Consider the following 56973-nt stretch of genomic DNA (forward strand, 5'->3'; position numbering starts at 1 on the left):
TCAGCGAAGAGACGCATAAACTGGCGAGCCGTCAGCCATGAACCGTTTACCTGCACTGTCGGAACAGCAGTGGAGCGATGAACAACGCCAGCTTGCGGAGGAGATCATCAACGGCCCGCGCGGCGCACTGCTGCCGCCGTTTGAACCGTTATTGCGCAGCCCGGAACTGATGGCGCATACGCAGCGGATGGGTGAGTATCTGCGCTACCGTAGCGCGATTGGGCTGCGATTATCGGAACTGGCAATCCTGCTTACCGCGCGTCACTGGTCGCAACCGGTTGAATGGGCTATTCATGCGCCAATCGCCAGGGAAAAAGGGATCGCGGCACAGGCTGTACAGGCCATTAATGAACAGCGTCGACCCGAGGCGCTGGCGGCTGATGAATGGGTGGTTTACCACTTTTGCCAGCAGTTGCATCAGCATAAAAAAGTCAGTGACGACATCTGGCAACAGGCAATCGACCTGTGGGGTGAAAAGGGGGTTGTCGATCTGATTGGTATCAACGGTTATTACAGCTTTCTTTCAATGATCATGAACGGCGCGCAGACGCCTGTACCCGACACCAGGGATTTTATTATTCCCGCATAAATAATTCGCACGCATTTATTTTTATATTGCGTGCGAATGTAGGGATACAGTTTTTATTCTCAACGACAATATCATTTTTATGGTGTTGCGCGAAAACTCCTGTTTGCTGTCTTAATTACGCTGAGGGTTATTATGTCTGCATTATTGAAAAAATTAAAGATTACACTGGCACTGGTAGCCTGTTCGGCAAGTTTTGCCGCGATGGCACAAGATAAATTATTAGTGGGCGTGGATACGGCGTTCGTTCCCTTTGAATTTAAACAAGGTGATAAATATGTCGGTTTTGATATCGATTTATGGGATGCCATTGCGAAGAAAATGAATGTCAGCTACGAATTACGTCCTATGGATTTCGGTGGCTTAATTCCGGGGCTGCAATCGCGCAATCTGGATGTGGCAATGGCCGGGATCACCATTACCGATGCCCGCAAACAGGTCGTTGATTTCAGCCAGGGCTACTACGATGCGGACCTCTTAATGGCGGTGAAGAGCGGTGATCAATCTATCACCAAATTCAGCGATTTGGCCGGTAAAAAAGTGGGGCTGAAGCAGGGCACCGCAGCCGCAAGTTTCATGAAATCCAAATATAAAGCCAACTATGTCGAATTCCCTAACATCGATAACGCCTATCTCGACTTGCAGGCAGGCAACCTGGATGCGGTAGTTCACGACTCCCCGAACGTGCTGTACTACGTGAAAACCGCCGGTGGCGGCAAGGTGAAATCGACCGGGGAAACGGACAGCATTCTGCCGCAGCAATATGGTTTTGCAATGCAGAAAAACAGCAGCCTGACACCGAAAGTCGATGCAGCGTTACAGGCATTACGCGCGGATGGCACCTACGGAAAAATTTATTTCAAATGGTTTAACAAACAACCCAAATAACCCCCGTCAGGCCGGTTAACACCGGCCTGAACCGAGAGTGAATTGACCTCATTATGAATTTCGAAACGAAGTATATATGGGAATCGCTGCCGCTGTTATTACAGGGGCTGCAACTGACACTATTGATCTCAATGGTCGGTTTAGCGGGCGGATTTATTATTGGTCTGCTGGCAGGAACCTGTCGTGCTCTGGGAAGCGGTATCGCGAAAACGGTGTCATTAATTTTCGTTGAGCTGATTCGCGGTACGCCAATTATGGTTCAGGTGATGTTTATCTATTTTGCCTTGCCAATGCTACTGCCTGTTCGTATCGACCCAATTACGGCCGCGATTGTCACCATTATTATTAACTCTGGCGCGTATATTGCAGAAATCACGCGCGGTGCGATTTTGTCCATCAATAAAGGATTTAAAGAAGCCAGTCTGGCGATGGGATTATCGCAGCGTGCAACGCTGTGGTACGTGATTATGCCGCTGGCCTTGCGTCGCATGATCCCGGCGCTGGGCAACCAGTGGATCATCAGCATCAAAGATACCTCGTTGTTTATTGTTATCGGCGTCGCGGAATTAACGCGTCAGGGCCAGGAGATCATCGCCGGGAACTTCCGTGCCCTTGAAGTCTGGACAGCAGTAGCGCTGATCTACCTTGCCGTCACCCTGTGCCTGAGTTTCCTGCTGAAGCGACTGGAGAAAAGGATCCATATTTTATGAGCATGGTTGAATTTAGCGCGGTCGCTAAACATTTCGGTACCACGCAGGTGCTGCACGATATCAATCTGAAAATTGATGCCGGTGAAGTGGTAGTGATTATCGGTCCTTCCGGTTCGGGCAAATCGACGCTGCTGCGTTGCATCAATAAACTGGAAGAGATCTCCTCTGGCACCTTGCTGGTCGCCGGGATGCACCTGACCGATCCCCACGTCAACGAGTGCGATATCCGCCGCGAAGCGGGGATGGTGTTTCAGCAATTTCACCTGTTTCCTCACCTGACGGCGCTGGAGAATGTGATGTTTGGGCCTATCCGCGTGCGCAAAATGAGTAAAGTGGCAGCCCGCGAACAGGCACTGGCACTGCTGGATCGTGTTGGACTGCGCGAACGTGCCGATCACTATCCTTCCGAGCTTTCTGGCGGTCAGCAGCAACGCGTGGCTATTGCCCGTGCGCTGGCGGTAAAACCGAAAATGATGTTGTTTGATGAGCCAACCTCTGCGCTCGATCCGGAGTTGCGCCATGAAGTATTGAAAGTGATGCGTTCACTGGCGGATGAGGGGATGACAATGGTTATTGTGACGCACGAGATTGGCTTTGCACGCGATGTGGCGTCGCGGTTGATTTTTATTGATGGTGGAACCATTGCTGAAGACGGCCCGCCTGATATTCTGCTGAATGCCAGTAGCAATCCGCGCCTGAAAGAATTTTTACAGCACGTTTCCTGAACATAAGTGAATGCATCGCATGAAAAAAATCGACATCAGTGGTTCCTCGTTTGAGATTGGCCTGCGTCTTGGCGAGTTTGGCCGTGAAGCCTGGCATCAGAAACTGACGCTTACGCCGCTGTGGCAAACGGTGATGACCATGCAGTCATCCGCTCAGACCCAGGTAATGCGTGCTGCAGTGCAGACACATTACCCGCAAATCTGGCTGGAGCTGGAAGGGCTGGCGCAGGGGCTGGAGGCCACCATTGATCAGGTCTTTGCCTGGAACTGCCGTGGCGACCTGGTGCGCTCAACGTCGGATGGCTGTACAACGGTTGCCGGGATAAACGCAGCTGGCGAGCGGATTATTGCGCATAACGAAGATGGTTTTCCCCAGTTACGCGATGACTGCTTGCTGGTCACCATTATTCCGGAGTGTGGTCTGAGTTTTACCAGTTTTGCCTATCCGGGTTCGATTTGCGGCCACACCTTTGCGGTGAATGAAAAAGGTATCGTTAACACGGTTAATAACATCCGTGCAGTGCATCGCCCGCAGGGATTGCCGCGCCAGATACTGGCCCGTGCCTCGCTGAATGCAAACACCCTCGACGAAGCCATCACCATTCTAACCGGGCAGCCACGCGCCGGGGCATTTCATCATATGCTGGGGCAGATGGGCGATACGCGGCTGTTCAGTGTTGAGGCCACGGGCAGCGGCTGTTCTGTTATGCCACTGACGACAGTGGCCGGACATGCCAACCATCTTGTGCATGCCGCTCTTGCTTACGTTGAGCAGGTAGTAACGGACAGCTCTGCGTCGCGTCAACTACGTCTGGCGCAGTGGCTGGAGAATCACCACCCGTTTGACGCCACAGCGGCAAAAGGCATTCTCTCTGATAAACATGATACCGTGTTGCCTATTTTCCGGCTGGCTGCCGACGATCCGGATGATGAGAACACTCTCGCCACGGCAGTTTTCACCCTCGATGCAAACCATGTCAGGTGGCAAATTTTCGGTATTAATCGCGACGCTGCCGAATCACAGGGGGAAGTGCGTTAATGTGATAGCTTGATGCTGCAGTGATAATTGATTAAGAAGGAGTCATGCTATGCAGATAGTTAAAGATTTCTATCTTGAATAAAATTTATGGATAAACAGCAGGTAAGCCAATCGCCGATAGTTTGTAATTTCTGTGCTGGTTTATCTTCCTCCGATAACCAGCTAGATTGTAGCCTGCTCCCCCGTTGAATAAGGCACCTCAATGTTAGTCATGTAGTTGTTGGAGGTGCGAACTTCCGCTGTTCGCTCATAGCTGCCACTGGCCGTTACCGTAGACTGCTTTGTGCCATAAGAGGGGACACCTCGGACATTACGACACGTTAGGTTAGATATCAAAAAGTGAATGGTTCGGATTACCGGGATGCTTACGGAAGAGTTTCCGGGGGCGCTGAACGATACCGGCGATCTGCCGGTGATTAGGTGTAGGGACGGGGGCTGTTTGTAACAGATGATAAACAGATCCCGGCGCTGAGGCCGGGATTGATTATTACATTACATTTTTTTCTGCTTGCTCAACAAGAGACTGGAACTCTTTAAAATTAAAACTCCAAAACCCTCCATCAGGACAATTAAAAATATCAATCCGAAGGCCAATATCCGGTTCATTTGAGATTTCTGCGACTTGGTGAGAGCCATAATAGATCTCATAAACAACATTTTCTCGATCTGGCAGACTGGCAATTTGTGCAGTCAATTTATTCGTCATTTAGGTGGCTCCAAAAATCCTATAAGTTTACCTTGTGCATCGTAACGCAACCCTCGACCACTCGAAGATATTATGTCAGTTACTTGTCCATAACGCCCTGTGTTACTTTGAACCACTGATTTATTAGGGTCATTCAAAATACTATCTACAATTTTCTGGCCTTGTTCGTTTATCGCTGATGGATTGCCTTTAGCTGATGGGAAAGCACTTCCTTCACGGCTCCCATGCTTTTGAAGAGCACGGCCAGCGAGTGTTAAATCACCTTTCTTCGAAGCTGGATCAATGTGCTTTGCTCCATCAGAAAGTTCGTCGATAGACCATTTCCCAATTTGCTCTCTTGTTGCTGGTTTTTGGCCTGCCTCGCTACCCCGTGCTTTCTCCTCATCCTGCGGTTCCCAGCCTCCCGGTGTGCCTGAACCCGCGCCTCCTAACTCTGCCTTCTCAGCATCCGTGAGGTTTTTACCCATGTTTGGTCCAGATTCGCTACCGGAGCCATATTTATCCTGAAGAGAACTTAGATATTTTCCGGTGATCTCATCATTACCCATTATTTCCAGGGTAATCAGGTGATTCAGTTCATCTGACGTCATCTTATCGGCAACATCCTTGATGGCTGCTCCGGCAAGACCCACGATTCCAGCTTTTGCACCTATCTCCAGTAGCTGCTCTGCAACCTTATTCCGGCACGGCGAGAGAGCGGCACAACCACGTGCAATCAGAGCCAGATTATTATTCTCCACCGTCGTCTTCCCGGCCTGCGCCCCGGAAACCGCAGAGGCGCTGCTGTCACCGGCCAGCCCACCCGCCAGTCCCGCCGCCAGCGTTGCCAGGGTCGAGACGGTCTGCCTCTGCGTTTCGTCCAGCTCGCTGACCGTTTTACCGTACATCTGCGTGGCGATGATGCCGATCAGTTCGCCGGTTGCAGCGCCAGCGGCACCGGCGAGGGCGCTCTGGTTCTGCGCGGCGGCAAGCGCAGCGTTGACCACCGCATGCGCGGCGACCTTGCCCGCATCGTCCAGATTACTGTAGTGGCCGATAACCTCCGCCACATACGGCGCCGCACCGCCGGCCAGCGCGGCCTTCAGGTCGCTGCCCGCCAGCCCCTGCACGGCGGCGGTCGCCGCCTGAATCGCCTGCTGGACGCTGCTCCCGGTGCCCCATTGCTTCTGCGCGGCCTTATAGCCTTCGGTGGCGGCCAGCTGAGCGTTATATTTCTCCCAGGCCTCCTTGCTGGCGCCTTTTTCCGGCTCGTTGATCTTTTCCTTCGCCAGCTCAGCCTTACCTGCGTTGATGGCGTTAATCTGTCCCTCGGTGCGCGCAATATCCGCCACCTGGTTGCCAATCTCGCCGATCAGCTGGGTCTGCTGCAGGCGCTGCTGCTCCTTCTCCTTATCAAATATCGGCGACAGGGTCTGGTTGGCATGCTCCACGTCGCGGCTGAGGTTCGCCACGTCCTGGGTCTGCTGGCCCTGGTCGCGGACAATTAGCGTACCGTCGGAGACCGCCGCGTGGGTGGTGCTGCTGTCGTGGCCCTCGTTGTTCCCGCCGGTCAGCAGGCCGTTGGCCATGTTCCCGGCGAACTGGCTGCCGATGCTGCCGCCGGTGCTGAAGCCGACGCTCTGGTGCTCGGTTTTAAAATCGGCGCGGTTGTCGATATCGCCCCAGCCCAGCGTGCCGGTGTCGAGGCGGTTTTTATCTGCGGTGGCAGTGCTGCCAATCACCGCGCCATCCAGCTGGGTATGCTCGCCGACGGTGATGTCATAGCCGCCTTTGCCGGCAAAGATGCCCGTCTGCTCCACCACGGAATCGTAGTTGCTGTGCATCTTGTCCTTGCTGAGGTTGACGCTGGCGGAGCCGCTCATGGAGCCGAAGGTGAAGCTGCCCCCGGCGCTGGCGTTCTGCTGTTTTGAGTCGTAGCGGTCGCTGTCCTGCTCGGAGGTGAGGGTCAGGTTGCGGCCGATATCGGCGATAACCGTGTCGCCGCTGACCTGGGCACCGGTGAGGGTGGTGTCGCGTCCGCTGTTGAGGATGAGATTGTTGCCGGCATCGACGGTGGTTTCGCTGTGGGTGGTGCCGTTGCCGCTTTCGCTGCCTTTGCCCTTGTTGACGCTGGCGGAGACGCTGATCCCCCAGCCGCCGGAGCCCACGCCAATCCCGACGCCGACCGTGCCGCCTTTGCTTTCGTTTTTGCCTTCAAGCAGCGAGGTGTTTTCAGCAGAGATCAGGTTCAGGTCGCGGCTGGCGGAGAGGGCCACGTCGTTGCCCGCCTTCAGCTGGCTGCCGACCGCGTTCAGATCGCCTTCGCGGGCGGTGATGCTGAGGTCGCGCCCCGCCGTCAGGCTGCTGCCCTGGGCGGTGGTCTGCTCGCTGCGCTGGGTCGATTTCGACGACTGGCTGCCGTAAGAGAGGCTGACGCCAACGGTATTGTTGTTGGCCGGATCGTTGCCCTGCGCCGCATCCAGACGCGCGGCCTGGCCGGCCTGCACGCCGGAGAGGGCGGCTTTCACCCCCTGCAGGGCCTGCAGGCGGCTGCTGCCGGCGGATTTGGCGTCCTGGGTGGCCTGCACCACGCTGTTGAGGGCGCTGCCCGCCGTACCGGAGAGGGCCAGGGTCAGGCCGGAGGTTTTCTGTTCGACCACGTGGGTCTGCTGGCTCTGGTTTTCGGCGGCGGTTATGGCGACGTTTTTGCCGCTCAGGGCCATGTCCTGGCCGGCGATCAGGTCGGAGCCGTTGACCGTCAGGTTGTCGCCCGCGCGCAGGGTCAGGTCGCCGTTCACGCTGCCGACGGTGCTGCCCGCCCGGGTGATATCCGCCCCGGTATCGGTGGTTTTCACGCTCTGGGTGCCGTAGCTGAAGCCGATCCCGCCGGAGCTCATCAGCCCCGATTTTTTCTCCTGCTTGAGGTGCTGCTCGCTGTTGTACTCATCCTGAGTGTCGATCCGCAGATTGTTGCCCGCCCGCAGCGCTACGTCGCCGCTGCCGGCCACGCTGCTGCCGCGCACGGTGAGATCGTTGCCGGCGGTGATGCCGACGCTGTCGCCGTTCAGCTCGCTGCCCTGGGCCGTCTGCCGCGATACATTGTCCTGGGTGCGGGTGGTGGTTTTGGACAGCCAGCCGCTGCTGCCGGTGACCTTGTGGCGCTCGTCCAGCGTCTGGCTGTTTTCGCCCGCCGCAAGCGTGACGTTATTGCCTGCACCGAGGTTTAGCGCCGCGCCGGAGGAGAGGAGGGCGCCGCGGGCGCTGAGGTCGTGCCCGGCGCTCAGCGTGACGCTGCCTTTGCCGGTCACTTCGCTGCCGGTGCTGCTGCTCTGGCTCTGGCTGAGGGCGTTGTCGGCATCCCACACCAGATTATCGCGCCAGGCGGTGGTGACGTCGTTGAGCTGGATATCGCGCCCGGCGACCAGCTGGACCTCGCCGCGTTCGCCGCTGGCGACCACCTGCGCGCCGCTGAGGGTGATATCGCGGCCGGAGTGCAGCGTTAGCCTGCCGTCATCGCCCTGAACGTAAATGCCGGAGACGCTGTCGATGGTGGTGCGGCTGAAGCGGTTATCGCCGCTGACGCTCTGCGCGTCGGCGAGGGTGGTGGTGGCATTGATGTCCCGTCCGGCCAGCGCCTGCAGGCTGCTGTCGCCCTGGATGATGCCGCCGATGTTATTGATGTCGTTGCGGGCGTTCAGGCGCACGTCGTCGCCGAGCAGGGTGCCTGCGCGGTTGGTGATATTGTCGGCGTCAAGCTGCAGGACGCGGCGGCCGTTAAGGGTGCCGCTGTTGAAGAGGTCGCCGTTGAGTTTGATGCTGACGTTATTCCCGGCGAGCAGCGCGCCGGAGCCGTCGATGTCGCCGGGTTTGACTTTGGCGTAGACCTGCGGCACCAGCACGCTCTGCAGCGAGCCGTCCGGCATCTTCACCGTGGTGTTCACCAGCCAGACGATATCCCCGGTCAGCAGCGCCATCTGCTCGGGGGTCAGCGCCACGCCGCTCTTTAGCGCGTACTGCTTCCCGAAGGTAATGCCCTGATCCATCAAGGCCTTAAACTGCTCTTCGTCGCTGGTGTAGCCGTCAAGGTAGCGCTGGCCGGTCAGGGCGACCACCTGCTCGCGGATCAGCCGCTGCTCATAGTAGCCGTCTCCCAGCCGTTTCAGCGTCGTGTCGCCGTTGCCGGCCAGCGCCTGCTGCATGTAGTCGCTGCCGAGCCACTGCTTCTGGTTGGTGAAGCGCGGATCGGTCTCCACCAGATACGGCACGTCGGCGGCGGGGTTGACCGAAAACAGGCTGTTATCCGGCAGGGTCGTATTCGGGCCGACGATGCGAATCGCCCCTTCCGCGGGCGTGACCTCAAACTGCTGGCCCGCCGGCGGCGTGACCGGCTCGCCGGGCGAAACGGTGTGCTGACCGGAGACGGCGCCCGCCACGCCGATCGCCGCCGCCGTGCCCTGCGGGGTCAGCGGCGCGAGGGTGAGCGGCGTGCCCTCGACGCTGCCGCCGCTAATGAGCTGCCCCGGCTTCAGGGAGATGCTCTGAATTTCGCTTGGCGGCGTATAGGCGGTACGGTCGCGGCCCTGCTCGTCGCCCCCTTTGTGGCGAATGCGGTAGTAGTGGGTGGCGGTACCGACGTCGGTGGTTCGCCGCTCGCCGGTTACGTCGTCGTTTTTCACCTCCTGCAGGCCGGCGATCGCCAGGGTGCCTCCGGCGATGACCTGGCTCTTATCGTTCAGCAGGCGATCGCCGGTGAGCGTTATATTGCCGCCGGCGAGGATCTTCGCCGGGTCGGATTCGAGGATCCGCGTCTCTTCCACCGTGCGGGTATAGTCGAACTGGTTGAAGCTATCGTTATTGCTGCCAGTGTCGTCCGGAGTATTCAGATTGCGCAGGCCGTCGGCAGAGTTCCTGTCAACAAACACGCCGTCGTCCGCGGCGTTCCAGCGGTTGGGGGAGCCGGTGTGCTGATATTCGGTCAGCCGATCCTGAGAAACGGTGACGATCCCGGTGGTGAAGCGATCGTTGATGTTGTTGATCTGCCCGGCGGCGATCGTCATATCCCCGGCGGATTCGATCGTCGCGCTGTGGTTATCGACGGTTCCCGCCCGGCCGATCGCGGCGCCGTTATCCCCCAGCGCGCCGCCAATCAGCAGATCGCCGCCGCTGTAGATCAGCCCGCGATCGCGGTTGTTCAGGATCTGCACCCCGAGGTCGACGCGCTCGCGCCCGGCAAGGGTCGCCGCGGTGCCGTTTTCCGCCAGGTTATTGAAAGTGATGGCATTGACGCCAATGGCGTTGCCATAGATGCGCCCGCTGCCGCTGTTGGTGAGGGTCCCGGCGTTAATCCGCGTATAGCCGCCGTCGATCAGCCCGGCGTTGAACAGCGTGTCGCTGACGTTAAGGGTGTTTTGCCCGGCGTTAATTTCGCCGCTGGCCCCGTTGCTCAGGCTGCGGCCGGTGAGGTCGAACCTGCTGCCTGCCAGCAGCCTGCCGCCGTTGGTGATATCCCCTGCGGAGGCGAGCGTGAAGCTGCCGTTGGCTACCATCGTCCCGCTGTTATTCAGCGACCGGCGGCTGCTCAGCGCCATATCGCCGAGCGACAGCAGCTGGCCGCCACCGTCGAGACTGTCCGCGTCAATGCGCAGCATCTCGCCGGCTTTCACCGTGCCGTCCTGGTTAAACAGCGCCAGCCCGTCGCCACGGATATCCACCGTCCCGGAGGCCGCCAGCCCGCCGCTGCGGTTGTCGAGCTCGCCGCCGTTGCGCACCGTCAGCGATTTATCGGCCAGAATCATCCCGCTGTGGTTATCGAGCGCTTCGCTGGCGAGGGCGATGTTCTGCGCCTCCAGCCCCTGATTGTCGCCGAGGGTATTGTGGTTGATCAGCCGGGCGGCGGTGAGCGTGAGCGTCGCGCCGCTGCGCATCAGCCCGGAAACGTTGTCCACGATGCCGCGGGCGCTATCGATCAGCAGATCGCCGACGCTCTGGATCTCTCCCCCGGCGTTGTGCAGCTGCTGGCTGCGCAGGGTGGCGGCTGCGCTGCTGATGATGCCGCCGCTGCGGTTGCTGATGTCGTCCGCGGCGAGCGTCAGGCTCCCGCCGCTCTGGATCAGGCCGCCGCTATCGTTGACCAACTGCCCGCCGTTCACGCTCAGCGCCCGCTGCGCCGCCAGCTGGCCGCCCTGGTTGTCCAGCCGGTCGGTGTGGAAAAGGGCGTCGGCGCTGCTGAACAGGGTGCCCTGGCGGTTGTCGAGGGCGGTGACGCCAACGTCGAGCGCGCCGCCCGCGCCGACGATCCCGCGAGCGTTGTCCAGCGTACCGCCGCTCAGCGTCATCGCGCCCAGCGCCTTCAGGCTGCCCTCGTGGTTCAGGAAGGCGCTGAAGCTGGCGTTCAGGGCCTGCTCTGCGGCGAACTGACCGGCACGGTTATCAACATCGCCTCCTTTGAAGGTGAGCGTGCCGCCGCTGGCGAGGTAGCCAAACTGGTTATCGAGCGCGCCGCTGTGAATAGCCAGCGCGCCGTGCGAGTACAGCGAGCCGGAGTGGTTGTTGAAGGTGCTGTTGGCGAGCGCCAGCGTGGCCCCGTCGGCGACGATAACCCCCTGCTGGTTATCCAGCCCGGCGGCGCTGATGGTCTGGGTTTTGGCCGCTTCGATGCGGCCCTTACCGTTGCTGACCGCCTGCGCGCTGCGGATCTCGCCGCTGCCGGTGGCGGCAGAGATCAGCCCTTGGCTATTGTTGAGATCCCCGGCGTCGATCCGGGTATCGCCCGCCGCGGCGAGGGTGCCCTGGCGGTTATCCAGCGTCGTCCTGGCGTGCGCCGTCAGGCTGCCGTCCTGCGCCGCCAGCACTTTCCCGCTGCGGTTATCGACGGCATGCGCCGCGAGCTGAATATCGCCGTTGGCGGCAATCTCCCCCTCCCGGTTATCGATGTCGCCCGGCAGATTCACCGCCAGGGCGCCGCCGCCGGTCTGCACCAGCTTGCCTTTGCGGTTCGAAAGATGCTGCGCGGAGAGGGTTATCGCGTCGGCGCTGAGCGTGCCGCCGTCGTTGTTGAGCGTTTGGCCGCTGCGCAGGGTCAGATCCCGGGCGTTGACACCGGCGTTTTGCGCGAGCAGGTGGCCCGCGCCGCTGTCCAGCTCGACCCGCTGGCCCTGGGTTCGGCTGCCGCTGACGTCCAGGCCCTGGCCGCTGGCGCGCAGGTTCCCGCCGGCCAGCGTCTGGCCGTGGACGCTCAGCTGGCCGTCGGCGTGCAGCCGCAGATCGCCGCTCTCCGCCAGCCTGCCGTCATTTTGCACTCCGGCGGCCAGCACGCTGTCGCGGCTGCCGGTGAGGCTGGCCGCCTGAATGTCCAGGTTATGGCCGGCGGTCAACGCGCCGCCGTTGCTGAACTCGCCGGCGGTGCGGACGGTAGCGTCTTCGCTGGCGCGTAGCGTGCCGCTGTTTTCAATGCGGCCGTCGGCGCTCAGGCTCACGCTTCCGGCCTGGGCGCCGATGGCCCCGGCGTTGCGCACCCCGACGCCGCTCTCGGTGCCGACCATGCGGATTTTACCCGCGTACATGCCGCCGAGGCTGGCGACATCCACCGCCAGCTGCGGGCGGGTTGCCGGATCGTCGCCGTTTTTTTCGATGCGCTGGTGGGCGGCATCCACCCGGTTGCGCCCGGTGGTGACCCGCAGGTCTTTGGCCCACAGCCCGGCGTTAACCTTCACCGAGCGGGCAATAATATCGGTGTAGTCGGCCCCCGAGCTCTCCATCCCGGCGCCTTCGATGGCCACTTCGCCGCGTTCGACCTGATAGCCGGTGAGGTTGCCGTTGTTGAGCTGCGCCTGGCCGGTAGTCAGGGTGGCGCGGTTGGCGTTGATAAAGCCGCAGCCGTTACAGGTAATGCCGGACGGGTTGGCGATCACCACCTGGGCCTTTTTCCCGGCCACTTCAATCATCCCGTTCAGCCGGCTGGGGTCGCGCGAGTTGACCTCGTTGAGAATGACCTTCGCTTCGCCTTTCGCCAGCCAGGGGTTCCCCGCCACCATGCCGCCCAGCTGGGTCTGCACGTTTTTATGCGAGTTATTGAGGATCGCCCCCTGCTGGTTGACGTCGAACTGGCTGTAGGTGTTGCGCGATACCCCGGCGGCCGACGGGGTCTGAATATTGACCTGCGGCGTGCCGTTGGCGCTCGGCATCACCGTCGGCTGCTGGTTTTTCGGCGCGCCGGCGTCGGCGACGATGTTGGCCTGCGCCGGGTGAATCACCCCCATCGCCAGCCACAGGCCGAAGCTGATGGCGCTGATTTTGCCGTGCAGCCGGCGCGGGAGGCTGCCCGGCGCGGAAGAACGTGCGGCGCCGGCGCGTCCGGAGCGGGCGATGTCCGCCACCACCATCAGCATGCCGCGCGCTTTGTTGAACACAATACGGTAGAGGTTCTTATTCATGGTTTAGTCCTTTAAACGCTTCCGGCAGGTCGACGGCGAGCGGGTGAGACAGCCGCCAGGTCCTGGCCTGTTCGCGGCTGACGCGGCGGCCGTGGAACATCACCACCCGCTTGCCGCGCTGCTCGCCGCGGTGATAGAGCGCCCGCACGCAGTGGTCGGCAAAGACCTCCTGGCGCATCAGGGCGTTCATGGCGGCGGTATGGCCGAACGGCGCGATCCAGTCGCAAAACCACATCCGGTCGCCGCTGTCCCAGTCCGTCTCGCGCATCTCAATCGCCGGACGGGTGAGATAGCGGGCCTCCGACTCCCGGTTGAGCCACGCCCAGCTGAGAAAAAACACCGGCCGCTCGTTTTGGATAACCAGCACATACTGGCGGCGCTTGATGATCGGCATCAGCAGCGTGGGCAGGGCGTGCAGCGGGGCGTCCCGGTGCATCGGCGAATGCATCCATAGCCAGACGCTGGCCCCCAGCACTTCGGCTTCGTTGTCGGTACCGCCGAAGATCAGCGGCGCCTTAATCTCGTATTGTCCAGTGCGCATCACCAGCTCCAGTTCAGGTTGAAGCCAAGCGTGACGGCGCTGGTGTGGAACCCATCCGGCTTCGAGAATGGCGTTCCGGCGAACAGGTCATAGCCGGTATTGAAGGCGCTGCCGCGAAGGCCGATGACGCCGCCCGCAAGGTGTTGGCCGATAAGGTAATCAGAGCTATAGCCGCCGACTTCACCGTAGTCCGCGCCGAGATAGAGCTCCTGACTCTCCAGCGGGGTGCGCCAGGCCAGATCGTTGCGGACGTACCAGCCGTGGCTGGCGCTAAGGGTGCGCTCGCCATCGAATCCGCGTACCGTCCAGCGGTTGCCGATGGCGAACTGATCCTGCGGCGTCAGCGGGGTGTTGCTGATCTGGCGCAGATACTGCACGTTGTAGCGGAAATTCTGGCTCCCGAGGGTAAAGGGCAGGTCGAGCTGGGCGTTGAGCTGGGTGATTTTGCTCAGCGCGGTGGCGTCGCCGACGTACTCTTCCGGCGCGGGCCGCGCGCCAAACCAGCGGGTGCCGCGCTGGTAGCTGGCGCCGAGGTCGAGGGTGGCCTGGCCGATGTAGTGGCGATGCTGCAGCCCCACGCGCCAGCCCGCCGTCTGGCGACGCTGGACGCCGACTTCGGTATCGTCGATGAAGTTGCGGGTTTCGCGCGCCAGCACGTCGTAGGTGAAGGTCGTTTTCTGCGTCCCGCTGCGGTGCAGAACGCGGCTGAGCTGCAGGTCGAGATTTTTACTTTTGCCGCTGTAGCGGTAGTCGCCGTTCAGCCCGGCCACCGTCTGGTGATAGTCGTAGTCGCTGCCGGTGACCCCCAGCATCCAGTAGCCGTAGGGCACGGAGTAGTGGCCGATGTAGTTGCGGCTACTTTTGCCTCCGCTATCGTCGAGGTCGTGGCTGGCGGAGAGGTAGAGCAAGTCGCTGAGCGAGAAAGGGTTATCCAGCGACAGCGTTACGCCGCCCTGATAGCGACCGGTGGTTTCGGTGCCCGAGTCGTCCAGCGACAGCCCCAGGCGCCACATCTTCGACTGCTTACGCGTAATGACGATATCGCTCTCGCCGGGATTGTCGCCGGGGACAATTTCCATGCTCGCCTCGACGGTGGGCAGGCGCTGGAGATTTTCCAGCCCCTGTTCGATATCGCGCAGGTCGAGCAGATTGCCCTCATGGGCCGGAAAGGCGCTATACAGCCGGATATAGTCGTCGCTCTGCTCCGTCAGCCGCACGTGGCGCACGTAGCCCGGCACGATCGTCAGCTTCAGGGTGCCGCTTTTCAAATCCTGGGAGGGAGCCAGCACGCGGGTGGTGATCCAGCCGCCGTCGACCAGCCGATTTTGCAGGGTGCTCATCAGCAGGTTAATCCCTTTCCCTCCGAGGCAGCGCCCCTGCGCCTGGTCGGCGATGCGCTGCAGCGGCAGCCAGCGGGGAAGTGCCTGCTGGCCGCTCAGCGCCACGCGGTGGATGGGAAAGCAGGGCGTTTCCGTCGGGAAAGGAATGCGACCGAAGCCGGAAGCGGGCTCGGAGAGGCGCACGTCGGGCGTCGGCGGGGTCAGCTGCTGCTCCAGCGCCTTCTGACGCTGCTGCTGAATGATAAACTGATCGTCAGGGCCTGCGGCGTGGGCCGGCAGCAGAAAAAACAGACCTATAGCTGAGGCGATCGCCCGGCAAAAAATGGCTTCGCGGTTCATTGGCATCCTTGCAATGTGAAAATGAACAAAATGTGAGTTTGTGTAAAATTGTTCAATTTTTGTCAAGGAAAGGGAACCAGGCATATTCCGAAAAAGCGCGCACCCCCTGCCGGGATGCAGGAGAGTGGAGGGTGGAAATCGGCATAAACCGCTGTGATTTCAGCAGGAAACGCGTTCTATCCGGCAACGGGCGTGGCGTATCGCCCCGGCGAAAAGCGTTGAATAATATCGTCGAGGTTTTCGCGAGTGACCGGGGGCGAGATCAGATAGCCCTGAAACCTGTCGATCCCCAGCGCCTTCAGCATATTCAGCTTTTCCAGGCTATCCACCCCCTCGGCAACGCAGCGGCTGCCGGTTAGCTGGCAGTAGTAGATCAGGCTTTTTACCAGCGCCAGCGCGTGGGCGTCGTGCTGGAAATCATTCACGATGCTCATGTCGAGCTTGTACTCGCTAAAGCGCACCGCGCGGACCGGAAACATCACGCTGCTTTGTGAAAAGCAGTCGTCGAGCATAATGCGAAAGCCCTGCTGCTGTAATTTCACGATATTGCTGCCGATCTTGCCCTGGCGGTTGAGATCGACGGTTTCGGCAAATTCCAGTACCAGCCTCTCCGCCCAGCGCGGATCGCCCAGCTGCTGGCGGGCCGCCTCCATCATCCGCATGAGGTTGTCATGCCCGGCGATAACCGGCGGAACGTTCACCGAGAAGTAGTACTCCCCGCGATGCTGGTTGATGCCCTGAACCGCTTCCCGCAGCGCAAAGGCGGTCAGCAGCAGCCAGGCATATTCCGCGCGCACCAGCGGCAGAAACTCGCCGGGCAGCAGCACGCTGCCGTTGCGCCGCCAGCGCGACAGCACCTCGATACCCTTGAGCATTAGCCGGCCATCGGTAATGGGCTGGAATACCGGAAACACCTGCCGACAGTGGATCGCGTGCACGAACTCGCGCTCAAACGCCGAAAGCGTGGCGAACGCCTGCGCCTTTTGCCCTTTTGCCTGGCCTCCGGGGAAGCGGTTCGCCAGATGCGGATGCTGTTCCACCATCTTTTTTAGTCCTGACAGTCTCTGGTTATAGAGGGTTTTATGGCTCACGCCCCGCAGCTCGGCCTGGCGAGTAATGCTGTATCCGCGCAGCCAGTCCAGCGCGGCGTTGAACTCGGGTTTGCTCAGGCCCGTCGGGGGAATACCGCGCGCGGTCGCCTCCTCACAGGCCAGCGTCTCCAGCGAAGGGTAGTCCGGCGCAGGCTGGCTCAGCAGCGAGGCCAGCTGCCGGCAGGGCAGGTCGGAGGCGACGGTTTTGACGGCGGCAAGACGGCGGCGGTTGCCCACCAGGTGCAGCAGCGTGTTCCACAGCCAGCCGGCGGGGCTGCGGCTGAGGATCAGCATCGGCAGCGCGCTGGCGCTGCGGTCGAGCAGCAGCGCCGCCTGGCGCAGGGTGAACAGCAGCCAGAAAGGGTCGTCGGGCAGAAACACCACGATCCGCCTGAAGGCCGTCGGGTCGGGCAGCGACGGCGCGTCATGGGCCTGAGGAGATAAAAACGTCGGCCGCCGCCCGCCCGCGCCGATCAGCGAAGAGAGCCCCTCCGCGGCCATCGAACAGGGTGAGAGTATGCACTCCACCGCCGGGGCCGGCGGCGGGAGTGGCGCCCTACTGGTAGACAAACGTCACCCCAATAATCGACTGCACGTTGCCGGCGGTGACCTGCCCGCTGGTGCGCGCGTACTCGGCCGTCAGCCCAAGGCTCACCGGCGAGGTGCCGACCGTACCCAGCGATACCGGGCTGTTGGCGGATACCGCCGTGCCGCCGCGGGTCAGCTGCACGCCGATCCCCTGCGCCGGCGAGGCGGAGGCGGTATTGGTGAAAATGGCGTTGCCGGAGCCGGTGGTGTTGCCCGACAGGTAGTAGCCCAGCGTCTGGTTCTGCGCGCAGTGCACCGTCAGCGGCACGGCCATCGAACCGGGATAGTCCGGCAGCGTTACCGTCACGTCGCGGGCGGAGACGTCGCAGCCGCCGGTCGGCACCACCACGTCGTTATTGGCATAAATGTTCCAGACGAACTGGTAGGAGTCGCCGTTGTAGTTGTTGGTCTGGTGGAGGATCAGCACGGCGATCAGCGACCCGGAGGTAATGGCGATCCCGCCGGCGGTGCTGACCGGCGTCAGGTAGAGCACGGTTGGCCACGGCTTATCGGTGGTCGAGTCGTAAATCACCCGCGAGGTTTCCGTGGTGGTCGGGAACGGATAGGAGCTGCCGTTGTATTTTACGGTACCGGAGAAGCTTGATAGCACGCCGCCGTAAGCCGAGCCGCGCTGCAGGGTGACGTAGTCGGTGATGGTCTGCGGATAGTCGTTGTGGCAGAAAATCTGCGTCGAGAGGTCGACCACCAGGTTCTGCCCGACGCTGACCGCAGGCGCGAGATTGACGTAGACGTTGGCGCTGCCGCCGCCGATGGGGATGGTCTGTCCGCTGGCGGTTTTACAGGCGAAGGACCAGGCGTTAACCGACCAGCCCATCATCGCCAGCGCGGCCAGTAGGGTGACTATTTTTTTCATAAACGTACTCTCCTGATTCAGGCGTAGGTGTAGGTGACGTTAATCACCGCCTGAATGGTTCCCTGGGTGGCGCCGCCGTTCACCGTCAGCGCCCTGACCTGCAGCGGGAAACGGGCGGACTGGGTGGCGTCATCGACCTGCACCGATTGAGTGGCGCCGTTGTTCAGCGTGGTGCCGCCGCTGTCCTGCAGCTCGAGCTGGATATTGCCGGCGGTGCCCTGGTTTTTGTAATAGCCGGTGCCGTCCGCGGTGCCGCTGAAGGTGGCGACCACCCGCGAGGTGCCAATCGGGCAGTTGCTTAAATCGAGCGCCACGCTGTGCCACGCCGAAGCGGCCCCCGCCGAGACCAGGCTGAAGGTGTAGAGATCGCCGAGTTCGACGGTGGCGTTGGTGGTCGACACCGTGCACGGTTTGGCCACCACCTTGCCGTTCACGGTGATGGTGACGTCGGCGGCCTGCAGCGAGGAGGCAGCCATGAGCAGCGCGCCGGCTACCAGCCAGCCTGGGGGAGTCCATTTCATCTCAGCCTCCGGTTACTGAAATTCCAGCGTAAAGGTCGCTGTGGCGTTAACGTGCCCGGCGGTAACCGGGACCTGGGTCGCCATCAGGCGGGCGTAAAAGTTCAGGGTATTGGTCTGCCCCGGCGTCAGGGTGGTCCAGGCTATCGCCGAGGAGGCGGCATTCAGCGGCAGCATCGCCTGCTGCGTATCGAGGATCTGCACCCCCATGCCCGCCGCGGCCGACGCGCCGCTGTCCAGCTTTAACAGGCTGGTGTTGACGCTATCCGCCACCCCGGTGAAGCCCACCTTCACCGCGGTGACCGAACTGCCGCAGGGCGACAGGACGATGCGAAACGGCACCGCGGGCGTGGTGGCGCCGACGGCATGAAACTGTTTGGCGGCGTTATCCAGCAGGTCGACGGTAAAATCCTTTGATTCTCCCGCCACCGCGCAGGCGTTATCCCGCACGTAGCCGCTGATGGTGATGGTGCTGTCGGCGGCGCACGCGTTGGCGACGGCAAGCGACAGCACGGCCAGCAGCAAATAGAACGATTTTGTCATCATGATCCTTTCCTTAGCGGCACACGGCGGAGAGCTGGCTGAGCGCCTGCTGCTGGCTCTCCGGCGGCAGACGATACTCGGCTACGCAGCCGGCATCCGGCCCGTCTCCCCACTTCACCTGCACCCGGCCGGCCAGCGGCATCCCGCTGAGGTAGACCTGGCCGTTATCGGCGACAATGCTGCCGCTCTGATTGCTCGCCGAGGTCACCATGGCGCCGAACGGCACCGGCTTGCCGTTGCGGGTGAGGGTCATCAGCAGTTTCATCCCGACGTGGGCCTTGAAGTCGGCGCGGACGATCGCGCCATGGGTGGGCACCACGCTAACCACGGCGTCGTCAAGATCGACGTTGTCGGCGAGGGTGTTGGTATCCAGCGCCACCCGGTTCTCCCGGTACTCGGTGGCGTAAGGCAGCACCGCGTAGCCGCGCCAGTCGGTGCGCACGCCGGTCTGATTCTCCACCTTCACCTTCTCCGCGCCGGGCGCTTTGATAAGCACCACCGTGTCGTTCAGCGGCTGGCTTAAGGTCACGCCGTTGGCGTGGGCCAGCACGCCGCCGCTGACGCCGTAGTAGAGCTGCTTAAAGCCGTCGCTGCGGCTGTAGCCGACGTTGGCGTTGCCGTAGCCGCCGCGGTAGTTCAGGGCGGTATAGCCCGTGCCGCCGCTGCTGCCGGCGCCGCCACCTGCGTAGCCGGTCTGCACGCTGTAGCTGAGGTTGTTATCCTCCAGCAGGGTGCCGTAGAGCCCGGCGAGGTTGGTCATCCGGCCGTCGAGATCGTGCGACATGCTGTAGCTGGCGCTGGCGTGACGCCACGCGGATTTGCTGTCCGAGCGCAGCCAGTGGCTGAACGGAATGTTGACGTTGACCGCCAGCATCTGGTCGCGCCCCTGCTGCCAGGCGTTTTTGGTCAGGCTGTAGCTCAGCGTCCAGTTGATATCGTCCACCGCGGCGTTGAGCCCGGCCTGTAGCTGCTGGTCCGCCTTGCCGGTTGACCAGTAGGTCTGATGGCTGCCGCTCATATAGAGCGTGGCGGTGCGCCCCAGCTGCTGGGTGACGCTGGCCTGCACCCGACCGCGCTTGCTGTAGGCGAGGTTGTAGTAGTCGGTGAATTTGGGCTTCACCTGGATAACGCCGTCCTGGGTCTCGACGTCGTAGCCGCTCATCCGGCTATAGGTGGTATCGGCAAAGCTGTAGTAGCCCCGCGTGGAGTAGCGGTAGCCGACCAGCTGAATATTGGTGCCGATTTCGTTAAGCGATTTGTTATAGAGGAAGCGCAGCGACTGCCCCTGATGGTTGCTGTCGTCCGGCAGGGTGGCGTTTGCCTGGGTCACGTCCAGCGACACGGCGCCGAACTCGCCCATGTTTTTACCGACGCCGAGGTTAAAGGCGCGGTAGCGGTCGGCCAGCTGGGAGCCGCCGTACAGCGTCCAGCCCGCCGGCAGGCCGTGGAGCAGCGTTCCCTGGAAGAATTTCGGCTTCTCCTGCTGGTCGTTGCCGCTGCGGTATTCCCCCGCCGTCAGGGCGAAGCGCGAATGGCCCTCGCGCTGCAGCACCGGCACCGTTGACCACGGCACGGTGAAGACCTGGCGGGTGCCGTCGGTCTCTTTGATGGTGACCTGCAGATCGCCGCCGTTACCTGCGGCATAGAGATCGTTGATGGTGAACGGTCCGGGCGGCACCGTGCTTTGGTAAATTTCGTAGCCGTTTTGCCTGATCGAGACCTGCGCCGTTCCCCGGGCAATCCCGTGGATGACCGGGGCGAAGCCTTTCTGGCTGTCCGGCAGCATATTGTCGTCAGAGGCCAACTGGGCGCCGCGGAAGTTGATGCCGTCGAACACGTCGCCGTTGGTATAGCTGTCGCCGAGCGTCAGGCGCGAGCGCAGAGGGACAATATCCCGCTCCAGCCAGCTGTTGACGTGCTGCCACTTATTTTCGTTGCTCGATGAACCGCCGCCGCTGCTGTAGCTCCAGGTGGTGTTATCGCGCAGGCGCCAGGCACCGAGATTGAGGCCGCTTTGCAGATTAAGGTAAGCATAATTGCTGCTGCCGCCAATATCGTTGTGCACGTTGTTGCCGGTGAAGTTGTAGTTCAGCAGCCCGGCGTTAATTCCGTCATCCCAGAGTTCAGGGGGAATATAGCCGCGCGCGCGGTTGCCCATAAAGGCCTGGGGAACGGTCAGGTACAGGCGCTGCTGGCCGACGTCGAAGCGGCTGGTGGACTCTTTGATCAGGGCGGCGAGCGGTACGCAGGCGTCGGCGGCCAGCGCCTCCATTCCCGCCACGGCGGGCGTGTTGACGCCCATGCTCGCCAGCTGGCCACGCGTGAGGCAGGGCGCGAGGCGATGATCCTCTTCCCCGGCCTTAAAGGTCACGTCGCGGGTGGTCATAAAGCCGTTGTTCAGATAAATATCGACCCGATAGGTGCCGGGCGGCACCTCCTGTCCCTTCTCGAAGTTCGAGAGGTCCGCCACCGCCGCCGGATCGTCAGCCAAAAAACGCGGGTTAAAATAGAGCTCCGCCCGCGCGGAAAAGGCCTGGGTGGCCAGCGCAAGCAGCAGCGGGAACTGCACCAGCGGCCCCGCTAAACGCGGGGCATGACGCCGGGTGCGGGGAGAAACCAAACGGTTCGGTCCATATTTCAGATGTGACATAATCCCTCCGGTCCGAAGTCGCCCGGCTGTCAGTTCTTATTATATTTCAGGGGATAACGCTGGTTTCCCCGTAGCTATTGCGCGACGCCCTTCATCCGCGGGGTCAGCGCGCCGTAGTCGTTAATCGTCCGCCAGGAGATCTCGCTGCCGGCGCCCGGCGGTAGCTTCACCGAGGCTTCGCCCATTGGCGGAACCAGCGCGTTTTCCAGCACCCGTGTTCCGGCGTTGAGTTCGGTCACCGTCAGGTAGTAAGGGGTAGGGTTAATCAGCGTGAGGGTGTTTGCGCTGCGGCGAAAGCGCAGCTTCTCCGTCGCCTGATCCGGCGAGAGCGCCAGCTTAGCCGGGCGATAGTAGAGCTTGATGCGGCTGATAATCGCCAGCTGCAGGGTATTGTCGCTGAGCTTCGATTTATCCATCGACGGGATCGCCTTAACGTTCATCCAGAACAGGCTTTCGCGATCCTGCGGCAGCTGATTGTTGGTGGCGTCAATGATCCGCAGGGTGTTCTCTTTTTTACCCTGCATGGCGAACAGCGGCGGGGTGATAACAAAGCGTCCGTCCTTCTGACCGTCGGCATTTTCTACCCACGACTGAATCAGATAGGTGCTGTTGTCATCGTTGTTGGTTACCGCCAGCTGGACCTGCTTTTGCCCGGCAGGATAGATAACCCTGGTGGCTCCCAGCGCCACGCCCGCATCGGCAGCGGTGCTAAACCCGGCGGTGGCGATCATCAAAAAGCCCGCCACCAGGCTTTGCGTCATCCCCAGTCTCTTTCTCACGTTTTCCCCTTTTATACTCACCGTTGATTCCTGTATCCGGTATGCCTGCTGGCTGGTTACTGATAGGTCAAAGCAAACCAGGCCTGAGCGTTCGCGGCTCCGCCGGTCACCTGACGTCCGGTCGCCCGATATTTGGCGACAAAATGTAGCGTGGTCGGTCCGGTATACAGCCGTGACCAGGCCGCCGGTGGACTATTGAGCGGGATCGGATGGTCCTCGCTGTCAAACAGCGCCACGCCGACGCCGGTCGCGATGCCTGGGCCTTCGCCCACCGAGAGCACGTCCGGATTTTTGCCGTCAGCAACGCCGTGAAAGGTCACTCCCACCCGCTGGCTGACCGCGGTGTTGCAATCCTGCAGATGGATAGCGAAAGGAACGGGGTGAGTATCTTCGCCTGCTGAATGAAACCGATTGCTGCTGATTTGCCCCATCTCGACCGTCAGCTGACGGTCGCCTGCTTCCACGCGGCAGGATTCGGCGATGATCACGCCCTGGAAACGCATGCTGCCGCCGGGCAGGGTGACGTTCCACTGGTTACCGGCCAGCGCCAGCGGCGGCAGCAAAACGATCAGCAGACCTGATTTCATTCCTTGCATCGTGATTACCCCAGTCCTGTATGGATAACGGGCCTTCCTGGCCCGACGAGCATCCGTGCGTGATGGTGAATTACTCGTACTGAACTTTGAAGGTCGCGTCGGCGTTAGCGGTACCGGCAGTTGCTGCGCCGGTCGCGTAGTAGCGAGCCTGGAACGGAATGATGTTGGTGCCGTCGTTCAGCGTGGTGGCAGCACCGAAGGTTGCGCCGTCGAGCGCCAGCGCGGTGCCGGTGCTGTCGAGGATCTGGACGCCAACGTTAGTTGCGCCGCCGGCTGCAGAGTTTTGCAGCGCCAGTACGGTGGTGTTGGTGCTATCGACCGCGGTGCCGGAGAAGGCAACGGAGGCTTTAGTCGCAACGGTTGTATCGCAGTCGTCCAGCTGGATGTTGAAACCAACGGCGGAGCTGGTGCTGCCCGCGGTAGCGAGTTTGGCTGAACGCACCTGGCCCAGCTGCACGGTTTGATCGATAGAGCCGGCGTCTACTGCACAGGCTGCGTTGACCACTTCCCCTTTAAAATGCACTGTCCCGCCGTTTACCGTGGTGGTATCGGCCAAAGCCGCCGCGGAGCTCAGGGACAGGGCTGACAGAACAACGATTGCCAGTGTTTTGATTTTCATGTTGTTTTCCTTTAAACAATGTCGATATTACGAACCGAAATTGGCAGTCTTTGTGCCTTCCAGGCATTCCATATGTCAGCCGAATGGTCCGACTGCCGGCTCTGCTCAGTTTTTGCCCCAACGATGAGTCAATTGGGGCCATTTTGACTCATTGGATTAAAGTACTGAAATTAGGGGGTTTTAAGGCGTAGTTTTGAACTTAAAGTTCTTTGGTATTCTTTTTTGTGGTTTTTTATGCTGGATTTTTATTTTTAGTAGCGTATACGGAGTGGCTGAGTCAGCGGAGAGGACAAGGCGAGGTTACGAATCGGATGGAAATGAAAGTAAATAAATGTCGGAGTAAAAAGTGTTTTTAATCAATTAGATATTTATTATTTTTGGAAATATATGCACTTGCCGGTTGCAAAAGATTACAAAACATTTTTATGATATAAACAGTTTGGCCCCAATTGACCTATTCATTCACGAAATTTATCTTATTTATCAAAGTAATAATTTATTTCTTCTGCTCAGGGATACTTTTATCCAGCAAATTATTTCTTTCCCATAATCCGGCAAAACGCGCCGCGTTGCTGGCGGTATAGCGTACCGTATGGCGAATATTGCGATGTCCCAGATAATCCTGAATCAAACGCGTATCTGTCCCTCTTTCGGCGAGCTCGTAGCCGCAGGCGTGGCGCAGCATGTGCGGATGGGTGTGGGTGGCGGTTCCGGCCTCTTCGCCGGCGCTGCGGATAATACGATACGCCTGCTGCCGTGAGAGCTGGGTGCCGCGGCGGGAGATAAAAATAGCGTCGGTGCTTTGCGCGGCCTTCCAGCCGGCGCGAGCCCGGGTCCAGCGCTCAATGGCCTCCAGTTCGTCAAAGCGCAGCGGGTGGATGGTTGAAAATCCGTTCTTCAGCCGGCGGACGTTGATGCGCCCCTCGCTGAGGTCAAGATCGCGGTAGTGCAGGTTGAGTAGTTCACTGATGCGCATGCCGTGGCGAAACGCCAGCAGGATAAGACAATAATCACGTTCGCCGGTGGGCCCGTGGCGAACGGCCAGCATCATAGCCTGAACTTCTTTACCGGTAAGAAAACGACGTCGATTCACAATACATTGCTCCTGTATTTTATTTACACCAGAACCTCAGCCTGAAAAAACGTTCAGGCTGATGAAAAAATAATCCGCGATGTTAAAACCGTATTATATGAAGGTATTTAATTTCAAAAAGGCGATCACATTACATTTACACATAGCGAAAATAGCGCCACGCGATAATTCTTATTTTTATGGATTTTATTCAATACCACAATAGAGCCGCCGGCAATCATTGCCAGGTTCATAAAATCAAAAGGGAAAAAGTTATTGCGGGCGATATGATAGATGAAAAAATAGTTCGCAAGCATTTAAAACGCGTGCGCCGGGCTATTTTATTGTCCCGCTTTACCCTCGCCAGCGCCGGTGCAGTGCCCGGAGTTTCCGCGCCCTGCGGGGCGTGCGTCGCGTATCATCCCCCCGCTACCGCGCGGATGATTCCGCACCTTCCGGGTCCAATAGGCGGCAATCGTTACGCGCGGTTATAAATAGCGAACGGATATCCGGAATATATACAGGGATATCGCGATTTGCTTGTTTATTGTTGAAATAAGAACTTGCGGGAACATTAATCGCAATTAATGCATGGTTAATATTTATTAATGTTTCCCGCGGCGGCGGCACATGACAACGCCCTCCCTGGCGTTGGCGGAGATTACTGGATAAGGCTAACGCGCTGCTTCTCTTTCGCGTTGTCCCAGATACCGTAAAAGCGCCCGGCGTTACTGGCGGTGTACCAGACGGTATGGCGGATATTACGATGTCCGAGATAGTCCTGGATTAATCGCGTATCGATTCCCATATTGGCTAACGCAAATCCACAGGAGTGGCGGAGCATATGCGGATGTATTTCCAGCGACAGTCCGGCATGGTCTCCGGATGACGAAATAATTTGGTAAAACTGCTGGCGAGAAAGGGGATTACCTTTACGTGACAAAAATAGCCACTCGCTGTCGCTATCGGGATAGCTGCTACGGATCTCCAGCCAGTTTTTTAATGCCTGAATCTCTTTATTCAGTAACGGGTGGGTAGTAGAGAATCCTTTTTTCAGACGATGAATATAAATACATTTTGAACGGAGGTCGATATCGGATATTTGCAGGCGGCATATTTCACTGGCGCGCAGTCCGTGAATAAAACACAATAACGTCAGGCAGTAGTTACGCGCGGCATGCGTTCCCGTATTAGCTGCTTTCAACAGCGACTCTATTTCGGCTTGAGTCAGGAAGTTCCTTTTTTTGATATCGGTATTGTTTTTCATTATCATCCCTTTTAATTGCAGGCATACATTACGTTCTGGCCATCGTCAGCAGGCCAGTTTTTACATCCGACTGTAATGTTTAATCGTTAATTTTACCTTTCCGCTGTACTTTTAGGGCGCAGGAAAAGTATTCCAGCATATATTTCTGCCGGGTCAGATCATTACGTTTGCGATAATGAGTGAAGCAGAAAGTATCCCCGCGTTCGGGGCGCGATGGCTTCATTGAGAGCGACGGGTAGTGTTTTTATCTCTTTGAAATAATACGTTTTTCCTGGTGGCTTTAGCGTCCGGTTCATCCTGATTTTCTCCTGATTATGCGCTCTATAAATAGAGAGGCATAGGCTATGGGTCGGGGTCTCTGCTGACTCATAGTACTGTAATAATTAAACTCCCGGCGGGCTTGCCATCATTCCATGACGGAGAGTTCAGGCCGCGTACCGCAGATGAATATTGCGTAAATGTCCCGCAGCTTGCGAAGAACGATATCCACGCCGGATAGCATTGACTGCATCACTACAACAGCGCCTAAACCATACTGCAAATTTCAGGCGGAGAATAGTAATAATAAGTAAAGCGATATGTGTGGCGCCGGCGGTCAATTATTTACGCCGTTGGTGAGCAGGAAACTCTCGCGGCGTCGCTGAGCCAGCCGCTCATCTTGTTTACGGTTTGTTTGGAATTTTTTGGAGCCATCTGGAATTTTGGTGCCAGTTGTTTTACGCCGGAATAAGCGTGCTGGTTTTATCGGGTTTTTTGAAGTGATTATTACTCGCACCTGAAACGCGATGTTTGATCCGCTTTACAGGCTATTTCATGACGCCGGATCCCCCTCGGAAGGCTGACGGAAATAGCGCTGGCCGCTGCGCGATAAATTCACGCCGCGGCCTCAGGGATTAAACGCTCGGGGCAATATTGATCCTTTTTCGCCCGCGCGGCACGGTTATTTTAGCTGCTCGTAGAATAAGAACAGGGCAATTATCACCATGATGATGCCGGAAACGACGCTGACCCTTTGCGCCGCCAGGGGGCGAGCGCCTAATACCGTTTTCGAACCGTAGCCGACCAGCAAATAGATAACCGTGCAGGTTATCAGGTGCAGGCAGCCCAGCGCCGACATCTGCATCGCCACCGACCAGCTGCCGTGCGGATCGGTAAACTGCGGCAGCAGGGCGAGAAACAAAAGAAAGACTTTTGGATTCAGGCCGCTAATGCAAAGCCCTTTTATCGCCCAGCCCTGCCAGCTATCCGTCCGCCCTTCGGCGGCCGACGGTGCCGACGGATGGCGTAAAATTCCGATACCGAGCCACAGCAGATAGCCCGCGCCCAGCAGCGTGATGGCCGACAGCGCCAGCGGATGTCCGGCGATCAGCACCCCAACCCCGGCAACCACCACGAGGGTGGCCAGCAGATGCCCGGACATCAGTCCTGCCACGGCAGGAACTACCCGTCGCCCGTCGATCCCGGCGCTGATGGCGTAAGCCCAGTCGGCCCCCGGCGTGACGATCAGCAGAAAAGAGACCAGCCAGAAGCTCGCGATAAAACTCATTTCCATAGCGGGCTCTCCCCACCGTGGTTGGATCCATTGTGCATGGCGATTGCGCTCAAACTCTTGCGAAAAGTTACCCGCAAGAATATCGGGAATGATGCGCAATGAGCTTTCAATGTTATGCTTAAAACCCCTTTTAAAAGTGAAAATCTTCCAAATGGACAGCATAGATCGAAAAATTCTTGCCGAGCTGCAGGCCGATGGCCGCCTCTCGATAACCGAACTGGCGGAGCGGGTCAATCTCAGCCTTTCGCCGTGCCATCGGCGGCTGCGCGCGCTGGAGCAGGACGGGACCATCGCCGGCTATCGCGCCAGCCTGGATCCGGTAAAGATGGGCTTTAACTTTATGGCGATCGTCTTTGCCACCTTAAAAGAGGGAGATAAGCGGGCGGTGAGCGCGTTTGAAGAGGCGGTCGAAGAGATCCCGCAGATCGTGCTGGCGCAGCGCCTGTTCGGCGATCCGGATTATTTGATGCACGTGGTGACCCGCGATCTGCCGGCGTTCCAGAAACTATACGATGACAAGCTCTCCGCGATGCCCGGCGTTCAGCACCTGCGATCGACCCTGGTGATGAAAACCGTGGTGCAGGATCGTCCTTTTCCGCTGGAGAGCCTGAACCCGTCGCGATAGCGCCGTTGAAAGCCTGGTGAGTAAGAGGAGAGGGGGAAGAGGAGAGAGGGGTGCGGCGGGGAGATCAACGGGCGCGCGGTCGCGCCCGTCGGGCGGCGCTTAGCCTACCACTTCTCGTTGCGCGCATCGTGGCGGCCGTCGCGACGGTTCTCGCGCTTATCCTGGCGGCAGCCGGCGTTGCTTTTGTTGTCGTCTCTTACGCACTGCTGTTTGGTCTCTCGCCCGTCCTGGCGCGAGTCCTGGCGGATATCGCGAGCGTCCTGGCGGTTATCGCTGCGGTAGGTTGCGTGGGCGGAGAGCGCGGGCAGCAGCAGCGCGGCGGTGACCAGAGAGAGAATGATTTTTTTCATAAACTAGCCCTTCAAATAAAAAAACAAACCGACATATGAATAATATTTAACCGCTATTGTGACCGGGGAATATTTTTTCGCTGTCGTAAAAAGTGCTTTGTTATCAAATAGTTTGTTTAAAATTAAATTTGAACGGACCCTCAGTCGGCGAAGGTGGCGTCAACGGCCGCTAAGCCTATGACGCCGAACGGTCATTTCGCTATGCCGTCTGCTGCTGACGGCGCGCGGCGGGCTGGCGGATGCTCATCAGGGACAGCAGCGCCAGCAGGGCAAAGGTGAGCAGCATCAGGGCGATCGGCACGTAGCTGTCCCACGTCATCAGGAAGGCGACCGCCAGCATCGGGCTAATGCCGCCGGAGATCACCGCGCCGATTTCATGCCCCAGCGCCAGGCCGGTATAGCGCACCTCCACCGGAAAGAGCTCCACCATCATGCACGGCTGGGCGGCGATCATCGCCCCGTGGCAGACCGGCAGCGCCAGCAGCATCGCCAGCAGGATCGCCGGGAAGCTGTGCATTTGCAGCAGCCAGAAGAAGGGGAAGGCCACCAGCGCCATCCCGATCACCCCGGCATAGTAGACTTTCTTGCGCCCGATGCGGTCCGACAGCCAGCCCCAGCCGAGGATGGTGGCGATCTCCACCGCCATGGCGATGGTGACGGCGGCAATGGTCTGGCTGGTATCGATGCCGATATGCTTGCAGTAGACCACCGAGAAGGTGAAAAAGATGTAGACCGCGCCATTCTCCGCCAGCCGCAGGCCGATGGCCTGTAAAATGGCTTTCGGATGATGTTTAAAGGCGGTCAGCACCGGCAGAGGCTGCTCCGCCGGCTGCGTTTTACGGGCAACGAACTCGGCGTTCTCCTCGATGTTGCGCCGGATATAGACCCCAACGAGGAAAATAAACAGGCTCAGCAGGAACGGAATACGCCATGCCCAGGCCAGCACGTCCTCCTGGGGCAGCAGCTGCACCAGATAGAAGGCGAGGGAGGAGAGCACAAAGCCGCCGGAAACCCCCACCTGGCTCCAGGCGGTGTAGTAGCCCTTCTGGCTTTCCGGCGCGTTCTCGCTCAGCATCAGCACGCCGCCGCCCCATTCCCCGCCGGAAGCCACGCCCTGCACGAAGCGCAGGCTGATCAGGGCGATCGGTGCCAGAATGCCGATATGCTCGTAGGTTGGCAGCAGGCCGATCAGAAAGGTGCTGGCGCCCATCAGCGTCAGGGTGATTATCAGCGTCATTTTTCGGCTGTACTTATCGCCCAGATGCCCGAAGGCGATGCCGCCCAGCGGTCGGGCGATAAAGCCGATGGCGAAGCCGGATAGCGCCAGAAACGCGCCGAGCAAAGGATCGTCGGTTGCCGGAAAGAACAGCGGGCCGAAAACCAGCGCCGCCGCCGTGCCGTAGAGAAAGAAATCGTACCACTCCAGTGAGTTACCGAGAAAAGAGCCAATAATCAGTTTGCGCATTGATTGCGGCTTGCCTGGCGTCATATCGTTCGCAGCTCCGGACATTGCGTGAACTCCACTACAGGTGAAAGTGGGCGCCAGCGAGCGGGCGCCGGGTAAACGTCGCGATGGGCTATTTTTTAGTTATGGCGCAGCCTGGCTGAGGGCCTCGGCGCTAAGGGTATGAAACCGGCGGTTAAACCACACCAGGCCGTCGCCGGGCTGGTCCTGGCGAATCTGGCGGACCTCGCAGTAAAACACGCTGTGGCTGCCGACCTCATGGCTGGCGCTAATCGTGCAGTCGACGCTGGCGACGGCGGAGGCCAGCGCCGGCGAGCCGGTTTCCAGCGCCAGCCACTGCTCGTGCTGAAAACGCTCCTCCGAACGCAGCTGGCTGTTGGCAAAGATTGCGGAAAGCGCCTGATGCCGTGCGGAGAGCACGTTGACGCACAGAACGCCGTTCTCTTTAAATTTGCTATGGGCGAAGGAGGAGCGGTTCATGCACACCAGCAGGGTGGGCGGAGAATCGGTGACGCTGCAGACGGCGGAGGCGGTAAAGCCAAAGCGTCCCGCCGGGCCGTCGGTGGTGATAATGGTAATGGCGCTGCCCAGCTGCGCCATGGCGTTACGGAAATCAGATGTCAGGTTCATAGCGGTATCCGTTATTTCAGTTTGACGTATTCGAAGCCTTCGATAACCAGACGCGGGCTTTTGGCCCGCGAGCAGCACAGCAGGATCTGGTCATTATCTTCGCGTTCTTCAGCGGTTAAATACTCGTCGCGGTGATCCGGCACGCCGCCGCAGACGTTGGCGAGGCAGGTGCCGCAGACCCCCTGCTCGCAGGAGACTTTGACCTTAATCCCCGCCTCTTGCAGAGCGGCGACGATGGTTTGCTTCTCGGCGACGCTGACGGTGAGGCCCAGCTCCGGCACCTCCACCTCAAAGCGCTCGCCGCCGGTTTCGACTTCGCGGTTGAAATACTCCTGATGCAGCTGCCCGGCGCTAAAACCGCAGCCCCGCGCGGCATCGGCTATCCACGTCATAAAGCCTTCCGGGCCGCAGACGTAGAGGTGTCCCGTCCGATGGTGCCCGGCCAGCACCTCGGCGGGACGCACCTTGTTCCCCTCATCGCTGATATGCAGCCGGACGTGTGCGCTGAAATGGCAGTCCGCCAGCTCGTGCAGAAACGCCATGCTCTCCCGGCTGCGGCCGCAGTAGTGGATCTCAAAGGATTTCCCGGCGCGGAACAGCGTATCCGCCATCGCCAGCATGGGGGTGATGCCGATCCCGCCGCCGATCAGCAGGCTGTGTTCGGCTTCCATGTCGAGCGCAAACAGGTTGCGCGGCTGGCTAACGATCACCGTCTCGCCCACCGCCAGCCGATGGGCGGCCAGCGACCCGCCGCGCGAGGCGCGATCCTTGAGGATCCCCAGACGGTACTGCTGCGGGTGATGGGCGCTGCCGCACAGCGAGTACTGACGCACGATCCCATCGCCGAGGTGAAGGTCGATATGCGCCCCGGCGCTAAACGGCGGCAGGGCGCTCCCGTCGACGGAAGCCAGCGTCAGCACCGCGACCTCGGTGCCCTGCATTTCGCGTTCTGCGACGCGGACGATCAGTGTTTCAGCCATCTGTGTTCTCCCCCCTTGCGGGGCCTAGCGCATGTAAATGCCGCCGTTGATGTCCCAGGTCGCCCCGGTGATAAAGGTGGCGGACGGAGCCGCCAGCAGCTCGACCGCGCGGGCCACCAGCAGCGGATCGCCGAGGCGCTTCATCGGGATCATCTCCAGCAGCGCCGGCATTTTGTCGGCCCCCACCGCGGCGTGTACCGAGGGGAGATCCAGCGGGCCGGGAGCGATGGCGTTAACGCTAACCCCGTCGGCGCTCAGGGCGCGGGCGAAGACTTTGGTCAGGGTCAAAATGCCGCCCTTCGAGGCCGCGTAGTGGGCGCCGGAGGCGGTGCCGCCGTTTTGCCCGGCGAGGGAGGCGAGGTTGATAATGCTGCCCCTCTTGCGCTGGCTAAAGTAGCGGCCGAGGATCTGGCAGCCGAGGAAGGTGCCGCGCAGGTTGGTACTGGTCACCCTGTCGAACTCCTCCACCGAGATCTCCATGATCGGCGTGGTTAGGGTGAGCGCGGCATTGTTTACCAGCACGTCCAGTTCGCCAAAGCGCGCGCCGATCTGCTCCAGCGCGGCGCTGAACTGCGCGGGCTGGCGAATATCCAGCGCCAGCGGCAGCAGGCGCGCTTCGCCGCGGTCAATCTCCTGCGCGCTAAGGCGCGCGGCCTCGAGGCTGAGATCCGCCATGGCGACCTGATAGCCCTGCTGCCACAGGTGGCGGCTGATGATCTGGCCGAGGCCGCTGGCGGCGCCGGTCACGAGTACGCTTCGTTTCATAGGGACCTCACAGGATGTAGCCAATGCTGTGCAGGAAGTCGTCGCCGTTAATCAGGCGGACCACCTTTTGCGCGATCAGGAACGTCTCGCCCTGCGGCTTAAGGACGTAGCTCAGGTCGGCAACATAGTGCTGCTCGTTGCCTTTGCGGTATTCATAGAGGAACTGGGCGCAGCGGATCTCCACGTGCTCCTCGTCGGCGGATAGCAGGCGATGGCGGCCGGTCATGCGGACGGTGCGCGCCCGCGGCGTGGTGGAGATAGACTCCCCGCTGTACAGGCGGTTCACGCGCTTTTCGCGCATGGCCTGGTTGTCGTAGGCGTAGTTCAGGGTGTTGGCAAAGTCGGTGGCCTGCTGGTCGACGGGAATGATATACATCCCCTGCGGCTGCCAAAGCGTCAGCCACTCGCGGAATTCGCCCTGATCGAGCAGGTCCGCTTCGAGATTAATAAAGTGAACGGCGGCGTTGAGGATCGGCTGTGGGTTCATTTTTGCCCCCTGTTCTCTGCGGTCATGTAGCGTTTCCACTGCTGATAGGCGGCACGCATGCCGGTTTCGGCGCTGACGTCGCCGCGCAGGCCGTCGGCGGTGCGTGTTTCTCCCGGCAGGCCGCGGTTGAGCATGATCCACAGATCGCTGCCCGCGCCGCCGCCGCGCTGCACGCGCTCCCAGGCCTCGGAGTCATCCGGCGTGCCGAAGCCCATCGGCCCCTGGAAGTGCTCATGCATCCGCAGGCGGGCCTGGTTAGCGATGGCCGGGCCGTCCTTCATGGTCAGCACCACGTGGTGAATTTCAGTTTCCTCGACCGACAGCGGCTGCAGCACGCGGAAGAAGGCCATGGAGCAGGCGACGTTGGGGAACAGGTTGAGGTTGAAGCCGCTGCCGCCGACCGCGCGAACGATCCGCCGCACCTGCTGCTCTTCATGCCCCTCTTCGCGCAGCCCCTGCGCCAGCTCGAGGAAGCGCTCGGGGATCGGCGCATCGAGATTTTCGTCGAGATCGATAAGCTCAGGGATCATCACCATCACGCTGTGGCCGTTGCCGAGATCCTCGACGAAACCTTTGCCATCCACAAAATTGAGCATCTCTTCCGTTTGCTTATCGACCGAGCTGAGGAACGACTTGTGCACGATGGGGAAGTGGTAGCCATCGGTGGTGTTTTCCAGCTGGATTTTCCAGTTGCCCGGGAAGCGGAAGCGGTGGGCGGTGGTGGCCTGTAGCGGGTAGCCGGCGCCCTGTTTCATAAACAGATCCATCCACTTCATCGCCGGGCCGAGGAAGTCGGTCAGCGGCTCTATCTGCGGGTTGAAGCTGGCGAAGATCATGCCGGCGTAGCTCTCCGTGCGCAGGCGCACCATCCCAAGCTGGTCCTTTTCGAGGGTGTCGCCGTAGCTTTCCGGATGCGGAACGCCGCGCAGGGCGCCGTCCAGACCGTAGCCCCAGCCGTGGTACGGGCAGGTAAAGCCGTTGGTTTTGCCGCTGCGGTGTTCGCAGACGGTGGCGGCGCGGTGGCGACAGCGGTTGAGCAGGACGTTAATCCCGCCTTTGCGATCGCGCACCACGATAACCGGCTGGGTGCCGACCATGGCGGACTTAAAGCTTCCCGCGTCGGGGACTTCGCTTGCATGGGCCACCCACACCCAGGTGCGGTTAAAGATCTTTTCAACCTCGAGGGCGAAGATATCGCTGGAGGTGTACAGCGAAGTATGCACGCGGTCTGACTGCACCAGCGCGCCCAGCGCGGCCGGGCAGTCACCGGGCAGGAGGTTCTTAACAGGGATCGTTTCGGGTATCGACATTGCTCAATCTCCAGGCGTTATTCTTGTGCTTCTCTGGCGGGTACGGGCAGATCGGCGGGCGAGTGCCAGCCGTCAACCGGGCGGCTGAACAGGTTTCGGGTGGTGAAATGTTCAATCAGCCAGCGCTCATCCGTTTTTTTAAAGCGAATCACCAGCTCGGCGCTGTTTAAATGCGAGCCGCCGGCGCGAAAGGTGGACGCCTGCAGCATTTTCCAGCGTCCGCTGGCGCTATTCTCGGCGTCGATATCGATATATTCCGCAGTCAGGTAGTGGACGTTAATGGCGAAGTGGGAGGGCTCGATAATATAGCGCGCCATCATTTCGGCTATTTCCTGGCGTCCGCAATAGCGCCCCAGCTTGCTTTGATATAAATCGCCAACCCCTTCCCAAATCGCCTCTTCGCTAAATAAGTCGGCAATCTGTCGGGCAATATCCGGATGGCTCAGGTCATCGCATAAATGCATATATTGACTGATGAGATGGCGTATTTGGTCGGCGGCTTCGAGCTTTTCCAGCCGCTGCAGCAGCGTGTGTATAGTATTCATCGGCTAGGCCTGGATAATCAGTTCTCGCCCGGTACGGGCTTCGACTTTGCAATATTTCCACAGCCGGTCCGGGCCGCCGCCGACCTGCACGCTGCGAAACAGATTGCAGGCGGCGGTAACCGCCTCGAAATCCCGCGCGTCGGCCAGCACGTAGGTGGTCCACGGCCAGCCGGTTGAGGGCCCGACCATCGTCCGGTCGTCATCCATATTGCCGATGACCGTGACGCCGTCGACGTTGGCGATGCCGTTCATCATTTCGCCGAAGGCGGCCCACACCTGCTTGCCCACCTCCGGGGTTGCGTCAAAAAAGTTCTGGTTTACGCCGATGCAGAATAAAACGCGGATCATAGTGAGTCTCCTTATAGGGTTACAGGTAGCCGGGCAGCGGCGGGTGGCCGAAGAACATGTTGCCGGCATTGATATAGGTCAGCTCGCCCATAAAGGCGTGCTGGGTGATGACCATCGAGTCGCGGGCGTAGCGCTGCAGCGGGCTGCGCATGGCGATCCCCGGCATCCCGGCCAGCTTCAGCGCGCGGGTGGTGACCGAGGAGGAGACGCGGGTAATATGCGTGGAGGAGAGGCGCAGCGCGTTGATGGCCGCTTCGCCGGGCTCATCGCCGCGCAGGATGGCCTGCCAGACGTCGTCAATGGCGTCGTAGAACCAGCAGCGCGCCGAGCGCAGCTCCGCCTCGCAGTGGGCGATTTCCATCTGCGCAAACTGGCGATCGGCGAGGCAGGGCGCGCCGGTAACCGAACTTTGCCGCTCGGCGATGGCGTAGACTTCGCTCAGCGCGGCGCGGGCGATCCCCAGCGCGACGACGGACAGCACCTGGGTGGCCAGCGACAGCACCGGATAGCGGTACAGCGCCCCGTCGAGGTTGAGCGCGCCGCCGCGGATAAAGGTCCACTCCGCCGGGACAAAGGCGTCGCTGAGGATCACGTCATGGCTGCCGGTGCCCGCCAGGCCGACGCTATTCCATACCGGGTCGATGGTGAAGCGGTTCGCGGGCAGCACCGCGATACGCGGCAGCGGGCGGGCCGAACCGTCGTCCGGGAGGATGCCGACGCCGATAAGCTCGGCCCCGGTACAGCCGCTGGCGAAGCTCCAGCGGCCGCTGACGCGAAAGCCGTCGTCGAGGGTGGCGGCCTTTTGCGGTGGAAAAATGCCGCCGGCAAAGACCACGTCCGGGCCGCGGCGGTAGATCTCATCGAGGGTAGCGAGCGGCAGGCCGCCGAGATAAAACGGGTTCATGCCGAAGCTGGCGACCCAGCCGGCGGAGCCGTCGGCGGTGGCGATGGTTTCCACCAGCTGGCAGAATTCCGCCGGCGATATTTCGTCGCCGCCGTAGCGTTTTGGCACCAGCGCGCGGTAAACGCCAATCTTTTTAAAGTGTGAAATAATATCGTGGGAGATATATTTCTGCTGCTCAAATTCCTCGCTGCGTTTTTTTAAATCGCCGAGAAGTTCGCTTAATTCACTATTCGTGGCGTGCAGCGTCTTTTCCGCACGTGATATTGCAGATGAATGTAACATGCGACTTAGCCTCTTCCAGTTAAAGAGAATAAACTTTTATATCCGCCGTTATTCGGCTATCCCCGCCGTCTGGATTAATAAGAGACGGGGAACCTTTGGGACTATTATTATATTTAGCCTGTGGGTCTGAATTTTATTTCAGTTTTGCCAGCAGCGATTCGGCAAAGCTGAGTAAAGCGAACTCTCTGTTTTTCCCGCCGACTATCTGCAGGGCGACGGGGCGCTGGTCTATTTCGCCAATCGGCAGGGTCAGCGCCGGATGGCCGCTTAAATTAAACGGGCGCACCAGCCGGGTCAGATTGACCACCCTGAGCGGATCGGCCGCCTCTTGCAGGGTGGGCGGCAGCGCCGGCAGGGTCGGCAGTAAGATAAACGGCGTCTTTGCCAGCTGCGCGTCGACGGCACGGGTGAACGCCGCACGCACCTGCTCGGCCGCCTGCCGCTGTGGCGGGCTAATATCCGCCCCGGCGCGGATGCGCAGCGCAACGTCCGCTGCCAGATCCGGGGCATCAACGATGGCGTGAAACGCCTGCCAGTTTTCCTGGCTGATGATCGTCAGCCCGGCCTCGTGCGCCTCGCTAAATCCCGGCAGGGTTACCGCTGACGGCGCTACGCCCGCCTGCGCCAGACGCGCGAGGATCAGCCGGTCAATCTCCTCGCTGGCGAGGCCCGAGATAAAGCCGGACTCGCTGCGCTGTGCCGGGAACAGCGCCGCCGTTTCCCCCAGCGCCTTCTCAAGAGCCGAACGCAGGGTGGCGATCTCCCGGGCGAAGAAGCCGACGCAGTCCAGCGAGCTGTGGGCAGGAATAACCCCGTCGCGGCTCACGCGTCCCCAGGTTGGCTTCAGGCCGACCACGCCGCAGCAGGCGGCGGGCATCCGCACCGAGCCGCCGGTGTCGGTGCCGAGAGCAAAATCGACCTCGCCTGCGGCGACCACGGTGGCCGATCCGCTGGACGATCCGCCGGGGATCAGCGCCGGGTAGTGCGGGTTAAGCGGTGTCCCGCTCCACGCATTAATGCCGGTAACGCCAAAAGCCAGCTCGTGGAGCGTGGTTTTGCCCTGCAGCCGACAGCCGTTCTCCAGCAGCCGCTGAATCACCGCGGCGTGCCTGCTCGCCGGCGGGGCGGCCTGCAGCACCGGGCTACCGGCGCGGGTTGGGTGGCCGGCGATATCAAGCGTATCTTTGGCCGCAAACGTCAGCTCCCCGGCGCCCAGCGTAAAGCGAGAGATAAACCCGGAACGAGACGCGGTAATACCGGTGCAATGTTGCTTAGCCATGGTTCACGTTTCCGTTTAGCGATAACCTGAAATGAGTCGGTTGTATGAAAAATACACCGCGCTGGACCTGAGATAATCTTGTCATTAAAACTTGAAACTTCAAGTAATTTGTAACGTATTTTTCACATCATTTTTAGCTATAAGAACATTTTATAAACAAAAAATATTTTTTAATGTACTGATTTTTATTGGAATTAATGTGAGGTTATATTTTATTCTCTTGATGCGGGTCACAAAATAAAGCGCAAAATATAAGTTAAAAAAATGATAAAAAAGCGTGCGAAAAACGAGGGGTAAGGCGGGCAGGCGATAATAGCCATTGGCTTAAAATGGTTATTGTCGCCGCGTCGGAAAGGGAATTAATCGTCGAGGTTGTGCAGAAGCAGGGAGAGCACGTGGTTCATTTTCTTCTCCTGCGCCGGGGTAATCCCTTTGAACGCTTTGGTGAAGACCTTTTTGCTCAGGACCTGCGCTTGCGCCACCTTGGCCTCGCCGGCGGGGGTGAGCTCCGCTTCGGTGACGCGCCCGTCGCTGGCGCTGACGTGGGTGGTCAGCAGGCCATCGTCGCGCAGGCGGCCGACAATCTTGGTGACGGTGGGCATTTTGCTGACGGCGTATTCAGTGATGCGGGAGATGCTGGCCCGGTGGTACTGATGAACCAGCATCAGCACCCGAAAGCGCGAGAGGTCGATGTCGATTTTTTTTAATTCGACTTCCATCTGCTGGGTATACTTTGCATAGACGTTGACCACCCAGAAGAAGGGGAACTCTTCTTTGTGGAAGCGGCTTTCGTGGCTGTCTGGTCGCTCGGAAGCGGTATTGTGTTCCACAAGCATCTCCTTGCCTGACGACGATATATTGGGGCAGATGTTATGCGTATTTAGCGGGTATTGCAAAACGCAATATCCCCGTTATTCAGCGTGCTGGCGGAGGAAGAGCCTCTCCCTCCGGGCGGAAAATTCAGATTCACTCAATGGCGAAAAATGATGACAACTCGCATTCTCGCGCGCGACTGGCGCCTGCTGTCGCTGGGGCTGCCCGCGCTGGCGTTACTGTGGTGCGGCTGGGGGCTCCATGCGCACTGGGGCGCATTTATTCAGTGGTGCCTGGCAACGCAAATCACGCTCCACCGCTATCTGGTGATGTATCTTTTGCAGCTCAACAACCACCAGTACAGCGGCGGTGTATGGCTGCTGGGCGGGGCGTTCCTCTACGGCGTGCTGCATGCCGTCGGGCCGGGACACGGAAAATTTATCGTGACCACCTATCTCAGCACCAATAAGGAGAGCCTGCTGGCGGCGAGGGTGGTGCCGTTTCTCGGCAGCCTGATGCAGGGCGCGTGCGCCATTCTGTTCGTGTTTATTCTGGCGGTAGGGCTCAACCTTGCCTCCGGCGATCTCAGCACCAGCCGCTGGTACGTCGAAAAAATCAGCGCGCTGATGGTCGGTGCCTTCGGCGTATTTATTATCTATCAAACGCTTAAAAGCCTGCGGCCGCGAAAGCTAGCGATCGGTACGCTGACGCCATTGCATGACCATAGCCCAAACTGCGGCTGCGGCCACCACGGCGTCGGGCGCGAGCTGGCGCAGGTGGACTGGAAAACCCGGCTCGGGGTGGTGCTGGCAATCGGCGCGAGGCCCTGCAGCGGGGCGATTATGATCCTGCTGTTTGCCAACGCCCTGGGGATCGTCAGCTGGGGAATTGCCGCGGTGATGGCCATGTCGTTGGGGACGGCTCTGTCGATCCTCGGCCTGTCGCTGGCGGTACGCTACGCCCGCGAACGGGCGGTCGGCCTGTTTGCCGGCAGCGGCGGGCGCCTCAGGCTGCTGGTTCCGGCGGTGAAGATTGCCGGCGGCATCATCCTGATTCTGTTTGCCTGCGTGCTGTTCCTGACGGTGATCCCGATCAGCGCCAACGGCGACTATATCGCCGCCGGCTGCTAGTCCTCTTCCAGCAGGCGCATCAGTCCCGCCAGCGCGTCGTTCAGCCGCTGGCGCTGCTCCGCAGTGAGTCCCGCCAGCAGCTGGCGTTCGTTCTCGACGTGCGTTTCAACCGCGCGATCGATGCGCTCCCGCCCCTCTGGCGTCAGGGCCACCAGCATGCTCCGCGCATCCTGCGGATTCGCCAGCCGGCATATGAACCCCCGTTTTTCCAGCGCCTTCAGGCGGTGGGTCATGGTGCCGGAGGTGATCATCAGCGTCGAAAAAAGCTGGGTCGGCGAGAGGGTAAACGGCTCTCCCGCCCGGCGCAGGGTCGCCAGCATGTCAAATTCCCAGCGCACCAGATCGTGGCGGATAAACGCCGCCTCGACGCGCGGCTCCAGCAGCATGGCGCAGCGCTTCAGGCGGCCAATCGGCCCCATCGGGCTACAGTCAAGATCGGGACGCTCCCGCTTCCACTGTTCAAGAATGCGGTCTACGGCGTCTGTTTGCGGTGATTTGTCCATTCGTGCCCACTTACCTTGATATCAAGATATCTGTCGATACATACTCTGCTGACTAATTTACCTTGATGTGAAGATAAAATCATGACCTTTCTCTCGCGCTCGCCCGTTTTTGACCTGCTGTTGACCGCCCTGGCCCCGGCCATCTGGGGGACGACCTATATTGTCACCTCGCAGCTATTGCCGGCGGACAGGCCGTTTATCGCGGCGCTGCTGCGGGTGCTTCCGGCGGGGATCGCCCTGTTAATCTGGTGCCGCCGCTTTCCTCTGCGCAACGAGTGGTGGAAGCTGGTGGTCACCGGGATCCTCAATATTGGTGCCTTCCAGGCGCTGCTGTTTATTGCCGCCTATCGCTTGCCCGGCGGGCTGGCGGCGGTGATCGGCGCCATTCAGCCGCTGCTGGTGATGCTGCTGGCCTGGTCCGTGGACAGGCAGCGATCGCCGTGGATGGCGGTTGCCTCGGCCTGTACCGGCATTATAGGCATGGCGCTGCTGCTGCTCTCTCCGCAGACGGTGCTGGATCCGCTGGGCATCGGCGCGGCGTTTTTAGGGGCGGTCAGCATGGCGCTGGGAACCTGGCTCTCCCGCCGCTGGGCGATATCGCTGCCGGTGGTGGCGCTGACGGGCTGGCAGCTGCTGATTGGCGGTGTGGTGCTGGCGCCGATTGCGCTGCTGGTCGATCCTCCTTTACAGCAGGTGACCCTGATCCAGGCGGCGGGCTATCTGTGGCTGTGTGTGGCGGGGGCGATGCTGGCATACGGTCTGTGGTTCCGCGGGATTAGCCGCCTCTCGCCGGTGGCGGTCTCGGCGCTGAGCCTGCTGAGCCCGGTGACCGCGGTGCTGTTAGGCTGGATTATTCTCGGGCAGAAGATTCAGGGGCTGGCGCTGGTGGGGCTGGTCGTGGTGCTGCTCAGCGTGCTGTCTATTCAGCGTGCGCTAACAAAAAAGGCCCCATAAAGGGGCCCGACATTGCTGCATGGTTATTGCGCGGCGGGAGCCAAACGGGCCGCCTTCAGGCGGCCAGTCCGGCAGCTCCCTCTGCAACCATTCTTTTATTTGGACAGCTCGGCGGTCATATGAACCTGGTTACCGGTGTAGGCTTCGGTAATGTGGTAAGACGCGCCCTGATCTTTAGCGATGGTAGCGATTTTCGCTTCCGCGCTGTCCAGAGTATCTGCGGTCACGCTGACCGGGTGCTGAGCGAAGCTAGCAAAAGAAACCAGGGACAGCATACCGGCGGCGGCAAGTAATTTTACGTTTTTCATGGTGTTTTTCCTTTTAACTTTACAGGTGGAAAGCGCTGCGCTTTCGATGGGTTTATAATAAGTCTGCTAACTATAACGTGCGTTGCAAAAAGTGCGATTTAGATCACACTTTTGTGCCATTAAGATGACGCTCAGGTAACGTTTCAATGTTGCGTAATCAATAAAAACAGTTAGTTGCTGAAGAGAGCTGTGATTTATTGCTGCGGAAAAATAGATGCCGACGGCGCGGAGATTTTTCTTCCTGCGGGCTTTGGGTATTGTTTTGGTGAATGTATTGGCGGCTTTTTAACCAGAGTGGCGCGGGCAATACTTCGTCCGCCGACGAAGCATCTGCGGGGCGGGGGGCATAGAGTGGCGGCACCGCTGAATAAATAAGGATGACACAATGATTGCCGTACTCTTTGAAGCCGAGGTGGCGCCGGAAGGCCAGGCGCGCTATCTGGCGCTGGCGGCGGAGCTTAAGCCGCTGCTCAGCACTGTCGATGGTTTTATCAGCATTGAGCGTTTTCAGAGCCTGACGACGCCGGGGAAAATTCTGTCGCTTTCCTGGTGGCGCGACGAGCAGGCGGTACTGGCCTGGAAAAATAACCTCGCCCACCGGGAGGCTCAGCAGGAGGGTAAGGAGAGTATCTTTGCCAACTATCAGATTCGCATTACCCGGCTGATGCGTGAATACGGCGCGCAAAAAGGCGCTGAAAGAGGCGAGGATCGCGGTCATGTATGATATTTATGTGATTCTGCCCAATCGTCCGGGCGCGCTGGCGCTGCTCGGGCAAACGCTCGGCAACGGCGGCGTGGGCCTGGAGGGCGGCGGCGTCTTCACCGTCGATGACCGGTGCCACGCCCATTTCCTGGTGGCCGACGGCGAGCGCGCCAGGACGGCGCTGGAACGGGCCGGGATCCCGGTGATGGCGGTTACTCAGCCGCTAATTCGCCGCCTCAAGCAGGAGCAGCCGGGAGAGCTGGGCGCCATCGCCCGGGCGCTGGCCGCGCAGGGGGTCAATATTTTGACCCAGTACAGCGACCATGATAATCGCCTGATTCTGGTTACCGATAATTTCCCGCTGGCGCAGGAGGCGACGCGCCGCTGGGCCACGCACGCGTGAGGCATTATGCTCAAACCTGCCGCAGTTATTACCGATGATGAGTCGTTGGCCGTCGCCGTGGCGGCGATCGCTTCCGCCATGGCCGACAGTTCGCGGGTGAAAATGCTCTGCGCCCTGATGGACGGCCGGGCCTGGACGGCGACGGAGCTGGCTACGGCGGCGGACATTTCCGCCTCTACCGCCAGCGCGCACCTGAGTCGCCTGGTGAACGGCCGGCTGCTGGTATGCCTGGCGCAGGGGCGACACCGCTACTATCGGCTGGCGGGGGCGGACGTCGCCGGCCTGGTGGAGAATATGATGACCCTGGCCGGGAAGGGCGCGCTGACGCTGACCACCCGAACGCCGGTTAATTTACGCCGCGCCAGGACCTGTTACGACCATCTCGCCGGCGAGCTGGCGGTGGACATTTATCAATTTTTACTGCGCGAGGCCTGGATTACGCCCGACGGTTCGGCGGTAACGCCTGCGGGGGAAGCGCACTTTTCCCGTCTGGGGATGGTCTTAACCGGCGAAGGCCGACGCAAAGCGTGCTGCGCCTGCCTGGACTGGAGCGAAAGGCGCTTTCACGCCGGGGGGATCGTCGGCGCCGCACTTCTGCAGCATGGTCAGCAGCAGGGCTGGTTTGTGCTGACGCCGGGCTTTCGCGAGGTTTCCGTCAGCGCGGAAGGAAAGCGCGCCCTGGCCCGGCACTTCCAGCTGCTGCTGTAGGAGCGAAGGGCGCCGGGCCCGGTCGCCAGCTCAAACCGGCGGCTGAAAGTTTTTTATTGGACCGCCCGGCGCTATTCCCGTGACCTTATCCTCGCTATTATTCAGATTGTTCCCGATGGTCATCAAATAGCAATATTTGCCATTATATCTACCCCCCACAGATATATCCCTTGCGCCTTATCCCTTCTGAAGTAAATAACTTTATTATCGCTTTTGATTATTGTTTAACAATAATTGATAGGTCATAGCTATCGTCAGAGTGATGTAACAAGTTATAAGCAAATGTATATTTATCAGCGAAAAATAGCATTCTTTGACGCCGACAGCATTATCGAATTCCTTATTTGAATTCGCGTCCTGACGCCTTAAATATTGCGGCTTCCGGTCAGTCGAAGTTTCTATTCACAGTTGTAGCGATAGGCATCGCATAACGCTTCTTATCGTCTGCAGATTTACTGTTGGTTTATTGATACAAAACTCACTCTGACAAGGAAATGGCAATGAAAAAGGTTCTTCTCTCTGCAGCAATGGCAACGGCATTTTTCGGTATGGCAGCGGCAAATGCGGCTGATACCAATGTTGGCGGCGGCCAGGTTAATTTCTTCGGTAAAGTAACCGACGTATCTTGTACTGTTTCCGTAAACGGCCAGGGCAGCGATGCTAACGTTTACCTCTCTCCGGTGACCTTAACTGAAGTGAAAGCGGCAACAGCCAACACCTACCTGAAACCTAAATCTTTCACCATTGACGTGTCTGATTGCCAGGCGGCTAACGGCGACAAACAGGACGACGTGTCTAAACTGGGCGTGAACTGGACCGGCGGTAACCTGCTGGCTGGCGCAACGACCGAGCAGCAGGGCTACCTGGCTAACACCGAAGCTTCTGGCGCGAAAAATATTCAGCTGGTTCTCTCCACCGACAGCGCGACTGCGCTGACCAACAAAATCATCCCGGGCGTGAGCACTCAGCCGAAAGCGAAAGGCGACGCAACCGCAGTTCAGGACGGCGCGCGCTTCACCTACTACGTTGGCTATGCTACCAGCACCCCGACTACCGTCAGCACCGGTGTGGTTAACAGCTACGCGACTTACGAAATTACCTACCAGTAATTATCGTCTGAAAATAAACCGCCTTGATTGAGGCGGTTATATGCATTGATAAAGCGGCAGCTGCTGCCGCTTATTTTCCCCGTCTGAGGTCAGCATGAAGCGTATTGCCCTTTGTTTCTGTTTCATTTTTAGTTTTGCGGCCCATGCCAATAATATTATTGTTAACGGCACCCGCTTTATTTATCCAGGAAATGAAAAAGAAATAACGGTACAGCTTTCGAATACCGCCGATCGCCCGGCGCTGGCGCAGGCCTGGCTGGATAACGGCAACGCCGACGCCACGCCGGATACGATTACCACGCCATTTATTATTACCCCGCCAATATCCCGCGTGGATGCTAAAAGCGGGCAGACCTTACGTATTAAGCTTGGCAGCAGCGCCGGGCTTGCCAAAGATAAAGAGACGCTGTGGTGGCTTAATCTGCTGGAAATACCGCCGGTAGAGGCTAATCAAAAAAATGAAGGACAGAACATCCTGCAGCTGGCGATTCGTTCGCGCTTTAAGTTTATCTACCGCCCGACCGGACTGGGCAACCGCGACGCTGCGCCGGAGAAATTAGCGCTTTCGGCCAGCGGCAGCAGCCTGTCGGTCAGCAACCCTACGCCATTTTATCTCACCGTAAGCCGTATTTCCCGCGACGGCGGCAAGGCCCTGAACGGCAAAACGGTGATGCTCGCTCCACAGTCCAGTCAGACCGTAGCCCTCTCTTCTGCCGTGAGCAGAGGCGAGACCCTGACGATTAATAACATCAATGACTATGGCGCAGATGTGGCAGTGAAAGTAGCCGTTAAATAAGGGACACTATCATGAAGCAGAGGACCATCTGCCCGGGAAGGTTAAGTTCGGCGATCGCTATGGCGCTGCTCTGCTTTCCGCCATTTTCCAGCGGACAGGAAAACCCGGGAACGGTATACCAGTTTAACGACGGTTTTATCGTTGGCAGCCGGGAAAAGGTCGATCTGTCACGCTTCTCCGCCAGCGCCATCTCTGAGGGCACTTATTCCCTCGACGTCTATACCAACAACGAGTGGAAAGGGCGCTACGAGCTGCAGGTCACCCGCGATAAAGACGGCAACATGGGGATCTGCTACACCAAAGAGATGCTCGAACGCTACGGCATTGCCGCGGAAAAGCTCAACCCGCAGCTGGGGAAGCAGGAAGGCTACTGCGGACGGCTGAAGGCGTGGCGTAACGAAGAAAACGTTAAAGACAACCTGATTCAGTCCTCCCTGCGGCTGGAGATTTCCGTGCCGCAAATCTACGAAGATCAGCGCCTGAAAAACTTTGTCAGCCCGGAGTTCTGGGATAAAGGCATTGCGGCGCTGAATCTCGGCTGGATGGCCAACACCTGGACCAGCCACACCTCGGCGAACAACGGCTCCGATAACAGCAGCGCCTATCTGGGACTTAACGCCGGTCTCTCCTGGGACGGCTGGCTGCTCAAGCACGTCGGTAACCTGAACTGGCAGCAGCAGCAGGGCAAAGCGCACTGGAACAGCAACCAGACCTATCTCCAGCGGCCGATCCCGCAGATCAACTCGATCGTCAGCGGCGGGCAGATTTTTACCAACGGCGAATTCTTCGACACCATTGGCCTGCGCGGGGTCAACCTGGCGACCGATGACAACATGTTCCCTGACGGAATGCGCTCCTACGCGCCGGAAATTCGCGGCGTGGCGCAGAGCAACGCCCTCGTAACGGTGCGTCAGGGCAGCAACATTATCTATCAGACCTCGGTACCGCCGGGCCCGTTTACCCTGCAGGACGTCTACCCTTCGGGCTACGGCAACGACCTGGAAGTCTCGGTCAAAGAGGCCGACGGCTCGGTGCAGGTCTTTAGCGTTCCCTATGCCTCGGTGGCGCAGCTGCTGCGTCCGGGGATGACCCGCTATGCGCTGTCGGCCGGTAAGGTCGATGACAACGGGCTGCGCAACAAGCCGATGCTCTACCAGGCGACCTGGCAGCACGGCCTGAATAACGTCTTTACCGGCTATACCGGCGTCACGGGCTTTGATGATTATCAGGCGTTCCTGCTGGGGACCGGGATGAATACCGGCATCGGCGCGCTGTCGTTAGATATTACCCAGTCCCGGCTGAAGAGCGACACCCTCGACGAGAGCGGCCAGAGCTACCGCGCCACCTTTAACCGGATGTTTACCGATACCCAGACCAGCATCGTGCTGGCGGCCTATCGCTACTCCACCAAAGGCTACTACAACCTGAACGACGCGCTGTACGCCGTCGACCAGGAGAAGAACCGCAACAGCAGCTACACCCTGTGGCGGCAGAAAAACGGCATGACCTTCACCGTTAACCAGAACCTGCCGGAGGGCTGGGGCGGCTTTTATCTCAGCGGGCGGATCTCCGATTACTGGAACCGTTCGGGCACCGAGAAGCAGTATCAGCTCAGCTACAACAATATGTTCGGCCGCCTTTCGTGGTCCGCCAGCGCGCAGCGCGTTTATACGCCGGACAGTTCCGGCCACAATCGCGACGACCGCGTCTCGCTTAACTTCAGCTATCCGCTGTGGTTTGGCGAGAACCGGACCGCCAACCTGACGTCGAATACCTCGTTTAATAACTCGCGCTTTAGCAGTTCGCAGATCGGGATTAACGGTTCGCTGGATAGCGAGAACAACCTCAACTACGGCGTCTCGACCACCACCGCCACCGGCGGCCAGCACGATGTCGCGCTGAACGGAAGCTACCGCACGCCGTGGACCACTCTGAACGGCAGCTATAGCCAGGGCGAGGGGTATCGCCAGAGCGGCCTCGGCGCCAGCGGGACGCTGATCGCCCATCGCCACGGCGTGGTGTTCTCTCCGGAAAGCGGCAGCACGATGGCGCTTATCGAAGCGAAAGATGCCGCAGGTGCGATGCTGCCTGGCTCGCCGGGCACCCGCGTCGACGGCAACGGCTACGCCATCCTGCCGTATCTGCGCCCGTACCGGATTAACTCCATCGAGATCGATCCGAAGGGCAGCCATGACGATATCGCCTTCGATCGTACCGTGGCCCAGGTGGTGCCGTGGGAGGGCAGCGTCGTGAAGGTGTCGTTTGGCACCACGGTACAGAACAACGTGACGATTATGGCACGCCAGGCGAATAGCCAGCCGCTGCCGTTCGCTGCCAGCATTTTCGACCCGAGCGGCAAAGAGATTGGCGTTGTCGGCCAGGGCAGCATGATGTTTATCAGTGACGCCAGCGTTCAGCACGCGACCGTTAAGTGGAGCGGCGGGCAGTGCACGGTGGAACTGGGCAAGGCAAAATCAAAGGAAAGGGTATGTCGCTGAGTAAACAACTGACGCTTTTTATTGGCCTGATGGCGCTGGGGACTACCTCCGCCTGGGCCGCCTGCTCGCGCCTTTCGCAGCCGACGGTGAACCTGGATATGGTCGTCGGCAGGGTCGTCGTTCCGCCGGATCTGCCGGTGGGCTCGGTGATTGTTTCCCGGGACTGGACGATGAGCGCGTCGGGCGGGGCCAGCTACAGCTGCACGTCCGGCACCAACCGCTTTGCGGCGAAGATCGTCTCTACCGGTGCGACCGACCTGGGCAATAAGGTCTACTCCACCAACGTGCCGGGGATCGGCATGCGCTTTAGCCGCGGCGGCGCGACGGTGAATATCGTCTATCCCGACGTCTTCTCATCCTATGTTGCCCGAACCACCAACTACTCGCTGGAAGGTTCCCGCTTTACGCTGGAGATCATAAAAACCGCCGCGGTCACCGGCAGCGGTACCCTGGCGGCGGGAAAATATACCTCCTACGACTGGGAGCGGGGCAACAACCCGATTCTGGAAACCTACCTCAGCGCCAATGCGATTACCGTGGTCTCACCCTCCTGTACGGTGCTCAGCGGTAAGAATATGAACGTTGACGTCGGAACCATTAAGCGCAGCGATCTGAACGGCGTCGGCACTTACGCCGGCGGCAAAAATTTTAATATTGAGCTGCAGTGCAGCGGCGGGCTGAGCACCACCGGCTATGCCAATATCGAGGCCTCGTTCTCCGGTACCCTTGCGACCGGCACGACCCTCACCCGTGGCGCGCTGCTGAACGAAAAAGCCGGCAGCGCGATGGCCAAAGGGATTGGGATTCAGGTGCTGAAAGGCGGCGTGCCGGTTGAATTCAACAAGAAGTACAGCGTCGGGACCTTAAGCAGTCAGGAAACGCGCTACATCACGATGCCTTTCCTTGCGCGTTTTTATCAGTACGCGGCGGCCACGAGTACCGGCGAGGTTGAGTCTCACATGATCTTTAACCTGACGTACGATTAATTCGGGAGGCGGGTATGAAGGAAAATGGATATAAGCACCACGGCAAACGACTTGTCGGCCTGCTGGCGATGAGCGGCCTGCTTGTTGCCTCTTCCGCTGCGGGTTTTATGACCAACTATGATAACGGGCGGGTGGATTTTGCCGGCCGGGTAACGGATATCTCCTGCAGCGTGGCGCTTAACGGTGGTCACAATGCCGGCAGCGGCAGCGTCTGGCTGGCGCCGGTGAGCCTGGCGGAGGTGCACGATCGCGGAGCCGGGGCCTTTATGAAAGCGCAGCCTTTTACCCTCGAGCTGTCGAACTGCCAGCTGCGTCATGACGGCGGCGCGGCGGACCAAAGCGAAGTCCGTTCGGTGAACGTTCGCTGGATCGACGGATTTATGGTCAATACCGTCAACAATGAAAATGCGGGCTATCTGGCGAACACGCTGCCGCACGGCGCGCGTAACATCTATCTGGCGCTGTCGACCAATGACAACAATACGCTGGATAAGAGCAATAAAATTATCCCGGCAGACCCGCTGCAAAACCGGGTGCAGATTAAAGAAAAAGCGGTAGATGGCGGCGTATTTACCTATTATATCGGTTACGTCTCGCCGGCACCGGAAAAAGCGACCTCCGGCCCAATGACCAGCTGGGCAACCTGGGAGCTGGTATATAATTAAGGGCCTGCGCGACAGGCGGCAAAAGCGCACTTTCGCGAAATTGATGGCCCTGTACAAACGAAAAAAATGCCGGAATGCCCGGCATTTTTTAAATCACGTTATCTTCTTCGACCAGCTGTTCAATGCTGACTTCTTTCCAGTAGTGGCCCTGAATGGCGAACCACGACATTCCCTGTAACCATTTTTTATGCGCCTCACTCTCAACGCCTTCGATAATAACGTTATGGTTATTATGGGATAGGAATGTTACCAGCGCATCCATTAGCGGGCGCCCGGACTCTTTTTGCATTAAGTGCCAGAAAAAGTTTTTATCAATTTTTACATAATCGAAATGATATCCGCGAATGGCGTTAATGCCCGCATTGCCCGCGCCGAAATCATCCAGCCAAAGGGTGCTGGTTTGCGTACTTTGCCAGGCGCTAAGTGCATTATTAAGCAGGTTATTGGAATTTTCCGTCACTTCAAAATGCACGCAGCCGAGACGTTCGATATAGGCTTCGATCTGCGGCTGGCGTAGAATGCTGAGGATATGATCGTCAACGTTGATGGTGGCAGAAATATTATTTTTAATAAACCACGCTTTATGCTTCTCAATCAGCGCCAGCTGCTCCATGAAAATACTTTCACGCAGCGCGTTGTTGGCGTGGCGGAAGAAAAATTCGGGCGCCACGGGAATATGATCGAAGCGGCTCAGGCATTCAACGGCAACCAGTTGGTCCTGCGGCGAGAACATTTTTTGAAAAACATAACGAACAGAGATATCGCCACGTGATAAATTGTGGTCTGAAAATATATTAGCGTTCATTTTCTCGTGTCGGGAATTTAGCAAGCGTGCGCTGTAGGGTAGAATTATTATAAGTGACCTTTATGCCGATGTGAATTTTTATTAAAAGCAAGTGACCAATTGATGACAGTATTTTGATTGGTCGCTTGCTTTTTTTCATCCCGGCGCGAAAAGGAGCGCTAACATTGATACATGTTGACTATTTTTTTATTCATAATCCGCGAACTGCCCATGCCGAGCTTCTTCATGATGTGAATTCGATGGCTGTGTACCGTTTTATGATCAATGTTAAGCACCGCGGCGATACGCTTGTTGTTATAGCAGGCCATAATCAGCTCCAGTACCTGAATCTCTCTGATCGAGAGCTTTTTTTGGGTTAACAGAAACCGGTAATCCACGGCGGATGTCGGCACTTTTGTGATGTCGGAGAAATCGTTAAGCGATGATTTTTCAGTTAAAATGATTATATTTTCCAAAAAAATCAGCTCCCGACACAGCCCGGCGATATCGCTCCTGACGATCAGCACCAGCCGGAGGCAGCGCGCCAGGCAGAAGCGCAGTTTGTTAAGTAGATGCACCGTGTCAGCAGCAGAAATATCCTTATGAATGACGTTGAAAATAACGATTTTAGCCTGAGGGAGCGCCTCCCCCTGCATGATGTTCTGATAGCTTAAGGCGGTAATGTTTTTATCGTTATCAATCATATAACGCTGTATTGATTGACCGATGAGGTTATCATCGGTGTATAGCAATATACTCTCCAAGGGCTCAGACTCTCTTTTTTCTTTTCGCTTCCAGAATCAAATCAAGCATCATTTTCTCAATTTTTCTCTTATCATCGTGATGCCGGAACTTAAACTGACAAGAGACCTGATGATAGCTTTCCCCCTGTTCGTCATCCTCATCGAGGGTCACCAACACGACGTTTTTAACCACCAGATCGACGGTGATTTCCCCATATTCGGCGGCTGAAAGAATCGAGTTTTTAAGGATTGAATTGTGGGTGAGAAATTTAAGATTCGGGTTTTTGGCCATCAGCGCGCAGCCGCCATCTGAAATATCTTTAATTTCAAATGTGTAATTCTCTCCATTTTTATGGCGGCCATGACAAAAAAAATCATGCTTATGCTGCAGCCGAAATCGCGGATCGCGCCGCCTTTGGACCACCTGAATACATTCAGGTAAGGTAAATGAGACCTTATTACTTTTAGCGGTACCGCTCCCCGAATGTTTCTTCAGCGTTGAACTGAACTCTATCTTCCCTGAATCGCTATGCAGAACAAATTTGAACCTGTGCCCCGGAGGGATCCTGGTGTGGGTGACGATGTGAAATTCTGAAAAATCAACACGCGCCAGCTGCGTAATGAAGTTTTTGTTATTATAGAAAATCTCTATCTCAGACTGCTTTCTGAGTTCCTCCCTGAAAATAGCAATGATCTCATACTTACTGGTCTTTATTGTTCCCTCTGTCATGTGAAGTCCTTGTTAATTTTTATATTGTGTGTGTGGATTTTTTTTATAGCAATGACAACATTCTGATTGTGTTAATCAGATGTTTTAATGAGCGTTTGATGTTATTAGCTATCTTTGTGGCTAAATTGATTTGTATAAACGTCGAATTGGTAGTTGTTTTTCCTGTAATCAAGAGTTCAAAAAATGAAGATAGATACAAACGACCGCGGCCTCCAATAAGGAGGCCGGTCTAATTAGTATAAAATGATGCTTTGTATAGGGTTACTTGCGAAAGGACGGCTGGGGCAAATACCCATTAGTGGGATCTATAGTGCCAGTAGCGTTGAGTTAATTCCAGGCAAATATTAGCGGCAGAATACCCCCTGTCGCCATGCGCTTAGACGCGCCGGGGAGAGGGGGAACGGTTCAGACTTTGAGGTTATCTAAGGTGCTGAGCGCAGCCGCGGGCAGGGTTAAGGTGGCGGCGGCAAGGTTTTCTTCAAGATGCTGGAGCGATGAGGTCCCGGGGATAAGCAGGATATTGGCTGAACGCTGCAGCAGCCAGGCGAGGGCGACCTGCATTGGCGTTGCCGCAAGTTCGGCGGCGATATCGTTCAGCTCCTGCGCCTGAAGCGGCGTAAAGCCCCCTAGCGGGAAGAAGGGAACGTAGGCAATATTCTGCGCGGCCAGCGCGTCAATGAGCTCATCGTCCTGGCGATTGGCGACGTTATATTGATTCTGCACGCAGACAACAGGCGTCATCTTTTGCGCATCAGCGACCTGCGTGGCGGTGACGTTACTGAGGCCAATGTGGCGGATTAGCCCTCGCTCCTTTAGCTCGAGCAGCGTCGTTAGCGGTCCTTCCAGCGACCCTTCTGCCGGGCCGTGGGGGCTCAGCATGCTGCGCAGGTTGACGACCTCCAGTACGTCGAGCTTGAGGTTACGCAGATTATCCTCAACCGCCTGGGTCAACTCCGCCGGCGACATAGCCGGGAGCCAGTTCCCTTTTTCATCGCGGCGGGCGCTGACTTTAGTCACGATACAGAGATCGTCAGAATAGGGATGCAGCGCCCTGCGGATCAGCTGGTTGGTGACGTGCGGGCCGTAAAAATCGGAGGTATCGATATGGTTGACCCCCGCGTCCACCGCCGCCTGCAGTACGCGAACGGCGTTTTCAGGATCGGCAGGCGGGCCGAACACGCCAGGGCCTGCCAGCTGCATTGCCCCGTATCCCAGGCGATAAACCTGACGGTCGCCTAAGGTACCGGTTCCGGATAGCCGTACGTTGGACATGGAAACTCCCCCTGATAATAAGCAAGTTCTAAGTGTAAACCGGTCAGGGGATTTTCAGCGGCGGGAATATTAGCAGAAAGTGCGGCAACGGCGGTGGCCGTCGCCGCAGGGGAGGATTAGCTAAAGAACATCACCGACACGCACAGCAGGCCGACGACCAGGGTGATGAAATTACCCAGCGATCGGTATGGCTTGAGGGCGGGGATGATGTACGTCGATAGGGTCGGCATGATGAACAGGATCATGGCGATCAGCGGTCCGCTGATGGCGTATATCATCGAGATGGCGTTGGGGTTAATAAAGCACACCGTGAAGGTCAGCGCCGAGACCAGCAGGATCGACATCGCGCGGTTAAAGGCGCGGCTTTTGCGAATGCCCATCTGCCCCAGCGAGGTTTTCACGATTTCGCTGGCGCCCTCAATCACCCCGAAGTAGGTTCCGAGGAAGGATTTTGACATCGCCACCACCGCCACGACGATCCCGGTTACCGCCAGCCAGGCCGGGGAGCCGGGCATCATCGACAGCGCGGAGAGGATGGTGACGCCTTCATGACGCGCGCTTTCAATATAGGTGGCCGGTATCGCCAGCAGGCAGCTGACGACAAAAAACAGCACGCTGGCGCAGATGATGGTGTAGGCCACTTTCATGATTTTTTTGCATTTACCCATCGCCTGTTCGCCGTATTTCTCCTGCTGGTCGATAGCAAAAGTTGAAATAATCGGCGTATGGCTAAAAGCGAAAACCATCACGGGTATTGAGATCCAGACCTGGTGGAGCGTATGCGAGTTCAGCTGCATCTGGCTGGTGAGGTGCTCAGGCTGCCAGTTACCAATCAGATAGATAGAGAGGAACAGGAAGCAGGCGATCAGCGGAAACACCAGAAAACCCATTACCTTAATCGTTATCTGACGGCCCATCAGGAAGATCAGGTTCAGCACCAGGACGACGGCGAGGCTGAGCAGCGCGCGGACGCCGGCGGTGATCGGGATATGTCGCGACAGCTGTTCGGCGAGGGAGTTGGTGATCGCCACGGCGTAAATCAGGACCACCACGAAAAAGGCGAGGAAGTAGAGCGCGGTGATCAGATTCCCGACCTTCTTGCCGTAATAGTGGTTGACCGCACCGGTGATGCCAGCGCCGGGAGCTATCTTAGCGGAGAGGATAAATTGACTCAGCGCCCTGTGAGGCCAGTAGGTTAACGGCCACGCCACCAGTGCGGTGATGAGCAGAACAACGGCGCCGGCGGAGCCTAGTTGGATTGGCAAAAACAGAGTGCCAGCGCCTACGGCAGTGCCATATAAGGCAAAACTCCAGAGAGTTTCTTCTTTAGACCAAATTTTAGACATTGTATGAATTTATCAACCGTAAAACCCAAAAAAAGGAGTGTAATTTAACACATCTATGTTTTGGTCGTGGCGATAGTTTTAGATGGCGGGCTGCCGCGAGGATCGCCGGGAGCAGCCCCGGCGAACCTCACGCGTTTAGCTACGCGTAGGGATCTGCGTTTGACGGTGCTTCAGTACCCGCACGCGCAGCGTGTCCCAGACCCAGTTGAACAGCATGGTGTAGGGCAGGAAGAACAGCATAAAGCCGATTTCCAGCATAAACGCCTGTATCAGCGAGACGCCAAGGAGCAGCGCGACGGCGGTGACGCCGATGGTGATAAATCCGCACTCAAAACCGATGGCGTGCAGGGCGCGGACCTTGAGGGTTCTTACCACCCGGGAAACCGGCCAGATACGGTCAAAGATCGCGTTATAAATCAGGTTCCAGACCATCGCCAGGGTGGCGAGTAGAATGCTCAGGCCGCCCATTTCGACCACCGAGCGCTGCATCAGCCAGGCCGCGGTAGGGGCGAGGATCAGCGTGGCGAGGCCCTCAAAGCTGACCGCGTGAATAATACGTTCCGTCAGCGACTTACGCTGCAGGTTGCTCTGTTGCATGGTTTTTACCTCCGGGTAAAGCCGTCGTTCACAGCCGTTTATTAGCGATGCAGGCTGAACGCGTTATAAGAAATTACTCCGCATTTTATGGATAAATGTGATAAACAAAAGATAGAATCCATCGATAAAGTAGATAGTTCATGCGCTATTCTCCCGAAGCTCTCACCGCTTTTGTCGAAGCCGTGGCCTGCGGCTCGTTTTCCGCCGCCGCGCGCCGGCTGCGCAAAAGCCAGTCCACCGTCAGCACCGCTATCTCAAACCTCGAAGCCGACCTCGGGGTGACGCTGTTCGATCGTTCCGCCCGCCAGCCGGTGCTGACGCCGCAGGGCGAGCAGGTGCTGAGCTACGTGAAGGCGATTCTGGCGGCAAGCGACCGGCTCGATGAGCTGGCTATTTCTCTCTCCGGCGAAACGGAAGCCCGGCTCACGTTTGTGCTCTCCGATACGCTGCATCCCGATGTCCTTGAAGATCTGCTGGAGCAGTTCGACCGCCGTTTCCCGCACACCGAATTTGAGTGCCTGATCGGCGAGGATGAAGACGTTGTCGACCTGCTGCAAAAGGAGCGCGCGCAGGTGGGGCTGGTTGAGGCCAGGGATAGCTATCCTCCGGAAATCGGCTGTACGCGCCTGCCGCTACAGACCGCGATGGCGATTTACGTGGCGCCCCGGCACCCGCTGGCGGCACAGAGGAGGGTCGTCTGGGATGAGTTGCACAGCTGGCGCGAGCTGCGGCTGAGCACCTATCTGGAAAGCAGGGCCGATCCTGCTCAGGGGCAGGTGTGGTCGGCGCCCAACTATCTGCTGCTGCTCAGCATGGCGGTGCAGGGGCTGGGCTGGTGCATTTTGCCCTGCGCGCTGGTTGAGGAGTTTGCCGGCGTCGGAACCCTGGTGCCGCTCGATATTGCGGGCTGGCCGCGGATGATATCCGTAGATTTACTGTGGAATAAGCGGGCGCCGCCGGGAGAGGCGGGGAGCTGGCTGCGCCAGCATTTGCAGCGCCAGGGGCAGTAAAATCGCCGCAAATCTTTGTGATTTACCTCACTTTTTTTAAACATTTGCGAAATTTTTTGATAACAATTCTCTACTATGTTGTTGTTTCTTTGCACAGAGGCAGGCAGAGGTAGAGGATGAAAGATGTCGTGATCGTCGGCGCGCTGCGTACGCCTATTGGCTGCTTCCAGGGGGCGCTATCCCGCCACTCGGCGGTGGAGCTGGGGAGTCTGGTGGTTAAGGCTTTGGTCGAACGCGCCGGAATCGATCCCCACACTATTGATGAAGTGATCCTCGGGCAGGTTTTAACCGCCGGCACCGGGCAGAACCCTGCGCGCCAGTCGGCGATCCGCGGCGGGCTGCCGAATACCGTTTCGGCGATCACTATTAACGACGTCTGCGGCTCCGGGCTGAAGGCGCTGCATCTCGCTACGCAGGCTATTCAGTGCGGCGAGGCGGACGTGGTGATTGCCGGTGGTCAGGAGAATATGAGCCGCGCGCCGCACGTGTTGACCGACAGCCGCACCGGGGCGCAGCTGGGAAACAGCCAGCTGATCGATAGCCTGGTTCACGACGGCCTGTGGGATGCGTTCAATGATTATCATATGGGCGTGACGGCGGAAAACCTGGCGCGGGAGTACGGCATCAGCCGCGAGCTGCAGGACGCCTGGGCGCTGAGCTCGCAGCATAAGGCGCGGCGGGCGATCGACTCCGGCCGCTTTCGCGACGAGATTGTCCCGGTAATGACCGAGCTGAACGGCGCGCCGCGGCGGGTGGATACCGATGAGCAGCCGCGGGTGGACGCCAGCGCCGAAGGCCTGGCCTGTCTGCTGCCGACCTTCGACCGTCTGGGTTCGGTGACCGCAGGCAATGCCTCAACCATTAATGACGGCGCGGCGGCGGTGATGATGATGAGCGAGGCGAAGGCGCTGGAGCTTGGCCTGCCGATCCTCGCGCGGATCCGCGCGTTCGCAAGCGTAGGCGTCGATCCGGCGCTAATGGGAATTGCGCCGGTACATGCGACCCGCCGCTGTCTGGAAAGAGCGGGCTGGCGGCTGGACGAGGTGGATCTTATTGAAGCCAACGAGGCGTTTGCCGCGCAGGCGATTTCGGTGGGCAGGGTGCTGGAGTGGGACGAGCGGCGGGTGAACGTCAACGGCGGCGCCATTGCCCTCGGCCACCCGATCGGCGCCTCCGGCTGCCGCATTTTAGTTTCGCTGGTCCACGAGATGATCAAGCAGGACGCCCGTAAAGGGCTGGCCACGCTGTGCATCGGCGGCGGCCAGGGCGTCGCGCTGGCGGTGGAGCGAGCGTAGCAGTCTGCAAAAGCATTTTCCCTTCTTAGCCTCCTGTCATCAGGGGGCTTTTTTATCGGCGCTAAGCACGATTTCCGCGAAAGTTCTCAGCAAAAAGGGCCAATAGCCGCCTTATTTGTTGAGCTTTGTCACGTCTTCATGTGCCATGTTTTTTGAAACAAATAATTACGATCTCGATCACTAAAACATCATCTCTTAAAAAATAAAATACAGTTT

The 56973-nt window shown here is 58.8% G+C and carries 54 protein-coding genes (1 of these 54 only partly in view); 19 read left to right on the top strand and 35 right to left on the bottom strand.

What is annotated here, in order from left to right:
* The 6 genes from HCK03_RS04410 to HCK03_RS04435 form a co-directional block, all read left to right on the top strand.
* Positions 1-41 carry the 3' portion of an aspartate aminotransferase family protein gene (locus HCK03_RS04410; RefSeq protein ID WP_041147107.1) on the top strand. Its footprint begins 1303 nt before the window's first position, so only the last 41 of its 1344 coding nucleotides appear in the window; the start codon falls outside the window, past its left edge; it ends in the stop codon at positions 39-41.
* On the top strand, positions 38-589 hold the full coding sequence (locus HCK03_RS04415) for a carboxymuconolactone decarboxylase family protein (RefSeq protein WP_143717490.1): 552 nt from the start codon (positions 38-40) through the stop codon (positions 587-589). The genes HCK03_RS04410 and HCK03_RS04415 overlap by 4 nt, the downstream gene beginning before the upstream one ends.
* Before the next feature lie 132 nt (positions 590-721).
* On the top strand, positions 722-1474 hold the full coding sequence (gene glnH, locus HCK03_RS04420; protein ID WP_041147105.1) for a glutamine ABC transporter substrate-binding protein GlnH: 753 nt from the start codon (positions 722-724) through the stop codon (positions 1472-1474).
* A gap of 53 nt (positions 1475-1527) precedes the next feature.
* Positions 1528-2184, top strand: a complete 657-nt coding sequence (gene glnP, locus HCK03_RS04425; protein ID WP_135184014.1) for a glutamine ABC transporter permease GlnP — start codon at positions 1528-1530, stop codon at positions 2182-2184.
* 2 nt (positions 2185-2186) lie between these two features.
* Positions 2187-2909 carry a glutamine ABC transporter ATP-binding protein GlnQ gene (glnQ, locus tag HCK03_RS04430; protein WP_143717854.1) on the top strand — a complete coding sequence of 241 codons (723 nt, stop codon included), beginning with the start codon at positions 2187-2189 and terminating at the stop codon, positions 2907-2909.
* Positions 2910-2928: 19 nt separating this feature from the next.
* Positions 2929-3948: an acyl-CoA--6-aminopenicillanic acid acyl-transferase gene (locus HCK03_RS04435; RefSeq protein WP_041147103.1), complete on the top strand. Its 1020-nt coding sequence runs from the start codon at positions 2929-2931 to the stop codon at positions 3946-3948.
* A 487-nt stretch (positions 3949-4435) separates the two neighbouring features.
* On the opposite strand, the gene HCK03_RS04440 is transcribed toward HCK03_RS04435, so the two are convergent.
* The 15 genes from HCK03_RS04440 to HCK03_RS04510 all read right to left on the bottom strand — a co-directional run bounded on the left by HCK03_RS04440 (position 4436) and on the right by HCK03_RS04510 (position 27434).
* Entirely contained in the window at positions 4436-4654 is a 219-nt protein-coding gene (locus HCK03_RS04440; RefSeq protein ID WP_167691190.1) for a hypothetical protein, read from the bottom strand.
* The gene (locus HCK03_RS04445) at positions 4651-13065 is read right to left on the bottom strand and encodes a hemagglutinin repeat-containing protein (protein WP_167691191.1); all 8415 of its coding nucleotides are present in this window, start codon (positions 13063-13065) and stop codon (positions 4651-4653) included. Before HCK03_RS04445 ends, HCK03_RS04440 begins: the two co-directional genes overlap by 4 nt.
* A complete protein-coding gene (locus HCK03_RS04450; protein WP_041147100.1) occupies positions 13058-13606 on the bottom strand; it encodes a toxin-activating lysine-acyltransferase in 549 nt (182 codons plus the stop codon). Before HCK03_RS04450 ends, HCK03_RS04445 begins: the two co-directional genes overlap by 8 nt.
* Complete coding sequence (locus HCK03_RS04455; protein ID WP_185955007.1) at positions 13606-15285, bottom strand: ShlB/FhaC/HecB family hemolysin secretion/activation protein; 1680 nt, start codon at positions 15283-15285, stop codon at positions 13606-13608. The genes HCK03_RS04450 and HCK03_RS04455 overlap by 1 nt, the downstream gene beginning before the upstream one ends.
* Positions 15286-15461: 176 nt before the next feature.
* Entirely contained in the window at positions 15462-16946 is a 1485-nt protein-coding gene (locus tag HCK03_RS04460; protein WP_407692377.1) for an EAL domain-containing protein, read from the bottom strand.
* Positions 16933-17838 (bottom strand): fimbrial protein, encoded by a 906-nt coding sequence (locus HCK03_RS04465; protein ID WP_115191954.1) that lies wholly within the window; start codon positions 17836-17838, stop codon positions 16933-16935. The genes HCK03_RS04460 and HCK03_RS04465 overlap by 14 nt, the downstream gene beginning before the upstream one ends.
* A gap of 17 nt (positions 17839-17855) precedes the next feature.
* Positions 17856-18359 (bottom strand): type 1 fimbrial minor subunit FimG, encoded by a 504-nt coding sequence (gene fimG, locus HCK03_RS04470; protein WP_041147097.1) that lies wholly within the window; start codon positions 18357-18359, stop codon positions 17856-17858.
* 12 nt (positions 18360-18371) lie between these two features.
* Positions 18372-18899, bottom strand: coding sequence for a type 1 fimbrial adaptor subunit FimF (gene fimF / locus HCK03_RS04475; protein WP_323127220.1), 528 nt, complete (start codon positions 18897-18899; stop codon positions 18372-18374).
* A gap of 13 nt (positions 18900-18912) precedes the next feature.
* A complete protein-coding gene (locus tag HCK03_RS04480) occupies positions 18913-21549 on the bottom strand; it encodes a fimbrial biogenesis usher protein (protein WP_167691193.1) in 2637 nt (878 codons plus the stop codon).
* A gap of 74 nt (positions 21550-21623) precedes the next feature.
* Positions 21624-22349, bottom strand: coding sequence for a fimbria/pilus periplasmic chaperone (locus HCK03_RS04485; protein ID WP_071844980.1), 726 nt, complete (start codon positions 22347-22349; stop codon positions 21624-21626).
* Between the two features lie 35 nt (positions 22350-22384).
* Positions 22385-22924, bottom strand: coding sequence for a type 1 fimbrial minor subunit FimI (fimI, locus tag HCK03_RS04490; protein WP_041147095.1), 540 nt, complete (start codon positions 22922-22924; stop codon positions 22385-22387).
* Between the two features lie 70 nt (positions 22925-22994).
* The gene (gene fimA, locus HCK03_RS04495; protein ID WP_045857312.1) at positions 22995-23543 is read right to left on the bottom strand and encodes a type 1 fimbrial major subunit FimA; all 549 of its coding nucleotides are present in this window, start codon (positions 23541-23543) and stop codon (positions 22995-22997) included.
* Positions 23544-24039: 496 nt separating this feature from the next.
* Positions 24040-24636, bottom strand: a complete 597-nt coding sequence (locus HCK03_RS04500) for a tyrosine-type DNA invertase (protein ID WP_123552024.1) — start codon at positions 24634-24636, stop codon at positions 24040-24042.
* Positions 24637-25276: 640 nt separating this feature from the next.
* Positions 25277-25882, bottom strand: coding sequence for a tyrosine-type DNA invertase (locus HCK03_RS04505; RefSeq protein ID WP_041147093.1), 606 nt, complete (start codon positions 25880-25882; stop codon positions 25277-25279).
* 940 nt (positions 25883-26822) lie between these two features.
* The gene (locus tag HCK03_RS04510; protein WP_041147092.1) at positions 26823-27434 is read right to left on the bottom strand and encodes a LysE family translocator; all 612 of its coding nucleotides are present in this window, start codon (positions 27432-27434) and stop codon (positions 26823-26825) included.
* 151 nt (positions 27435-27585) lie between these two features.
* Between HCK03_RS04510 and HCK03_RS04515 the strand changes: the two genes are divergently transcribed.
* Complete coding sequence (locus HCK03_RS04515) at positions 27586-28059, top strand: Lrp/AsnC family transcriptional regulator (protein WP_041147735.1); 474 nt, start codon at positions 27586-27588, stop codon at positions 28057-28059.
* 104 nt (positions 28060-28163) lie between these two features.
* Here HCK03_RS04515 and HCK03_RS04520 read toward each other — a convergent pair whose 3' ends face one another.
* The 12 genes from HCK03_RS04520 to HCK03_RS04575 all read right to left on the bottom strand — a co-directional run bounded on the left by HCK03_RS04520 (position 28164) and on the right by HCK03_RS04575 (position 38234).
* Positions 28164-28409, bottom strand: a complete 246-nt coding sequence (locus HCK03_RS04520; RefSeq protein WP_076945902.1) for a hypothetical protein — start codon at positions 28407-28409, stop codon at positions 28164-28166.
* Positions 28410-28608: 199 nt separating this feature from the next.
* Entirely contained in the window at positions 28609-29874 is a 1266-nt protein-coding gene (locus HCK03_RS04525) for an MFS transporter (RefSeq protein ID WP_167692390.1), read from the bottom strand.
* Between the two features lie 123 nt (positions 29875-29997).
* Positions 29998-30504 (bottom strand): flavin reductase, encoded by a 507-nt coding sequence (locus tag HCK03_RS04530; RefSeq protein ID WP_045857321.1) that lies wholly within the window; start codon positions 30502-30504, stop codon positions 29998-30000.
* Positions 30505-30515: 11 nt separating this feature from the next.
* Positions 30516-31484 carry a PDR/VanB family oxidoreductase gene (locus tag HCK03_RS04535; RefSeq protein ID WP_167691194.1) on the bottom strand — a complete coding sequence of 323 codons (969 nt, stop codon included), beginning with the start codon at positions 31482-31484 and terminating at the stop codon, positions 30516-30518.
* 24 nt (positions 31485-31508) lie between these two features.
* Positions 31509-32249: an SDR family NAD(P)-dependent oxidoreductase gene (locus tag HCK03_RS04540; protein WP_041147087.1), complete on the bottom strand. Its 741-nt coding sequence runs from the start codon at positions 32247-32249 to the stop codon at positions 31509-31511.
* A gap of 7 nt (positions 32250-32256) precedes the next feature.
* A complete protein-coding gene (locus HCK03_RS04545; protein ID WP_167691195.1) occupies positions 32257-32736 on the bottom strand; it encodes an aromatic-ring-hydroxylating dioxygenase subunit beta in 480 nt (159 codons plus the stop codon).
* Positions 32733-34040: an aromatic ring-hydroxylating oxygenase subunit alpha gene (locus HCK03_RS04550; RefSeq protein ID WP_206110947.1), complete on the bottom strand. Its 1308-nt coding sequence runs from the start codon at positions 34038-34040 to the stop codon at positions 32733-32735. The genes HCK03_RS04545 and HCK03_RS04550 overlap by 4 nt, the downstream gene beginning before the upstream one ends.
* A 23-nt stretch (positions 34041-34063) precedes the next feature.
* Positions 34064-34591 carry a nuclear transport factor 2 family protein gene (locus tag HCK03_RS04555; RefSeq protein ID WP_167691196.1) on the bottom strand — a complete coding sequence of 176 codons (528 nt, stop codon included), beginning with the start codon at positions 34589-34591 and terminating at the stop codon, positions 34064-34066.
* Positions 34592-34594: 3 nt separating this feature from the next.
* A complete protein-coding gene (locus HCK03_RS04560) occupies positions 34595-34939 on the bottom strand; it encodes a hypothetical protein (protein ID WP_041147083.1) in 345 nt (114 codons plus the stop codon).
* Positions 34940-34958: 19 nt separating this feature from the next.
* A complete protein-coding gene (locus HCK03_RS04565) occupies positions 34959-36125 on the bottom strand; it encodes an acyl-CoA dehydrogenase family protein (protein ID WP_167691197.1) in 1167 nt (388 codons plus the stop codon).
* Between the two features lie 133 nt (positions 36126-36258).
* Positions 36259-37404 (bottom strand): amidase, encoded by a 1146-nt coding sequence (locus HCK03_RS04570; RefSeq protein WP_167691198.1) that lies wholly within the window; start codon positions 37402-37404, stop codon positions 36259-36261.
* 359 nt (positions 37405-37763) lie between these two features.
* Positions 37764-38234, bottom strand: a complete 471-nt coding sequence (locus HCK03_RS04575; protein WP_041147733.1) for a MarR family winged helix-turn-helix transcriptional regulator — start codon at positions 38232-38234, stop codon at positions 37764-37766.
* 156 nt (positions 38235-38390) lie between these two features.
* On the opposite strand from HCK03_RS04575, the gene HCK03_RS04580 reads away from it, so the two are divergent.
* The gene (locus tag HCK03_RS04580) at positions 38391-39347 is read left to right on the top strand and encodes a nickel/cobalt transporter (protein ID WP_115191965.1); all 957 of its coding nucleotides are present in this window, start codon (positions 38391-38393) and stop codon (positions 39345-39347) included.
* On the opposite strand, the gene HCK03_RS04585 is transcribed toward HCK03_RS04580, so the two are convergent.
* Positions 39344-39850, bottom strand: a complete 507-nt coding sequence (locus HCK03_RS04585; RefSeq protein WP_115191966.1) for a MarR family winged helix-turn-helix transcriptional regulator — start codon at positions 39848-39850, stop codon at positions 39344-39346. The genes HCK03_RS04580 and HCK03_RS04585 overlap by 4 nt on opposite strands.
* An 81-nt stretch (positions 39851-39931) precedes the next feature.
* On the opposite strand from HCK03_RS04585, the gene HCK03_RS04590 reads away from it, so the two are divergent.
* Positions 39932-40804: an EamA family transporter gene (locus tag HCK03_RS04590; RefSeq protein ID WP_041147079.1), complete on the top strand. Its 873-nt coding sequence runs from the start codon at positions 39932-39934 to the stop codon at positions 40802-40804.
* Positions 40805-40899: 95 nt separating this feature from the next.
* Here HCK03_RS04590 and HCK03_RS04595 read toward each other — a convergent pair whose 3' ends face one another.
* Complete coding sequence (locus HCK03_RS04595) at positions 40900-41112, bottom strand: YdgH/BhsA/McbA-like domain containing protein (protein WP_015585822.1); 213 nt, start codon at positions 41110-41112, stop codon at positions 40900-40902.
* 385 nt (positions 41113-41497) lie between these two features.
* Between HCK03_RS04595 and HCK03_RS04600 the strand changes: the two genes are divergently transcribed.
* The 8 genes from HCK03_RS04600 to HCK03_RS04635 all read left to right on the top strand — a co-directional run bounded on the left by HCK03_RS04600 (position 41498) and on the right by HCK03_RS04635 (position 48980).
* Positions 41498-41836, top strand: a complete 339-nt coding sequence (locus HCK03_RS04600) for an antibiotic biosynthesis monooxygenase family protein (RefSeq protein ID WP_115191967.1) — start codon at positions 41498-41500, stop codon at positions 41834-41836.
* Entirely contained in the window at positions 41829-42218 is a 390-nt protein-coding gene (locus HCK03_RS04605; protein ID WP_041147077.1) for an amino acid-binding protein, read from the top strand. The genes HCK03_RS04600 and HCK03_RS04605 overlap by 8 nt, the downstream gene beginning before the upstream one ends.
* Positions 42219-42224: 6 nt before the next feature.
* Complete coding sequence (locus HCK03_RS04610) at positions 42225-42926, top strand: ArsR/SmtB family transcription factor (protein WP_167691199.1); 702 nt, start codon at positions 42225-42227, stop codon at positions 42924-42926.
* A 500-nt stretch (positions 42927-43426) separates the two neighbouring features.
* A complete protein-coding gene (locus HCK03_RS04615; protein ID WP_041147075.1) occupies positions 43427-44035 on the top strand; it encodes a fimbrial protein in 609 nt (202 codons plus the stop codon).
* Positions 44036-44129: 94 nt separating this feature from the next.
* Positions 44130-44831: a fimbrial biogenesis chaperone gene (locus tag HCK03_RS04620; protein WP_041147074.1), complete on the top strand. Its 702-nt coding sequence runs from the start codon at positions 44130-44132 to the stop codon at positions 44829-44831.
* A gap of 11 nt (positions 44832-44842) precedes the next feature.
* The gene (locus HCK03_RS04625) at positions 44843-47329 is read left to right on the top strand and encodes a fimbria/pilus outer membrane usher protein (RefSeq protein WP_041147073.1); all 2487 of its coding nucleotides are present in this window, start codon (positions 44843-44845) and stop codon (positions 47327-47329) included.
* On the top strand, positions 47320-48315 hold the full coding sequence (locus tag HCK03_RS04630; protein ID WP_041147072.1) for a fimbrial protein: 996 nt from the start codon (positions 47320-47322) through the stop codon (positions 48313-48315). The genes HCK03_RS04625 and HCK03_RS04630 overlap by 10 nt, the downstream gene beginning before the upstream one ends.
* 68 nt (positions 48316-48383) lie before the next feature.
* Positions 48384-48980: a fimbrial protein gene (locus HCK03_RS04635; RefSeq protein ID WP_228283782.1), complete on the top strand. Its 597-nt coding sequence runs from the start codon at positions 48384-48386 to the stop codon at positions 48978-48980.
* An 88-nt stretch (positions 48981-49068) separates the two neighbouring features.
* Here HCK03_RS04635 and mrkJ read toward each other — a convergent pair whose 3' ends face one another.
* The 6 genes from mrkJ to HCK03_RS04665 all read right to left on the bottom strand — a co-directional run bounded on the left by mrkJ (position 49069) and on the right by HCK03_RS04665 (position 54452).
* Positions 49069-49785 carry a cyclic-di-GMP phosphodiesterase MrkJ gene (gene mrkJ, locus HCK03_RS04640; protein ID WP_115191970.1) on the bottom strand — a complete coding sequence of 239 codons (717 nt, stop codon included), beginning with the start codon at positions 49783-49785 and terminating at the stop codon, positions 49069-49071.
* Positions 49786-49943: 158 nt separating this feature from the next.
* Positions 49944-50528 (bottom strand): helix-turn-helix transcriptional regulator, encoded by a 585-nt coding sequence (locus tag HCK03_RS04645; RefSeq protein WP_041147069.1) that lies wholly within the window; start codon positions 50526-50528, stop codon positions 49944-49946.
* A 4-nt stretch (positions 50529-50532) separates the two neighbouring features.
* Positions 50533-51237 carry a flagellar brake protein gene (locus HCK03_RS04650; protein ID WP_041147068.1) on the bottom strand — a complete coding sequence of 235 codons (705 nt, stop codon included), beginning with the start codon at positions 51235-51237 and terminating at the stop codon, positions 50533-50535.
* 405 nt (positions 51238-51642) lie between these two features.
* Positions 51643-52509, bottom strand: a complete 867-nt coding sequence (locus HCK03_RS04655; protein ID WP_115191971.1) for an oxidoreductase — start codon at positions 52507-52509, stop codon at positions 51643-51645.
* 116 nt (positions 52510-52625) lie between these two features.
* Positions 52626-53855 carry an amino acid permease gene (locus tag HCK03_RS04660; protein ID WP_167691201.1) on the bottom strand — a complete coding sequence of 410 codons (1230 nt, stop codon included), beginning with the start codon at positions 53853-53855 and terminating at the stop codon, positions 52626-52628.
* Between the two features lie 135 nt (positions 53856-53990).
* Positions 53991-54452, bottom strand: coding sequence for a multidrug/biocide efflux PACE transporter (locus HCK03_RS04665; RefSeq protein WP_115191973.1), 462 nt, complete (start codon positions 54450-54452; stop codon positions 53991-53993).
* Between the two features lie 140 nt (positions 54453-54592).
* Here HCK03_RS04665 and HCK03_RS04670 point away from each other — a divergent pair, with 140 nt between their 5' ends.
* Together HCK03_RS04670 and HCK03_RS04675 are read left to right on the top strand one after the other, a co-directional pair.
* A complete protein-coding gene (locus tag HCK03_RS04670; protein ID WP_167691202.1) occupies positions 54593-55462 on the top strand; it encodes a LysR family transcriptional regulator in 870 nt (289 codons plus the stop codon).
* 116 nt (positions 55463-55578) lie between these two features.
* On the top strand, positions 55579-56757 hold the full coding sequence (locus HCK03_RS04675) for an acetyl-CoA C-acetyltransferase (RefSeq protein WP_115191975.1): 1179 nt from the start codon (positions 55579-55581) through the stop codon (positions 56755-56757).
* Positions 56758-56973: the final 216 nt, after the last annotated feature.

It is taken from the genome of Klebsiella terrigena (assembly GCF_012029655.1).
Classification (GTDB): Bacteria; Pseudomonadota; Gammaproteobacteria; order Enterobacterales; family Enterobacteriaceae; genus Klebsiella; species Klebsiella terrigena.

Excerpts from the sequence above, each read along its gene's own strand:
- HCK03_RS04415 (WP_143717490.1), top strand. The coding sequence starts at position 38 with ATGAACCGTTTACCTGCACTGTCGGAACAGCAGTGGAGCGATGAACAA.
- glnH (WP_041147105.1), top strand. The coding sequence starts at position 722 with ATGTCTGCATTATTGAAAAAATTAAAGATTACACTGGCACTGGTAGCC.
- glnP (WP_135184014.1), top strand. The coding sequence starts at position 1,528 with ATGAATTTCGAAACGAAGTATATATGGGAATCGCTGCCGCTGTTATTA.
- glnQ (WP_143717854.1), top strand. The coding sequence starts at position 2,187 with ATGGTTGAATTTAGCGCGGTCGCTAAACATTTCGGTACCACGCAGGTG.
- HCK03_RS04435 (WP_041147103.1), top strand. The coding sequence starts at position 2,929 with ATGAAAAAAATCGACATCAGTGGTTCCTCGTTTGAGATTGGCCTGCGT.
- HCK03_RS04440 (WP_167691190.1), bottom strand. The coding sequence starts at position 4,654 with ATGACGAATAAATTGACTGCACAAATTGCCAGTCTGCCAGATCGAGAA.
- HCK03_RS04445 (WP_167691191.1), bottom strand. The coding sequence starts at position 13,065 with ATGAATAAGAACCTCTACCGTATTGTGTTCAACAAAGCGCGCGGCATG.
- HCK03_RS04450 (WP_041147100.1), bottom strand. The coding sequence starts at position 13,606 with ATGCGCACTGGACAATACGAGATTAAGGCGCCGCTGATCTTCGGCGGT.
- HCK03_RS04455 (WP_185955007.1), bottom strand. The coding sequence starts at position 15,285 with ATGAACCGCGAAGCCATTTTTTGCCGGGCGATCGCCTCAGCTATAGGT.
- HCK03_RS04465 (WP_115191954.1), bottom strand. The coding sequence starts at position 17,838 with ATGAAAAAAATAGTCACCCTACTGGCCGCGCTGGCGATGATGGGCTGG.
- fimG (WP_041147097.1), bottom strand. The coding sequence starts at position 18,359 with ATGAAATGGACTCCCCCAGGCTGGCTGGTAGCCGGCGCGCTGCTCATG.
- fimF (WP_323127220.1), bottom strand. The coding sequence starts at position 18,899 with ATGACAAAATCGTTCTATTTGCTGCTGGCCGTGCTGTCGCTTGCCGTC.
- HCK03_RS04480 (WP_167691193.1), bottom strand. The coding sequence starts at position 21,549 with ATGTCACATCTGAAATATGGACCGAACCGTTTGGTTTCTCCCCGCACC.
- fimI (WP_041147095.1), bottom strand. The coding sequence starts at position 22,924 with ATGCAAGGAATGAAATCAGGTCTGCTGATCGTTTTGCTGCCGCCGCTG.
- fimA (WP_045857312.1), bottom strand. The coding sequence starts at position 23,543 with ATGAAAATCAAAACACTGGCAATCGTTGTTCTGTCAGCCCTGTCCCTG.
- HCK03_RS04505 (WP_041147093.1), bottom strand. The coding sequence starts at position 25,882 with ATGAAAAACAATACCGATATCAAAAAAAGGAACTTCCTGACTCAAGCC.
- HCK03_RS04510 (WP_041147092.1), bottom strand. The coding sequence starts at position 27,434 with ATGGAAATGAGTTTTATCGCGAGCTTCTGGCTGGTCTCTTTTCTGCTG.
- HCK03_RS04515 (WP_041147735.1), top strand. The coding sequence starts at position 27,586 with ATGGACAGCATAGATCGAAAAATTCTTGCCGAGCTGCAGGCCGATGGC.
- HCK03_RS04520 (WP_076945902.1), bottom strand. The coding sequence starts at position 28,409 with ATGAAAAAAATCATTCTCTCTCTGGTCACCGCCGCGCTGCTGCTGCCC.
- HCK03_RS04525 (WP_167692390.1), bottom strand. The coding sequence starts at position 29,874 with ATGCGCAAACTGATTATTGGCTCTTTTCTCGGTAACTCACTGGAGTGG.
- HCK03_RS04530 (WP_045857321.1), bottom strand. The coding sequence starts at position 30,504 with ATGAACCTGACATCTGATTTCCGTAACGCCATGGCGCAGCTGGGCAGC.
- HCK03_RS04535 (WP_167691194.1), bottom strand. The coding sequence starts at position 31,484 with ATGGCTGAAACACTGATCGTCCGCGTCGCAGAACGCGAAATGCAGGGC.
- HCK03_RS04540 (WP_041147087.1), bottom strand. The coding sequence starts at position 32,249 with ATGAAACGAAGCGTACTCGTGACCGGCGCCGCCAGCGGCCTCGGCCAG.
- HCK03_RS04545 (WP_167691195.1), bottom strand. The coding sequence starts at position 32,736 with ATGAACCCACAGCCGATCCTCAACGCCGCCGTTCACTTTATTAATCTC.
- HCK03_RS04555 (WP_167691196.1), bottom strand. The coding sequence starts at position 34,591 with ATGAATACTATACACACGCTGCTGCAGCGGCTGGAAAAGCTCGAAGCC.
- HCK03_RS04560 (WP_041147083.1), bottom strand. The coding sequence starts at position 34,939 with ATGATCCGCGTTTTATTCTGCATCGGCGTAAACCAGAACTTTTTTGAC.
- HCK03_RS04565 (WP_167691197.1), bottom strand. The coding sequence starts at position 36,125 with ATGTTACATTCATCTGCAATATCACGTGCGGAAAAGACGCTGCACGCC.
- HCK03_RS04570 (WP_167691198.1), bottom strand. The coding sequence starts at position 37,404 with ATGGCTAAGCAACATTGCACCGGTATTACCGCGTCTCGTTCCGGGTTT.
- HCK03_RS04580 (WP_115191965.1), top strand. The coding sequence starts at position 38,391 with ATGACAACTCGCATTCTCGCGCGCGACTGGCGCCTGCTGTCGCTGGGG.
- HCK03_RS04585 (WP_115191966.1), bottom strand. The coding sequence starts at position 39,850 with ATGGACAAATCACCGCAAACAGACGCCGTAGACCGCATTCTTGAACAG.
- HCK03_RS04590 (WP_041147079.1), top strand. The coding sequence starts at position 39,932 with ATGACCTTTCTCTCGCGCTCGCCCGTTTTTGACCTGCTGTTGACCGCC.
- HCK03_RS04595 (WP_015585822.1), bottom strand. The coding sequence starts at position 41,112 with ATGAAAAACGTAAAATTACTTGCCGCCGCCGGTATGCTGTCCCTGGTT.
- HCK03_RS04600 (WP_115191967.1), top strand. The coding sequence starts at position 41,498 with ATGATTGCCGTACTCTTTGAAGCCGAGGTGGCGCCGGAAGGCCAGGCG.
- HCK03_RS04605 (WP_041147077.1), top strand. The coding sequence starts at position 41,829 with ATGTATGATATTTATGTGATTCTGCCCAATCGTCCGGGCGCGCTGGCG.
- HCK03_RS04610 (WP_167691199.1), top strand. The coding sequence starts at position 42,225 with ATGCTCAAACCTGCCGCAGTTATTACCGATGATGAGTCGTTGGCCGTC.
- HCK03_RS04615 (WP_041147075.1), top strand. The coding sequence starts at position 43,427 with ATGAAAAAGGTTCTTCTCTCTGCAGCAATGGCAACGGCATTTTTCGGT.
- HCK03_RS04620 (WP_041147074.1), top strand. The coding sequence starts at position 44,130 with ATGAAGCGTATTGCCCTTTGTTTCTGTTTCATTTTTAGTTTTGCGGCC.
- HCK03_RS04625 (WP_041147073.1), top strand. The coding sequence starts at position 44,843 with ATGAAGCAGAGGACCATCTGCCCGGGAAGGTTAAGTTCGGCGATCGCT.
- HCK03_RS04630 (WP_041147072.1), top strand. The coding sequence starts at position 47,320 with ATGTCGCTGAGTAAACAACTGACGCTTTTTATTGGCCTGATGGCGCTG.
- HCK03_RS04635 (WP_228283782.1), top strand. The coding sequence starts at position 48,384 with ATGAGCGGCCTGCTTGTTGCCTCTTCCGCTGCGGGTTTTATGACCAAC.
- mrkJ (WP_115191970.1), bottom strand. The coding sequence starts at position 49,785 with ATGAACGCTAATATATTTTCAGACCACAATTTATCACGTGGCGATATC.
- HCK03_RS04650 (WP_041147068.1), bottom strand. The coding sequence starts at position 51,237 with ATGACAGAGGGAACAATAAAGACCAGTAAGTATGAGATCATTGCTATT.
- HCK03_RS04655 (WP_115191971.1), bottom strand. The coding sequence starts at position 52,509 with ATGTCCAACGTACGGCTATCCGGAACCGGTACCTTAGGCGACCGTCAG.
- HCK03_RS04660 (WP_167691201.1), bottom strand. The coding sequence starts at position 53,855 with ATGTCTAAAATTTGGTCTAAAGAAGAAACTCTCTGGAGTTTTGCCTTA.
- HCK03_RS04665 (WP_115191973.1), bottom strand. The coding sequence starts at position 54,452 with ATGCAACAGAGCAACCTGCAGCGTAAGTCGCTGACGGAACGTATTATT.
- HCK03_RS04670 (WP_167691202.1), top strand. The coding sequence starts at position 54,593 with ATGCGCTATTCTCCCGAAGCTCTCACCGCTTTTGTCGAAGCCGTGGCC.
- HCK03_RS04675 (WP_115191975.1), top strand. The coding sequence starts at position 55,579 with ATGAAAGATGTCGTGATCGTCGGCGCGCTGCGTACGCCTATTGGCTGC.